This is a genomic window from Streptomyces sp. 4N124, from assembly GCF_052245395.1.
GTDB lineage: Bacteria > Actinomycetota > Actinomycetes > Streptomycetales > Streptomycetaceae > Streptomyces.
In genome coordinates this window covers 55190-105678 of sequence record NZ_JBQQBS010000035.1, presented here as the reverse complement: position 1 = coordinate 105678, position 50489 = coordinate 55190, and the positions used below count along the sequence as shown (strand labels likewise).

The window sequence follows — 50489 nt, the reverse complement described above, 5'->3', positions numbered from 1 at the left end:
ACCGTGAACGAACCGCTGGCCGCCGACGGCGAGGACGCCCCACAGGGGCCACCCGCACCCGACGACGAAAGCAGCACGGGTGGTGCGGGTGGGAACGACAGGGCCGAAGGCGAAGCCGAGGCCGAGTCGCAGCCGGAGCCGCAGCCGCACCCGGAGCCGAAGGCCACCGTGCCCACCACCCTCCAGACGGCCTACACCGCAGCCGCAACCACCCTCACCCACCACAACCTCACCACCACCCAGGCCAAGATCTACCTCGTCCTCGACCGCTCCGCCTCCATGCGCCCGTACTACAAGGACGGCTCCGCCCAGGCCCTCGGCGACCAGACCCTCGCCCTCGCCGCCCACCTGGACCCGGACGCCACCGTCCACGTCACCTTCTTCTCCACGGAAGTGGACGGCACCGGCGACCTCACCCTCCCCGACCACACCCCCACCAAGATCGACGACCTTCACGCCTCCCTCGGCCGCATGGGCCGTACGAGCTACCACGCCGCGGTAGAAGAAATCACCACCCACTACACCAAGTCCGGCACCACCCTCCCCGCCCTCGTCATCTTCCAGACCGACGGCGCCCCGGACGCGAAGACCCCGGCCACCCAGTCCCTCACCGAAGCCGCGAAGACCCACCCCACCCTGTTCTTCTCCTTCGTCGCCTTCGGCGAGCACGACAACAAGGCCTTCGACTACCTCCGCAAACTGAAGACCGAGAACACGGCCTTCTTCCACGCGGGCCCCACCCCGAAGGAACTCACGGACACGGAGTTCTACGAGGGCGTACTGGCGAACTGGCGCCCGTAACGACGGCACCGCACCCGAGGCACCCCACGGAGTGCCCGTCACCCCGTAAAACGGGAGGCGGGCGCCCCATACCAGTCAGCTACGATTTCAAGGTTCGTAGACGGTCCAAACACACCAATACCGTCACTCCATGTAGCGACTTGGGAGCAGCCCGCAATGGCTCGACACCTCATCACCAGCGCCCTTCCGTACATCAACGGGATCAAGCACCTGGGCAACATGGTGGGGTCCATGCTCCCGGCGGACGTCTACTCCCGCTACCTCCGCCAGCGCGGCCACGACGTCCTCTACATCTGCGCGACGGACGAACACGGCACCCCGGCCGAGCTGGCCGCGAAGGAGGAGGGCCTCCCGGTCGACGAGTTCTGCGCGCGGGCACACGACCAGCAGAAGGCGATCTACGACGGCTTCAACCTGGCCTTCGACTACTTCGGCCGCAGCTCCTCCCCCCAGAACCACGAGATCACCCAGGAGATCGCCCGCGAGCTGAAGGCGAACGGCTTCATCGAAGAGCGAGCCATCCGCCAGGTGTACTCGGTCACGGACGGCCGTTTCCTCCCGGACCGCTACATCATCGGCACCTGCCCGCACTGCGGCTACGACAAGGCCCGCGGCGACCAGTGCGAGAACTGCACCCGCGTCCTGGACCCCACCGACCTGATCGACCCGCGCTCCGCCATCAGCGGCAGCAGCGACCTGGAGATCCGCGAGACCAAGCACCTGTTCCTCCTCCAGTCGGCCCTGGCCGGCGAGGTCGAGGCATGGGTCGACGAGCGCGCCGACAACTGGCCGATCCTGGCGTCCTCCATCGCCCGCAAGTGGCTCACGGAGGGCCTGCACGACCGCGCGATCACCCGCGACCTCGACTGGGGCGTCCCGGTCCCGGCGGACACCTGGCCCGACCTGGCCGCCGACGGCAAGGTCTTCTACGTCTGGTTCGACGCCCCGATCGAGTACATCGGCTCGACGAAGGAGTGGGCGGACCAGGACCCGACCGGCAACCGCGACTGGCGCTCCTGGTGGTGGAAGTCGGACGCGGACGTCCAGTACACGCAGTTCATGGGCAAGGACAACGTCCCCTTCCACAGCGTGATGTTCCCGGCGACCCTGCTGGGCACCCGCGCGCCGTGGAAGAAGGTCGACGTGATCAAGGCCTTCAACTGGCTGAACTACTACGGCGGCAAGTTCTCCACCTCACAGCGGCGCGGCGTCTTCACGCACGACGCCCTGGAGATCCTGCCCGCCGACTACTGGCGCTACTTCATGATGGCCAACGCCCCGGAGTCCGACGACTCGTCCTTCACCTGGGAGCACTTCACGGCCACGGTGAACAAGGACCTGGCGGACACCCTCGGCAACTTCGTCAACCGCGTCCTGTCCTTCTCGAAGAAGCGCTTCGGCGACGAGGTCCCGGCGGGCGCGGAGCCCGGCGAGGCGGAGGCGAAGCTCGGCGAGGAGATCGCCCGCCTGCTCACCGAGTACGAGGAGCAGATGGAGGCCATCCAGTTCCGCAAGGCGGCGGCGGCCCTCCGCGCCCTGTGGTCGGCCGGCAACTCCTACCTGGAGGAGAAGGCCCCCTGGCTCCAGATCAAGACGGACAAGGACGAGGCGGCCCTGACCCTCCGCACGGCGATGAACCTGATCCACCTCTACGCGGTGGTCTCGGAGCCCTTCATCCCGACGACCTCGGCCGCCATGCGCCAGGCGTTCTCCCTGACGCAGGACACGACGACCTGGGTGAGCACCGACGAGGCGAAGGCACTGAACTCGGTCCCCGCCGGCACCCCCTTCACCGTCCCCCCGGTCCTCTTCGCCAAGCTCACGGACGACGACCTGGAGACGTACAAGGAGCGCTTCGGCGGCGAGTAGGGGTGAGAAAGGGGTGATCAACTCGCGGACGAAACGAGAAAGTTGCCCGAGCGGTCAATCCGGTATGTGCCCTGCGTACACGGCGCACACGTCACGACCGTATGGTCTGCGCCATGGCAGTACCTGAGGTCATCCCGATCGCCTACGAGCCACACGGCCGTACGGAGGCCATCGGTCGCTACGCGGACGGACAGTTCCTGGGGTCGGTCACCTGGGCCTTCCCCAAGGGCTTCCGCCTTGACGCGGGCTGGGAAGAGCACAAGCGGCTCTACGCCGCGCTGCACACGTTCGACGCCAAGGGCATCTACCGCGACTCGCAGATCCTGTGCGCGGGCACCTGGGCCGAGCAGCAACGCACCCCAGAAGTCCTGCCCCGGGCCCGGGCCCACCTGGCGACCCTGCTCAGGGCCCTGCCCCGCCGCACCTACACGGACATCGCGATCCGCTCCTTCCAACTCACCGTGGAAGGCGTCCTGTTCGGCCTCCTCACCGGAGACGACGAGGGCGAACCCTGGGCCGAGCTCTACCCGGACCACCTGGGCTTCGGCCCACCTTGGAACGGCCTGTACGACACCTGAGCGCGCTGGAGGAGGGCGGCGGGGTAACGGTGATCATTCGAGCGTGTGGTGCGAGCTGACGTCGGCGGCGTGAACGTTGCATCGCCGCTCGAAAGAGTGAACGCACCTCCGTCCCCCGACCAGCCCACCCCTTGATCAACCTATGTTGCACACATGGTCACATCAGCTCATGAGGGCATGCACCGCATCTTCCAGGAGCGGCCCGAAATCCTGGCACCGGTCTTCGAGGTGCTGGGCATCGCGTTACCCGAGAAGGCGACGGTCGACGCGATCGTCTCCGACGCGACGGAGACCAAGCCCATGGCCCGCCACATCGACACCGCCCTGCGGGTCTGCCCGTCCGACGGCGAGGACTTTCTGCTCGCGGTGGAGGCACAGGAGCGGCGCGACGCGAAGAAGGAGTCGAGCTGGCCGTACTACATCGCGTATCTCCAGTCGAAGTACCGCCTGCCGGTACTACTGCTCGTGGTCTGCCGCGACCGCGCCACGACCAAGTGGGCAGCCGGCCCCTTCGACTGCGGGACCCGCGGCTGGACCGCTCAGCGGACCTACCCACTGGTCGTCGGACCGGACAACCTACCGGTGATCACTGACGCGAGAACCGCGGCCGAGAAGCCCGCGATGGCCGTGTTCTCCGCCCTCGCACACGCCAACAGCCCCGACATCGACGCCATACTGAACGCAATGGGCCGTGCCCTCGCGGGGATGGGCTTGGAGGCGGGCGCCTACTTCTGGCAGTTCCTGGAGAAAGGTCTGGGGAAGACCCCAGCCGGAGACAAATGGAGGGACATCATGACGTTCGTCAACTACTTCCCCGGCGAAGGCACACTCCTGGAGAAGGCCTACGTCGAAGGCGAGGCCAGGGGCGAGGCCAAGGGTGTCCTGGCCGTCCTGGAGGCACGCGAAATCCCCGTCTCCGAAGACATCCGCGAACGCATCACCGCCTGCACCGACGTCGACCGCGTCGACTACTGGCTCCGCAAGGCCATCACGGTCACACACGCGGAAGACCTGTTCGCCGAGGACCCGGACATCTCCGAGGAGACGTCCAGCGAGGCTTGAGCCCCTGGCCTGCCTGGCGATCGGGCTGACCTGGGCCTCCATCGGCGCAACCCCCCACTCCTCCCTCTGCGTCCACCCACCGGGCGACACAGCCAATCGAGTGGGGGTTCCATCCATGGCACTGTTCGGCAACGCGCACACGATAGACCCGGGCAAGGCACAGCAGGACTACGCACGTCTGCTGGGCCAGGACGAGCAGGTGCACGCCGCGTACATGCTGATCCGCGACACCATCCTGCTCACCGACCGGCGTCTGATCCTGGTCGACAAACAGGGCATCACCGGCAAGAAGGTGGAGTACCACTCCGTCCCGTACCGCAGCATCACCCACTTCGCCGTGGAGACCGCCGGCACCTTCGATCTCGACGCCGAGCTGAAGATCTGGATCTCCGGCTCCGCGACGCCGATCGAGAAGACCTTCACCAAGGGCGTGGACATCTACGAAGTCCAGGCGATCCTCACCCACTTCGTGGCGAGGTAGGGGAACCAGCGCCGGCCCGGAACTCCGTAGGGCAGCCCGGGACTTCACCGTCCCGGCTCGGCTTTACAATTCCCGCGGGATGCGGGTGCACGGACGGTGCGCCGGGGGTGGAGGGGCTGGGATGGGTAGCAGTGTGTCCAGGGGGAGTTGGAGAGCCGCCGCCGTGATCGTGGCGGCTCTCGTCGGGAGCCTGGTGCTCCCCGTCGGTCCGGCCGCCGCCGTGCACGGCGGTGTTCCGGGTGACTTCAATGGGGACGGCTACCGCGACGCCGTCCTGCCCGCGCCCGGCGCGAACGTGGCGGGCAAGGAGGCAGCCGGTGCCGTGGTCGTGCTGTACGGGTCGTCGTCGGGGCTGGCGACCGCCCGCCGAAAGACCCTCACGCAGAACACGACCGGCATTCCCGGGACGGCCGAGGCGTACGACAGGTTCGGCGCCGCCACCGCCACGGAGGACCTGAATCGGGACGGTTATGCCGACCTGGTGATCTCGTCTCCCTACGAGGACACGAGTAAGGGCACCGACTCGGGTGCGGTGACCGTGGTATGGGGCAGGAAGAGCGGGCTGGCGGGCGGGACCGATCTGCCGACACCGTCGAGTGATCCGACATACTTCGGACTCGACCTTGCCGCGCTCAGCGGCGGATCGGGGGGCAGGACACAGGTGTTGGTCGGGGGATACAACGGTTCTGTCCTCTTCCAGGGTTCGTTCAGCCGCAACGGGAGCTTCGGGTCCGTCACCCCCAACAGGGACACCCCGTCCCTGGAATCCGTCGCGCTCGGCGACCTCAACGGCGACACCACCCCGGACCGGGTCCTCATCAGCAGCCGCATGAGCGGGCTGACCGGCGGCGAGATCTACCTGAACCCCAGCAGGTCCGGGCAGCCCCTCCAGCAGGGCAACGGCCTCATCTCCGCCACCGGCGACCTCAATGGCGACGGCTACGCGGACCTAGTGGTGGGCGATCCGGACGAGCCCGAAGTCGCTGGCGTGGACGGCGCGTTGGGCGGACGAGTCTCTGTCTGGTACGGGTCGGCCACCGGCATTTCGGCCGACGCCACGCCCGTTCACCTCACGCAGAACACCGTCGGCGTGCCGGACACGAGCGAGAAGTACGACGCGTTCGGCGGCACGGTGGCCGTGGCCGACCTCAACCGGGACGGGCTGGCCGACATCGTGGTCGGCACACCGTACGAGAGCACCGGCGGCAAGAAGCGAGCCGGCCGCGCCACGGTGATCCCCGGCCGCGCCTCGGGCACCCTCGGCACCGGCTCGTACAGCTTCACCCAGGACACCTCTGGCGTGCCCAGCGCCTCGGAGACCGACGACTTCTTCGGGACCACCGTCTCGGCGGGCGACGTGAACAAGGACGGCAAGCCGGAGCTGTTCGTCGGCGCCTCGGGCGAGAACAACTCCACGGGCGCGGTCTTCATGCTCCCCGGCGGCTCCACCCACCCAACGGGCACCGGCAGCCGCGTGATCACGGCACCCGCCATCGGCCTCCAGCAGCAGTCCGGCACGCTGCTGGGCGGCGACGGTCTGCTCTGGCTGATCTGAGAGCAGCGGCGACGGGGCGCCCGGGACTTCACGTCCCGGGCGCTCTCGTGTCCGCGCGTCCGGAGTTACATCGACGTGCCCGTGTTCGTCGCCTCCGGGTCCACGCCGACCGTGATGGAGGCCCGGACACCCTTGGCGATGTTGTCCTTGTCGTACTTCAGCTTGAGGAGACCGCCGGTCGTGCCGGACTGGTCGTAGATGGTGTCCTCGGTGAGCGTGGTGCGCTCGGTCGTGGACGTGGAGTACGGCTCGACCTCGGCGGAGGCGAGGACGGACTCCTCGTCGAAGAAGAACTGGCCGGTGTGGCAGGTGGTGCCGCCCTCGTAGCCGGCGTCGGTCCACTCTCCGTCCACGTGGACCTTGGTGTGGATGTGCACGCAGCGGCCCCGGTACCAGCCCGGGAAGATCGTCCGGAAGGTGACGAAGCCCTGCCGGTCGGTCTTCCAGGTGCCGCGCAGGTAGCGCTCGTCGTCGGTCGGCTCCTCATGCACACCACCACCGCCGGTGCCGCCCGAAGGAGCGCCGGACGGCGGCTCACCGGTCGGGGTGCCGGTCGGCGTGCCCGTGGGGGCATCGGTCGGGGCGCCGCCGCCACCGCCGGTCGACAGGCTCTCGTAGCCGGAGTAGATGCCCAACGCGTCGCAGTGCCAGATGTCGACGGCCACGTTCTTCAGCGGCTTGCAGGTCTCCGCGTCGATCACCTTGATGCGGAGGGTCAGCGGATTGCCCTCCTTGTCCTCGGTGATGTCCGTACGGAGCTTGTCCGCGTCGATGTAGTAGGGACCCTCGGTGGTTTCGGCGGTGAGCTTGTAGCAGGTCTCCGCCGAGGTGGAGCTGGCGGACGCGCTCGCCCCGGCGCCCTTTCCGCTCTGGCCGGCGTTCGCGGTCGCGGCCAGCGTGCCGCCGACGCCCACCGCGGCCACGGCCGCTCCACCTGCGACAACGACCTTGCGGCGCGTCACGTTCCGCTTGTGCGCCGGTCCTTGATTCTCGTTTCCCGTCATGGCCAGGACGCTAGGTAAGAGGGCTGTCAGGATCATGGGAAAGCACTATGGATTTCCATGAGAGGGCAAAAGGAGCCCGGGATGGTGGCTAAAGTCGCTGGTCCGAGGGGCCGTTGGGGGTCGGCCCGGAGCCGTCACGGGGGTGATGGGTGTGACGGAGCGGCTTCTGCTGGATATTGCGCAGGACGGCCGGGTGACTGTTTCCGCGTGGCGGGCCGGTGAGTCCCTTCCTGATCGTGTCGGTGACCCGTTCCCGCTGATCTGGCCGCTGGACGGGGCGGCGCTGGAGGAACTGCGCTGGTACCTCGAGGATTACCTGCGCGCACCGTTCGGGGTGTACGGAGAGCGCGGCCCACGAGTGGAGATGGAACTCCCGAAGTGGGGAGCCCAGATCTTCGAGGCAGTCTTCGGTTCGGGGCCGGCCCGGGATGCCTACACCCGAGCCCGGGCGCGGGGTTGCCCGGTGCAGATCGTGGTGCGTTCGGGGGCGGCGGAGTACCTGGGTCTGCCATGGGAGTTGATGTCGGATCCCGAGCGGCCGACCCCGGTCGCGCTCGACGACCAGGTTGTGGTGTCCCGCCGACTGCCCACCGCAGCCCTGGGAGACGTGTTCACGGTCGGCGGATCTCGCCTGCGGGTCCTGATGGTGATCTCCCGGCCGCACGGAACGGCGGACGTGGGCTACCAGATGATCGCCCGGCCGCTGCTACGTCGCCTGGAGGCGGTACGCGGACAGGTGGACCTGGTGGTGTTACGACCGCCGACCCTGGACCACTTGCGGGAGGTGCTGGGGGAGGCACGGAAGGCCGGTGAACCCTTCCAGATCGTGCACTTCGACGGGCACGGGGTGTTCGGGCATACGCCGGCCATGGGCGAGGGTGGGGGTGCGTGGGGACCGCCGGTGATGTTCCAAGGGCCCGGCCCGCAGGGGATGTTGGCGTTCGAGAAGCCCTCGGGTGGAGGCTCCGACCTGGTACCTGCCGGGCGCGTTGCGCAGGTGCTCAAGCATGCGCAAGTGCCGGTCGTTGTACTCAACGCCTGCCAGTCCGCGGTGATGGGCTCACAGGTCGAAGCGACCGTGGCCACACGGTTGTTGCAGGAGGGCGCGGGCGCGGTGGTGGCGATGGCGTACAGCGTGTACGCGGTCGCGGCGGCCGAGTTCATGGCCGCGTTCTACGAGCGGTTGTTCGCCGGGGATCTGTTGTCCGAGGCGGTGTCGGCGGGGCGGCGGCGCCTTGACCGACATCCACTCCGGCCGTCTCCGAAGGGGATGTTGCCGCTGGCCGACTGGGTGGTGCCGGTCGCGTACGAGCGCAGCGAGGTTCGTTTCCCCCGGCTGCGCACCGAGCGGGGCGAACAGGAGTCGCTGGACAACCTTCTGGACCGGATGCGTGAACAGCCCGATACCGAGGAGGGTGAACGGGCGGGACCGGAGACGCCGTTGGCGGCCGAGGGCGAGTTCACGGGGCGCGATGCTTTGCTCTACACGCTGGATACGGCTGCTCGGTTGAACCGTGTTGTTGTTCTGCACGGACCCGGGGGGACCGGGAAAACGGAACTTGCGAAGGCGTTCGGCCGGTGGTGGCGGGACACCGGGGCGTTGGACGACGAGGACGGGGTGATCTGGCATTCCTTTGAACCTGGGGTAGCCACGTTCGGGCTGGAGGGGGTGATCACCAACATCGGCCTGAGCCTCTGGGGCACTGAGTTCGCGCGCGTCGACCCTTCGCGCCGCCAGGCCCTGGTGGAGAAGGCACTCACCTCGCACCGGCTCCTGCTGCTCTGGGACAACTTCGAGTCCGTCCACACCTTGCCCGATCCCACCAACGCCACCAAGCCGCTGTCGGAACCCGAGCGAGACGAACTACGCCACTTCCTGCGGCGCATCGCCGCGGGCGGCAAGAGCGCGGTCATCGTGACGAGCCGTACGCCGGAGACCTGGCTCGGCACCGAGATACGGCGGATCCCGGTGGCCGGCCTGGAGACCGACGAGGCCAACGAATACGCCGAGCAACTCCTGTCCCCCTACCCGGACACCCGGAGGCACCGGGAGTCGAAGGCGTTCGGCGAGCTGATGCAGTGGCTGGACGGACACCCGCTCAGCATGCGGCTCATCCTGCCGCGACTCGACACGACGAGCCCCCGGGAGCTGCTGAGCGGCCTCCAGGGCACCACGCCCCTGCCCGACCCTGACGACGGCGACCGCACGACCTCGCTGTCCGCGAGCATCGCCTACTCCTTCACCCACCTGTCCCCTGCGGACCAGCGCGCCCTCACTGTGCTCAGCCTCTTCCACGGGGTCGCCGATGCCGATGTGCTGGGCCTGTTGTCGGCAGCTTCCGAGTCGCCCGAGTGGTTCCGAGGCCATACCGCCGCCGAGTGGACGCAGGTGCTGGAGCGCGCCACGGAAGTAGGGCTGTTGACGTCGCTGGGCGCCAATATGTACGGCCTTCATCCGGCTCTGCCTGCCTACCTGACGGCCCACTGGCGCACCCTCGCCCCTGACACCCACCGCGATCAACGAGGAGCTGCCGAACGGGCACTCCTCGAAGCCTGCGCCGTCTTCGGTGCGTGGCTGGACCAACAGATCCGAGGCGGAGACGCTCAGCTCGCCATGGCGTTGATCAGCCACCAGCGACGGACTCTGGGCAGCATGCTCGGCTACGCACTCGACCACGGCCTGTGGGACCAAGTCCAAGACATCGCCCAACCGCTGGACGAGTACTGGGACGCACGGGGGCTCGCAGCAGAGGCTCGCGCGTGGGTCGACCGGGCACGAGTGGTCCTCGAAGACCCTGACGGGAGTGTGCCCGACCTCGAGTCCTCCGCAGGAGCGCTGTGGCTCTTTCTGACCGGCTCGCAAGCAAACCGGCAGGTCATGGCGGGCCAATTGGATCAGGCCGAGCGCACCCACAGAGAGGTACTTCACGCCCTGCAGCTACAGCCAAGCACGTCGCGGCAACGCGGCTATCTTGCCGCCATCTACCACCAGCTCGGCAGGGTCGCCGAAGAGCGGGGGCAGTTGGAGGACGCCGAAAACTGGTACCACCAATCCCTCACCATCGAAGAAGCCCTCGGCAACCAACCCGGCCTAGCCAGCACCTACCACCAACTCGGCTGGGTCGCCCAAGAGCGGGGACAACTAGAGGACGCCGAAAACTGGTACCACCAATCCCTCACCATCAAAGAAGCCCTCGGCAACCAACCCGGCCTAGCCAGCACCTACCACCAACTCGGCTGGGTCGCCCAAGCGCGGGGACAACTAGAGGACGCCGAAAACTGGTACCACCAATCCCTCACCATCGAAGAAGCCCTCGGCAACCAACCCGGCCTAGCCAGCAGCTACGGGCAGCTCGGCCTCCTGTCGGAGGCACGGCAACAGCCCCGGGAAGCCCTGGAATGGATGGTTCGATGCGTCACCCTGTTTGAGCAGTTCCCACATCCCTTGACCGGCCCGGGCCCCCACCACCTCAAGCGCCTGACCCGCTCTCTCGGAATCGACGCCCTCGAACCGACCTGGCAGTCCGTCACCGGCGCCCCGCTGCCCCCGGCTGTACGCCACTTCGTACTCGAAGACGACCCACCCGCCACCGTCTGAGCGCCCCACGAGGAGACCGCCCATGCCCGACCCAGTGGAACTCGGCGCCCGAGCCGCCGCGAAGCGCCTGGCCGCTCCCCACACCCCCACCGTCACGACAGACGTGGAAGTCGCTCTCCACGCGCGCGGGACGACAACCACCCGCCCCGACCAGTACCTCGACCCAATTTCCCTCGGTGCCCTCGTCGTGAGCATCGCCAGCCTCACCTGGACCGTCTACAAGGACCTCCGCAAGACCACCCCCACGCCGCAGCCGGACGCCGTCACCCGCCGCGTCCGCGTACGGCTCAGCCAACTCGACACACCCGAAGCCTCCCTCAGCCCGGCAGACCGCGACCGCTGCATCGACATCACCATCGAGGAAACGCTCAACAGCGTCGAGGACGGCGACCCCGAGCAGGACTAGAGCGGGGCAGGCAAACAGCAAAGTCCGCCAGGTATGTTATGTAGACTCAATCTACGTAGAATGAATCTACATAAAGCCGGAGTCCCCATGCCCACCCCCTTCGTCGGCCGTCAGACCGAGCTGGCCCTCCTCCGTAAGCGCCTGGCCCGCGTCTCCGCGGACGCCACCGGCGTCGCCGTGGCCATAAGGGGCCGGCGACAGGTGGGGAAGTCTCGGCTCGTGCAGGAGTTCTGCGACGGCGCCGGGCTGCCGTACGTCTTCTTCACCGCGACCAAGGGCGCCTCCCCCCTGGAAGGGATCGCCGACTTCACCGCGGAGCTGAGGGAATCCTCCCTACCAGCCGCACCCGAACTGGTGCCGGCAACGGCCCCCACGAACTGGCCAGACGCTTTCCGGACGCTCGCCGCCGTCCTGCCCGCCTCGCCCAGCATCGTGGTCGTCGACGAACTGCCCTGGCTCGCCGAGCAGGACCCCGTGTTCGACGGAGCTCTGCAGGCTGCGTGGGACCGGCTGCTGGCCACACGCCCGGTGCTCTTGCTCCTGCTAGGCAGTGATCTGCACATGATGGAGCGCTTCACGGCGTACGACCGACCCTTCTACGGGCGTGCCGACAGCCTCGTCCTCGGCCCGCTCAACCCCGCTGAGACCGGCGACGCGCTGGGGCTGGACGGCGCCGACGCCATCGACGCCCATCTCGTGTCCGGCGGCCTGCCGGGCATCCTGCGCGCCTGGCCGCACGGCACACCGGCGCTCGACTTCATCAAGGCCGAGTGCGCCGACCCAGCCTCACCGCTCTTCGGCGTCCCTGAGGCGGCGCTCATGGCGGAGTTCCCGGCACCCGACCAGGCGCGCCGGGTCCTGGAGGCCGTGGGGAGCGGAGACCGTACGCACGCGAACATCGCCGCGACCGCGGGCAGTCAGAGCGGAGCGCTGCCCTCCGGGATACTGTCCCCGCTACTGAGACGCCTCACCGTGGAGAAACGGGTGCTCGCCGCGGACTCGCCGCTGTCCACCAGCCCCGGCAAGCCCGCGCTCTATCGCGTGGCCGACAGCAACCTGCGGCTCTACCTGGCGGCGACGCGATCCGCTCAGGAACTGTCCAGGCGCGGGCGCCCCGACGCCGCCTACCGGATCGTGGAGCGGCGTTGGGCTGCATGGCGGGGACGAGCCGTCGAGCCCCTGATCCGTGAGGCGCTGGAACTTGCCGCAGCGGCTTCCGACGGTTTCCCCTGGCCCGATACGGAGGTCGTCGGCGGCTGGTGGAACCGGCGGTTCTCACCGGAGATCGACCTGATCGGCGCGGACCGCGCCCCTGTGGCCGGGTCTCTGCACTTCGCCGGCTCCGTGAAGTGGCTCGCCTCCCCTTTCGACCAGCATGACCTGACCGCCCTCATGCAGGGTGCCGCCCAGGTCCCCGGTTTCACTCCGGGGGCCACGGGTCTCGCCGTCGTGTCCCTCTCAGGTACGACGGGAGCAGTGAACGAGAGTGGCGTCGGGCTGGTGTGGGGGGCGCGGGACGTGGTCTCGGCCTGGGGTCGCTGAGCGACTCTCCGACATCACCCCGCGGGGCGCTGTTCAGCAGGTCGCGCGGTACGGCAGATCCGGCAGATACGTCTTCCAGTCCGCCGCCGACAGACCGCCTCCGGCGCGGTCGCAGGCCTGGTCGGCGAGGTGGGCGGGCGTGACGTCGTACTTCTGGAGCGGGACGTGTGTGCCGGAGACGTACAGGGTGCCTCCGTCGGCCCCGAAGGCGAGGGACAGGACCGAGCCACCCGATGTCGACAGCGCGGAGCCGAGGGGGCGGCTGGACGGTACGTCCCAGAGCTGGACCCTGCCGAAGGGGTCGCCCACCGCGAGGGTACGGCTGTCGGCGGAGAAGGCGAGCTTGGTCACGCTGCCGGTGTAGCCACCGAAGGCGTAGGGGTCGGAGTACGCGAAGTCGTCCGTGCCGGGGAGCAGGCTGAGGCGCTTGCGTACGCCTCCGTCCCAGAGCTGGACCCTGCCGAAGGGGTCGGCCGCCGCGAGATAGGCCCCGTCGGGGCTGAAGGCCAGCTCTTCGGTCAGGTCATCGCCGAGATTGCGGTCGCTGACCAGCCCAGTGGAGAGGTCGGCGATCACTCCGTCGGGGGTCACCACGGTGTCTCCGTCCCGGCGCACCGCCAGCCTCTTCACATACGGGTAGAAACTGTCCACCTCCGCCGTCACGGCCAGACCCTCGGCGGCGGCCCTGTCCACCGTCCGGACGCGCTCGCGGCGGCGCACGTCCCACACGTCGACCGCTTTGTCGCCCCACGACCTGAACGACAGCAGAGAAGTGCCGTCGTGAGTGAGCGCCACGCTCTGCACCCCCCACAGACCACGGCCGCCCGGCGGCTCGATGACGGCGTGTTCTCGCCGGGCGCTGATGTCCCAGACGGTGATCCTGGGCCGCTTCGTCACATCGGTGACGGCGTCGGACCAGCTCCTGCCGAAGGCGAAGTACCTGCCGTCGCCGCTGAATGCCATGAGATCGACGCAGGTCGACTCCGGCTCGCTCCCGTCCCCGAACTCGTCCGACGCCTCGGCATCACACGGCTTGCCCTCCGGTCCGAGGAGCACAGCGCCGTCGCGCGTGTCCAGCAGCTGGACGCCTTTCCCGGCACCGCTCTGCCGCAGAACGGCCAGCGTCGCTCCGTCCTGGGCCAGTTGGGCATGGTAGGCCGGTTGTCGCTCCCAGCGCCGCACCGTCCCGTCCAGGCGAAGCGACCGTACGACCGTCACGGCTCCGTTGAGATAGCGCACGGCGTGCGCGTCGAGGTCGAGCGCGAAATCGCTGGCCTCGGTGGGTAACGAGTACCGGAGGACGGGGACGGGGTCGTGCGGCTCCGACGGGCGCCACACCGCAAGCCCCCGCTCCCCGCTCGCGGCGAGGAACCGGCCGTCCTCGCTGAACCGGAGCGAGCTCAGGCCCTCCTCCTCGATCCCGGTGAGCTCATGTCCGGAGCGGAAGTCCACCATGCGGATTCCGGTCTCGGTGAGAAGCGCCATGGTGCGGTTGTCCGGGGCGAAGTCGAGCCAGTGGACCTCACCGGCACAGGAGTACCGTTTCAGTCCTGCCGGCCAGGGCACGCGGGCCGTCCCCCCTCCAGCGGTGTCCCAGATCTCCAGCGGCCGCTTGTCGGAGCACAACGCCAGCCAGCGGCCGTCCGGACTGACCGCCATCTGCTGGACCGTCTCCCCCTCCCGCACCGTGACCCGCACCAACATCCGCCGGGTGCGCAGGTCCCAGGCCTGGACGGAAGTCGGGCCGCCCTTCTCCGGATCCGGAGGCTCTGTGGCCAGCAACAGGGTGTCCCCGCCGGGCCCGAACACCACGCTCATCGCCCAGTCCGTCGGTAGCTCGGCGGTGACCCGCCCAGCCCGGACGTCCCATATACGGATCCCGTCGCCCTCCCACAGCGCGAGCAGACGGCCGTCCGGTGCGACGGCCTCGACCGTGCCCAGTGCCTCGTCGCCGTACCCCGGGTACGAGCCAGTACGACGATGGGTGCGCAGGTCCCACGTCGTGATCCGCTCCGGAGCGATGGACATCAGGGTCCGACCGTTGTCGACGAGATGGCGCCCGTCGCCTGTGTCCGACTCCGCGTCTCCTACATCCGCCCCAGGTATCGCGAACGTGTCCTCCTCCCGCTGCGTAACCGCCCCCACCAACGCCCCCCGGGTCTCCGCGGTCTCCGCCAGCCTCCAAGCCGCCACCCCCAGCCGCATCGACGTCACCGGATCGGAGAACCGCAGACTCTCCGCCACCGCCGCGATCCGCCGCGCCTCCGCCTCCGCATGCCGCCGGTCGCTCGTGCGCCCCTGCTGCCAGGCGACGACCCCGGCGACGAGGGACAGGACGACCAGGAGGCTGAGGGCGCCGATCAGTCCGCGCCGGCGGCGCCGCGCACCCGTGCGGGCCTCCCGGCTCGCGGCCAGGAAAGAGCCTTCCAGCGAGGTGAGGCTCCCGGAGGCGGTGAACAACTCGTCGGCCGTGTCGAGGCGCGCCCCCCTGTACACGGCCCCGGGGTCGCGCCCCAGGTCGTCCCACGCCTGGGCCGCCTCCGTCAGCCGCCGGTGGGCCCGCAGCCGCTCCCGGTCCTCCTCGATCCAGCCGCGCAGCCGGGGCCAGGCGGTGATCAGCGCCTCGTGGGCGAGGTCGACGGTGTCCTCGTCGAGGGTGATCAGACGGGCGTGGGCCAGCCGGTCCAGGACGAGGGGGACGTCGTCGGGGTCGTCGGCGAAGTCGAGTTCCGTACGGGCGACCGGCCGCCGCGTGTCCTGCGAGCCCTCGCCGGGCGTGATCAGCCGGAGCAGGATCAGCCTGGCGAGCTCCGCCTGCGGTGCGGACAGCCCGGCGTGGACGTCCTCGGCGGTCTGCGCGATCGCCCCGTGCAGCCCGCCCGCCGCCTCGTACGCCTCCACTGTGAGTGCCCGCCCCCGCCGCCGGCGCCAGGTCTCGTGCAGCACGTGCGACATGAGCGGCAGCCCGCCCGGCTCGCCCTCCACCTCACCGACGACCCGGGCGGTCAGCTCCCGCTCGACGATCAGTCCGGCCGTCTGTGCGGGCCCGATCACCGCCTTGCGTAGTTCGGCCGTGCTCATCGGCCCGACCAGCAGCCCGGAGTCGGACAACGCGTCGGCCAAGGCGCGGTGTTCGGCGCAGCGGCCGTAGAAGTCGGCGCGTACGGCGATCACGACCCGCAGCCGGCTGTCCGGCTCACGGGCGGCGAGCAGCCGTTCGATGAACTGCGCGCGCTCCTCCGGGTCCTGGCAGAGGGTGAAGACCTCCTCGAACTGGTCGACGACGATGACGGTGTCGCCTGCCGTGCCGCCGCTCTCGGCGGCGCCAGACGTCCGGCGGGTCGTCGTGCCCCGCGCCGTCACCTCGCCTGTCGTCCCCCGCGTCCTAGTACCGGCCGTCGTCGTGCCGGGTGTCCGCACGCCGCCCGGCGCCGGGCCGCCAGGCGCGACACCGACCAGCCGCAGCGCCTCGGCGTGCGCTCGCAGCGGATGCTCGCCCGGCGTGAGGATCCGGATCGCGGAGACCGGGCCGGTGCAGCCCTCGCGCAGTGCCGGGATCAGCCCGGCCCTCAGCAGTGAGGACTTCCCGCTCCCCGACGGCCCGAAGACGGCCGTGAAACGCCGGTCACCGGTCAATCGTCGTAAGGCCGCCACCAGTTTGTCGCGGCCGAAGAACCGGTCGTGATCGTCCGGCTCGAACCGGGCCAGCCCCTGATAGGGCGACTGCCCGCCGTCGTCAGCCCGTTCCCGTACCGCCGACTCCTGGCTCGTCTCCTGCCAGCGCCGCTCCCACTCCTGCACATCGCCGCCGCAGGCCCGGACATACGCCAAGGTGACGGCCAGGGAGGGCAGTTGCTCACCGGCGGCGGCCTGGGACAGGGCGGTCACCGAGTAGTGAGTCCTGCGTGCCATCTCTCGGTAGGTGAGGCCGCCGGCCTCCCGCCGCACCTTGCGCAAGTCGTAGGCGAAGCGCTGTACCGGCCCCGCGTTCGGATCCACCGGCGTTTCCCGACGCCCCATCGCGCTCGTTCCCCCGTCCCCCGACGCCACGGGGATCCCCCGCGTCCCGGCCACGTTAGGAACACGCCGCGTAGCCCGGCAAGACCTCTTTCCGGCCCACAAGGTCCGCCCCAACTGGCCATACGGCTTTGTTCAGTTGTGGCGGCAGGGGGCTGCTGAACAACCCTGACCAGCGCTGAACTCGTTGGTGTCGGCCCGATCCAGGGCCGGCCGCAGAACGGCCGAGTGTCGTTCCAGTCAACGGAGGACAAGCATGCAGACACGCAACCTGGGCCGCGCGGCGGTGGCCGCCTGTGCCGCCGGAGTCATGTCGGTCATGGCCATGGCGCCTGCGTCGGCCACGGGGCAGGCCTCGGTGTACATCGGCAGCGTGGAACGGGCCCGGGTGAACTACTGGACCAGCACCGACGACTTCCGGGTCTCCGACACCAGTTGCGACGACCGCAAGGTGTACGCCCAGTACCAGCGGGCCGGGGCAGGGCGGGTGACGTTGCACAACACCAATGGCTGCGGAACGAACGTGGACTATTACCGCAACTTCACCGACGGGCAGAGCATCAAGTACCGGGCCTGCGTGAACATCGGGGCCGCCCCCGACAGGTGCGGTCCGTGGAAGTGGGACACCACAGGCTGACTCCCGCCCGGCCCGGCCCCGACGCTGCCACGCGGTCAGGGCCGGGCCGTCACCGGATGCCACTTCAGGAAGACATGGGGGATTCATGCAACGCGACACATCACACCGCAAGGCCATACGGCGCTTGCTGACCGGCACGGCGGTGGCCGTGGCCGGGACAGCGGCGATGGTCGCCGTGACGGTGCCGATGAACGCCTCGGGTGACGACGGCACCCCGAGCCCGGCGATCACAGCCCGGGCCACAGCCACGCCGACGCCGTACGACTCACCGGAAACACCAGGACAGCCCGCACCCGCCGCCGCCCCACTGGCCACCGGAACCGGCAACGACGCCCTGACCGACGCCGAGATCGAGCGCGCCGGGCAGCTGGCCCTCGGCGCGGACCGGCAACTACGCGCCACCAGCGAGGACGTACGGGGACGCGACGGGAAGCCGCAGCTCCTCACCACCACCCTGGTCGACCCGGACGGGACGGACGCCGAGCGGCGGGCCGACATCCTCTTCTACGACTACCGCGACGACCGCCTGGTCAAGAAGACCGTGAACCTCACCACCGGCCGCGTGGAGCGCGCCCAGTCCACCACCGGCAGCCAGCCGCCGCCCGCCGGGCCGGAGTCGCGCGAGGCGCTGAAGGTACTGCTCACCGATCCGCTCGGGCAGGGCGTGCGGCAGGACTACGAAAGCGCCACCGGCCGGCCGCTGACGAGCGACCGTCAGCTCCGGGTGCAGGGCATGACGTACGACACCCCACCGCCGGACGGCACCGAACTCGCCGACTGCGACGGCACGCACCGCTGCGTACGGCTCTTCACCAGCGTCAGGAACGGGCCCTGGATCGACACCCTGAAGTTCGTCATCGACCTCAGCGACCGCTCAGTGCACCGGCTCCCCTGAGACCGGCACGATCACACACGTATCAGACAAGGAGCCCCGCCCATGCGGTCCCTCACCCGGCGTCTGGCCCTCACCGGAGCCTGCGCCCTGCTCGCCCTGCCCGCCACCACACTGACGAGCGCCGACGCCACGCCCCGATCCGCCCCGACGGCGCAGGCGGCCTGCAGCCCCTCGTCCACCATCACCAAGAAGCTGCCGAACGGCACCACCTGGCGCATGTGCTGGCGCAACGACCCCACCTCGGGTCTGGTCCTGACGAACATCACCTACCAGCCCAAGCACGCCATCCGTCCGATCGAGGTCCTCGGCCGAGCCGCCCTCGCCCAGATCCATGTGCCGTACGACAACGGCGAGTTCGAGTACAACGACGTGACCGAGCAGTACTTCGGCTCCAACATCCTCACCGTCAAACCGAAGGACTGCCCGAACGGCACGATCAAGAGTGTCCGGGTCGACGACCCGGACGGGCCCGGACGTCTGACCGTCAAGGGGCTGTGCGTGACGACGCAGCCGCGCGGTTTCGCGTACCACGGGAACAGCGAAGCTGTCGGGGAGCCCCACGCCCACATCGACTCCGCGCAGGGCAGCGACCTGGTCGTGTACACCGTCAACGCGGTCGGCTGGTACCACTACATCACCCAGTGGAACTTCTCCGACGACGGCACCATCACCGCCAAGGAGGGCGCCACCGGCAACCTGGCCGACGGCGAGTTCGATGCCTCCGACGGCACCGGCTGGCCGGTCGGCAAGAACGGCAGCGCCAAGGCCCTGAGCCACCAGCACAACGTCCTGTGGAAGCTCGACTTCAAGCCGGACGGCTCGTGGAAGTCCAAGGTCGAGCGCTACGACACCAAGCCCAACGGCACCGAGGGCACCACGGGCTACGGGCGGCTGAAGACCACACGCACGCCGATCACCAAGGAGTTCAAGGGCGACAACAGCAACGCCCGCTGGTGGCGTGTCGTCAGCACGGCCAGGAACGGGGACAACCATCCGCGCTCGTGGGAGATCGTCCAGCAGCACACCGACAAGTACGCCTCGCGCCCGTACACCCGGCACGACCTGTACGTCACCCAGTTCAACCGCTGCGAGACCTACTCCAACGACAACAACAGCAACGGCGAGCCGGGCTGCAAGGACCACGTGGGCCAGTTCGTGAACGGCCAGACCCTCACCCGCCCCGTCGCCTGGGTCAACGTCGGCTTCCACCACATCGCCCGCGACGAGGACCAGACGCCGATGCCGGTGCACTGGCAGGGCTTCGAGATCGTCCCGCGCGACGTGACCGACATGAGCCCGCTGACACCCGACCGCCTGCACAAGCCGAAGTACAACGGCGCGAACTGATCGGGTGACGAGAAGGACAGACAGCGGAGCGGGCCCGGACCGGTGAACGGTCCGGGCCCCTCCGGTCAGACGCCTACTTCGGCTGCGGCTTCCGCACCGACAGGTGCAGTTCCCTCAGCCGCGCCTCCTCCAGCTCCGTCGGCGCCCCCATCATCAGATCCTGGGCGTTGCCGTTGAGCGGGAAGGCGATGGTCTCGCGGATGTTCGGCTCGTCCGCGAGGAGCATGACGATGCGGTCGACGCCGGGGGCGATGCCGCCGTGCGGCGGGGCGCCGAAGCGGAAGGCGCGGAGCATGCCGGCGAACTTCTCCTCGACGGTCTCGCGGTCGTAGCCCGCGATCTCGAAGGCCTTCAGCATGATCTCGGGCTCGTGGTTCCGGATCGCGCCGGAGGACAGCTCGACGCCGTTGCAGACGATGTCGTACTGCCAGCCCAGGATGTCGAGCGGGTCCTGGGTCTCCAGGGCCTCCAGACCCCCCTGCGGCATGGAGAACGGGTTGTGCGAGAAGTCGATCGCACCCGTCTCCTCGTCCTTCTCGTACATCGGGAAGTCGACGATCCAGCAGAAGCGGAAGACGCCCTCCTCGAAGTGGCCGGCGCGCTTGGCGGCCTCGACCCGCACCGCGCCCATGATCTTCGAGACCTCGTCGAACTCGCCCGCGCCGAAGAAGACCGCGTGACCGGCCGACAGCGACAGGCGCTTCGTCAGCTCCGCGACGTTCTCCTCCGTCAGGAACTTGGCGATCGGGCCGGACAGCGAACCGTCCTCGGCGACCCGCACCCACGCCAGGCCCTTCGCGCCCTGCGAGACCGCGAAGTCACCGAGCTGGTCGAAGAACTTCCGGGGCTGCGCGGAGACGTCCGGCACCGGCAGGGCCCGTACGTGCTTGCCGGCGAAGGCCTTGAACTCCGAGCCCTCGAAGATGTCGGTGATGTCGACGAGCTCCAGCTGCGCACGCAGGTCCGGCTTGTCGGAGCCGTACTTCAGCATCGCCTCGCGGAACGGGATCCGCGGGAAGGGGGACGTCACGTGGCGGCCGTTGCCGAACTCCTCGAACAGCTCCGTCATCAGCTTCTCGACGGGCTGGAAGACGTCCTCCTGCTCGACGAAGGACATCTCGACGTCGAGCTGGTAGAACTCGCCCGGCGAGCGGTCGGCGCGCGCGTCCTCGTCACGGAAGCAGGGCGCGATCTGGAAGTAGCGGTCGAAGCCGGAGATCATCAGCAGCTGCTTGAACTGCTGCGGTGCCTGGGGGAGGGCGTAGAACTTGCCCGGGTGCAGACGGGACGGCACGACGAAGTCGCGGGCGCCCTCGGGGGAGGTGGCCGACAGGATCGGCGTCGCCATCTCGTTGAAGCCCAGCGCCGTCATCTTGTGCCGGATCGCCGAGATGACCGCCGTACGCAGCAGGATGTTGCGGTGCATGCGCTCGCGGCGCAGGTCCAGGAAGCGGTACTCCAGGCGCCGCTCCTCGTTGACCCCGTCCTCGGTGTTGATCGTGAAGGGCAGCGGGGCGGCCGCGCCGAGCAGTTCGACCTCGGAGACCTCGACCTCGATCTCGCCGGTCGGCAGATCGGGGTTGATGTTCTCGGTGCCGCGGGAGACGACCTGGCCGTCGACGCGGACGGTGGACTCCTTGGAGAGCTTGTCCAGGGCCTCGTATGCGGGCGTGCCCGGCCGGGCGACCAGCTGGGTGATGCCGTAGTGATCACGCAGATCGATGAAGAGGATGCCACCCAGGTCGCGCCGATTGTGCAGCCAGCCGCTCAGCCGGACGTCGGTGCCGACGTCAGAGGCGCGGAGCTCGCCGCAGGTGTGGGACCTGTACCGATGCATCGTCGTTCATCCAGTCTTCGCGGATCGGGGGCTGTTTCACGTGAAACTCCACCAAGCGTACCGGGCACCCCAAGATCGCCTCCCACCCATTAATCGCCTCCCACCCATTCAACGATGAACAGCTTCAGTGGCAGTCACCGATCATCTCTCCCTACAGTGGGGCAATGCGCACTGGTGAGCCCCTGCCGGCCGTGGGGGAGGTTCTCGCCGCCCTCGCGACGGGACTGTGGCACTGGAACACCGCTACAGGGCTGGTCACGGTCGACGCGGAGGTGGCACGGCTGCTCGGGCTGCCCGCCGAGCAGTGCACCCTCAGCCAGGCCCAGGTGCGCGCCCGTCTGCACCCGGTCGACTGGAACGAGATCAGCGGAGTGATCCAGCTCGCCGTCGCCGAGGGCACGCTCGGCGAGGTGCGGGTGCGGATCATGGACGAGCGGGGCCAGATCATCCGGGTCGGCCGCAGCCGCTTCCACGCGTCCTTCGACCGCGAGAAGCGTTCGTACGAGGTGACCGGCTCCCTCCAGGAGGTCACCGACCCCTCGCCGGGCACCGCCGCGGGGCGCCGTGCGGTGACCGGGGACTGGCGGCGCTCCCGGGAGGCGTTCTTGCTGGACGCGGGCCGGGCGCTGGCCGAGGCGCGGTCGACGGAGGAGGTGCTGCGGGTCGCGGCCGGGCTGTCGATGCCGGGGTTCTCACCGGACGGTCTCGCCGTGTTCGGCGTGGAGGGCGACCGGCTGACGATCATCGGCCACCACGGTCACCAGCCGGGCGACGAGAGCCCCTTCTCGCAGATGGCGCTGGACACCGACTACCCGGCGGCGGAGGTGGTCCGCACCGGCCGGGCCGTCTATCTGTCCACCCCCGAGCAGTACAAGTCCCGCTACCCGGTCACCTGGCCGCTGGCCCAGCACTTCGGCCGTCAGTCGTGGGCGTTCCTGCCGCTGACCGTGGCCGGGCGGACGATGGGCGCCTGGATGGCGGCCTTCACCTACCCCGTCGCGTTCACACCGGACGAGCGGTCCGTGCTGACGACGGTGGCCCGCATGCTCGCGCAGGCCCTGTCCCGGGCCGGGCTCGCCGAGTCGGAACGGGAGCTGACGGACGGCCTCCAGCGCTCGATGCTGCCCACGCTCGGCCCCGAGATACCGGGCATGAGCGTCGCCGCACGCTATGTGCCGACCGGCGGCGGCCTGCAGGTGGGCGGCGACTGGTACGACATGATCCCGCTGCCCTCCGGCCGGTTCGCGTTCGTCATCGGCGACGTCCAGGGCCATGACGTGCGGGCCGCGGGCCTGATGGGGCAGCTCCGGATAGCGCTCAGGGCGTATGCCTCCGAGGGCCACCGCCCGGACGCGGTGCTCTCCCGCGCCTCCCGCTTTCTGCACGGCATCACCTCGGACGGCGACGACCTGCGCTTCGCGACCTGCCTGTACGCCGAGGCCGACCCCATGACCGGGACCCTGGACATCGCCCGCGCCGGGCACCCCGACCCGGCGATCCGGATGTCGGACGGCACGGTCATGGCGCGGCCCACGGCGGGCGGTCTGCCGCTCGGCATCGACCCGGACGCCGACTACCCGACGACCCGGTTCGCCCTGGAACCCGGCGAGACCATGATGATCTGCACGGACGGCCTGATCGAGACCGGCGGGCACGACCTGGAGACCGGCTGGCTGCGGATCCGCACCATCCTGGAAGAACACAAGGGCGACCTGGAGGAACTCGCCGACTCCCTGGTCCAGGCGGTGCACGGCCCCTCCTCCCACCACACCACCGGCCCGCTCGCCGACCGCCGCGAGGACGACATCGCGGTGCTGCTGCTGTGCCGGCAGGGGGAGGGCTGCGGCTGCGAGGACACGGCGGTCGTCAAACGTCCCGCGGTACGGCGCACGATGCTTTCGGTGGCCCAGGCGGAGCCCGAGCGGGTCGCCACCGCCCGCCAGCAACTCCGCGAGCTCCTCCACGACTGGGCCTCCCCCGACCAGGTCGACTCCGCCGTCCTGCTGCTGTCCGAGATGCTCACCAACGTCCTCGTCCACACCGACGCCGACGCCCTCCTCCTCGCCCAGGTCACCGGCGAGGCCGGCATCCGCCGTCTCCATGTCGAGGTCACCGACACCAGCGACGACCTCCCCCACAAACGCCGCCCCGGCGAACTGGCCTCCTCCGGACGCGGGTTGATGCTCATCGAACTGCTGGCGAACGCGTGGGGCGTGGACCCGCGCGGCGAGGGCAAGAGCATCTGGTTCGAGCTGTACGAGGAGCAGGGCGCGGCGGAGTAGCGCCGGCCCCTACGCATCCGACGGCTCGGCACTCCCGTACCGCGTCCGCAGTTCCTGGACGACCCCGAAGGCCGCCGCGGTCAGCGGCACCGCCAGCAGCATCCCGAGGATGCCGGCCACGGACGCGCCGGCGGTGATCGTCACCATCACCAGCGCCGGATGCATCTGCACGGTCCTGCTCTGGATCATCGGCTGGAGGACATGCCCTTCCAGCACCTGCACGGCGAGGACCACACCCAGCGCCCACAGCGCGATGACGAACCCGCGGTCGGCCAGCGCGACCAGCACGGCGACGGCGCCGGAGAGGAAAGCGCCGAGGTAGGGGATGTAGGCGCCGACGAAGACGAGCGCGCCAAGACCCACCGCGCCCGGCACATCCAGGACCAGCAGTCCGACCGTGATGCACAGGGCGTCGATCAGCGCGATGAAGGTCGTCCCCCGCATGAAACCCTCGACCGCCTCGAAGGCCCGCCGCGCCATGGCCTCGGCGGTGTCGGCGGCCCCGCGCGGCACGAGGGCGCGCAGTGTGCCGGCGGCCTGGTCGGAGTCCCGCAGAAAGAAGAAGACGAGAAACAGCGCCAGTACGGCGATGGCGATCGTCTCGCCCACCACACTGACCCCGCTGATCACACCGGACGCGGCGGTCCCGCCGAACTTGGTGAGCAGTTCCCTGGCGTTGGACGCGAGATCGTCCAGCGAGGTCCCGGCCGCCCCGAAGTGCTCGGCGAGCGACTCGGCCGCCTGCTTCAGCGAGGCGACGATCTGGTCCCCGGTGTCGATGAGCGCGGCGACCACGATGTACACGGCCCCGCCGACGACGGCCACGACCGCGACGCACGTCACGGCGGCGGCGATGGACCGGTTGACCCGCGCCTTCACCAGCCGCCGGTGCATCGGCCCGAGCAGCGCGGTCCCGAGCAGCGCGAGCAGCACCGGCACGACGGCCGTACGGAACTCCACGGCCAGCCGGATCCCGACATAGACCACCCCGGCGACGAGCAGCACCACGGCGCACCAGGCCGCGAGCCGGCGCACGGGGTCGGGGAGCAGCTGCACGCGTCCAGCGGATCACGCACAGGGCGGGCTGTCCTGCGCGGACAGCCCGCCCGGGTGACGGAGCGTCAGGCGTCGGGGCCCTGCTCGGTCAGGCGTGAGGGCTCTGCTCGATCAGGCGTCAGGGCCCTTCTCAGTCATGCCGTGCACGGCCGGGATGGTCCCGAGCCGGCCCTTCTGGAAGTCCTCGAAGGCCTGCTGGAGTTCTTCGCGGGTGTTCATCACGAAGGGGCCGTAGTGGGCCATGGGCTCACGGATCGGCTGACCGCCCAACAGGACGACCTCCAGGTCCGGCGTGTGCGAGTCCTGCTTCTCGTCCGCGCGGACGGTCAGCGCGGAGCCCGCGCCGAAGACGGCGGTCTGGCCCAGCTGGACCGGGCGGCGCTCGGGGCCCACCGCGCCCTTGCCCGCCAGCACGTACGCCAGCCCGTTGAAGTCCTCGCGCCAGGGCAGGGTGATCTCCGCACCCGGCGCCAGCGTCGCGTGGATCATCGTGATCGGCGTGTGCGTGATGCCGGGACCGGCGTGCCCGTCCAGCTCACCGGCGATGACGCGGAGCAGCGCGCCGCCGTCGGGGGAGGTGAGCAGCTGGACGTTGCCGCCGCGGATGTCCTGGTAGCGCGGGGCCATCATCTTGTCCTTGGCCGGGAGGTTCACCCACAGCTGGAGGCCGTGGAAGAGACCGCCGGACATCACCAGGTGCTCCGGCGGGGCCTCGATGTGCAGCAGGCCGGCGCCCGCGGTCATCCACTGGGTGTCGCCGTTGGTGATGGTGCCGCCACCGCCGTTGGAGTCCTGGTGGTCGAAGATCCCGTCGATGATGTAGGTGACGGTCTCGAAGCCGCGGTGCGGGTGCCAGGGGGTGCCCTTGGGCTCGCCCGGCGCGTAGTCCACCTCGCCCATCTGGTCCATCATGATGAACGGGTCGAGGTGGCGGTAGTTGATCCCGGCGAACGCTCGGCGCACCGGGAAGCCCTCGCCCTCGAAACCGCTCGGCGCGGTCGTGACGGCGAGCACGGGACGTGCCACGGCGTCGGCCGGCGCGGCCACTCGGGGCAGGGTCAGCGGGTTCTCGACGGTCACTGCAGGCATGTCGGTACCTCCTTGTGCGGCCAGTTTAGTTGAGCATTGAACTTCCTGCCACCCGGAACGACAAAAGCCCGGAGGACATTCCCTCCGGGCTTCGCCGTGCGGGCCGCAGCCCGCGTCAGTTGCTGAAGTACAGGTGCTTCCAGGCCCCGTACGTCGTCGAGTTCACGGTGTCGCCGGACGAGCCGTTGACGTACACCGACCGCATCCGCGCCCGGATGCCCGACTCACCGGGTGCCTCGAGAGTGATGGCCGACTTCCCGTTCGTACCGATCGGGAAGTACTCAGAGTCCGCCGAGTACCACGAGCCCTGGTAGTAGACCTGGAGGTCGAAGCGCTGCTGACGGCCCGGGTAGTAGCTCATCGTCGTGGTGAGCAGCGGGTCGGTGTTCTTGTGGAACCAGTAGTACGACGTCGAGCCGATCTTCGCCGTCTTGTAGTGCTTGGAGACGGCGGTGGAGACCTTGGCCCGCGCCCACGCCGTGACCTTCACCGTCTTCGGCTTGTAGCGGGCGTCGCCCTTGAACACCGCCCTGACGGTGGTGTCCCGGGTCATGTCCACCCAGGCGGAGATGTTGCCCCGGGAGTCGACCTGCCCGACCTTGATCCGCTTGTCGGGCCGGTCGGCGCCGAACGGGTTGGCCCAGATCTCGACCGAGCGGTTCTTGTACGTCGTACCGAGATGCGCGGTGAACTTGACGTCGGTGCCGTAGTTGTACAGCTTGCCGTTGTTGTTCAGGCTCAGCGCGGTCGAGGCGCGGGAGACGTCGACCTTGTCGGAGGCGCTGACCGCGGTGTGCGTGGCGTCGCCCGCGTACGAGACCTTGTACGTGACCTTCCCGCCGGCCGGGGGCGAGTTGGTGAAGGAGTAGGTGCCGTCCGCCTTCACCGTGACGGTCGGCAGCGCCTTGCCGTTCGGGCTCTCCAGGTCGGTGCGGGTGACCGCGAGTTTCGTGCCCACCGTGAACGGCACGTTCGCCGTGAGCTTGCCGGTGACCGTGAGCTGCTTGGCGCGGGTCGCGGACGCGGGCGCGTTGACCGTGAGGGTCGGCACGCTGAGCGACGGGCCCGTGAACGCCTTCAGGGTGTAGGTGTTGTCCGAGTTGCCGGCCAGGGCGAACACCCGGGAGGAGTCGGGCGCCCAGGCCACCTCGCCCATGCTGGAGGTCCCGGCGTCGAAGCGGCGCACCGGCGTGGCGGAGCCCGCCTTGTAGATGTTCACGTGGCGGTCGTAGGCCTGGGCGATCAGCCCGCCCGGCGAGACGTCGCCGTGCCAGCCGGTCTCGGTGAGGCCCGCGACCTCCGTGAAGGTGCCGTCGGCGTAGTTCAGCTTCCGGGAGCCGTTCCACAGCACCTGAGAGGTGCCGGGCACGAGGTCGATGTCCAGGGTCCAGCGGTCGCTGTCCGTCTTGGCGATCACCTGCGGGGTGGTGCCGGAGACGTCGAGGAGGTTGATCGCGCCCGAGCGGTCGCCGCTGTCGTGGAAGGAGAGCAGGCCGGGCGAGGACGGGTCCGCGTCGAGGACGGCCGCGTTGTAGTACGGGGCGACACCCTCCGGGAGCTGTCCGAGGGCCACCGCGGCGGCCGGGTCGGCGGCGGGGTCGATGACGCCCAGATTGCCGTGGAAGCCGCTCTCGTCCGTCGTCCGGTACGAGAACCACAGCCGCCCGCCCGCGAAGGCGGTCTCACGCGGGTCGACGCCGGCACCGAGGTCGTAGCGGGTCCTGACCTCCAGGGTGGCCGCGTCGACGGCCACGATCTCGTGCGTTGTCGGCAGGGCCGCGTACAGGGTGAGACCGTCGTCCGAGAGCGCTAGATCGCTGGGGCGGCCGAAGCCGACGTTCACGTCGACCAGGGTGCCGCTGTAGTCGGTGGCCAGGATCCGTCCGTTGTCCTGGTCCGCGACGAAGACGCGCTGCAGCGCGCCGTCCGCGACCAGACCGACGGGCTGGGTGAGGACGGCCGACGCGGCCGAGGCGGAACCCGCCGCGACGACGCTCAGCGCCACCGAGCTGAAGAGGACCGCGAATGCCGTCGCGGCCGACGTGCTGCGCATGCGCACAGTGATGAAACCCCCACAAGGAATCCCGGGGTCGCCGGGAGCTGAGAGCGCCGCGCGGCACCCGGACGCGAACCGCCGGAAGCGGTGACGTGCGGGGCGCGGCTGCCAGGGTTCACTCTATGGCATGCCTGTGACAATCGAGTGGAGATTTTGCTGAGGGGGTTTCCGCCGCCGGGCGGCGTCTAGCCGTACATCCGCCGCATCGCGAACTCCACCATCTGCTCGACCGCCTTCGCGTCGAACACCATCCGGTGCTCGCCCTCCATGTCCAGGACGAAGCCGTACCCGGTCGGCAGCAGGTCGATCACCTCGGCGCCGGTGATCACGAAGTACTTGGACTCCTTGCCCGCGTACCGGCGCAGCTCTTTGAGCGAGGTGAACATCGGGATCACCGGCTGCTGGGTGTTGTGCAGGGCGAGGAAGCCGGGGTTGTCACCGCGCGGGCAGTAGACCTTCGACGTCGCGAAGACCTGCTGGAAGTCCTCCGCGGACATCTGCCCGGTGGTGAAGGCGCGCACCGCGTCCGCGAGCGAGGGCGGAGACGGCTCGGGGTACAGCGGCGGCTGCTGGCCGTACCCGCCGGGCATGGGCTGCTGCGGCGGGACGTAGCCCTGCTGGGCACCGGCGTTCTGGTCGTAGCCGTACATGAGCGCAAGCGTACCGAGAGCGGCGGGGCGGGCGGGCCGGTACGGGTGCCCTGGCAAACCGACAGCGACTTGACAGCCACCGTCCTGGTTTCCCACAGCAAGCGCTCATAGCGTCGGTCATGCCGTGGGGAGCACGGGAAACGGCACGACATCAGCGAGGGGACAGCCATGCACCGACACCACGACGACGAGGTCCACGAGCACGACAGAGGGCTCTCCTACGACCTTCCCGTCCTCGCCCGCCGCCGCATGATCCGGCTGATGGCGGGGGCGAGCCTGATACCGCTGGTGGGGTGCTCCGCCGAGGACGACACCTCCGCGACCGGCTCGTCCTCCTCGTCGTCCTCCTCTTCCGCTGCTTCCGGCTCCACCGGCGAAGCGTCCGAGTGCGCGACCATCCCGGACGAGACCGCCGGGCCCTACCCCGGCGACGGCTCCAACGGCGTGAACGTCCTCAAGGAGAGCGGTGTCGTCCGCAGTGACATCACGAAGAGCTTCGGCGACTCGGCGGGCGGCACCGCCGAGGGCGTGCCCCTGACGATCACGCTCACCGTCGTGGACGCCGCCTCCGGCTGCGGCACCCCGAAACAGGGCGCCGCCGTCTACCTCTGGCACTGCGACCGGGAGGGCAGGTACTCCCTGTACTCGGAGGGCGTCACCGAGGAGAACTACCTGCGCGGCGTCCAGGAGACCGACGACAAGGGCCAGGTCACCTTCAAGAGCATCTTTCCGGCCTGCTACACGGGCCGCTGGCCGCACATCCACTTCGAGGTCTACGGCAGCCTGGAGGACGCCACGGCCGCCACCTCCATCACGAACACCTCGCAGCTCGCGTTCCCGAAGGACGTGTGCGACACGGTGTACGCGACGGACGGTTACAGCCAGAGTGTGCAGAACCTCAGCCAGCTCTCCCTGGAGTCGGACAACATCTTCAGCGACGGCTACGACCAGCAGCTCGCGGCGGTCGAGGGCAGCGTGGCGAAGGGATACACGGCGACTCTGACGGTTCCGGTGTGACCTGTCACATATGACCGGATCGGGGTTGCGTCTTATTACCGACGGGTAGCATCATCGTAGCTACTTGTTGGTATGTGAACGGGCGCGAGGATCCAGTGCCTCGCCGATCTCTATACGGAGCCAGTCGCCATGGGGCACTACAAGTCGAATCTGCGCGACATCGAGTTCAACCTCTTCGAAGTACTCGGGCGCGACAAGCTGTACGGCACGGGCCCGTTCGCTGAGATGGACGTCGAGACCGCGAAAGCCATCCTCGACGAGATGACCCGCCTCGCGGAGAACGACCTGGCGGAGTCCTTCGCCGACGCCGACCGCAACCCGCCGGTCTTCGACCCGGAGACCCACACCGCGCCGGTCCCCGCGTCCTTCAAGAAGAGCTACAAGGCGTTCATGGACTCCGAGTACTGGCGGCTCGGCCTGCCCGAGGAGATCGGTGGCACCACTGCTCCCCCGTCGCTGATCTGGTCGTACGCGGAGCTGGTCCTGGGCGCCAACCCGGCCGTGTGGATGTACTCCTCCGGTCCGGCCTTCGCCGGGATCCTCTTCGACGAGGGCAACGAGGTCCAGAAGCAGATCGCTCAGATCGCGGTGGAGCGGACCTGGGGCTCCACCATGGTGCTGACCGAGCCCGACGCGGGTTCGGACGTCGGCGCCGGGCGCACCAAGGCGATCCAGCAGGAGGACGGCTCCTGGCACATCGAGGGCGTGAAGCGCTTCATCACCTCGGGTGAGCACGACATGGAGGAGAACATCCTTCACTACGTGCTGGCACGTCCCGAGGGTGCCGGCCCCGGCACCAAGGGCCTGTCCCTCTTCCTCGTCCCGAAGTACCTCTTCGACTTCGAGACCGGCGAGCTGGGCGAGCGCAACGGCGTCTACGCCACCAATGTCGAGCACAAGATGGGCCTGAAGGCCTCCAACACCTGCGAGATGACCTTCGGCGACCAGCACCCCGCCAAGGGCTGGCTGATCGGCGACAAGCACGACGGCATCCGCCAGATGTTCCGCATCATCGAGTTCGCGCGGATGATGGTCGGCACGAAGGCGATCTCCACGCTGTCGACGGGCTACCTCAACGCGCTGGAGTACGCCAAGGAGCGCGTCCAGGGCCCGGACCTGGCGAACTTCATGGACAAGGCCGCGCCCAAGGTCACCGTCACGCACCACCCGGACGTCCGCCGCTCGCTGATGACGCAGAAGGCGTACGCCGAGGGCATGCGCGCGCTGGTCCTCTACACGGCCTCCGTGCAGGACTCGATCGCCGTGAAGGAAGCGGCCGGCGAGGACACCAAGACCGAGCACGCGCTGAACGACCTGCTCCTGCCGATCGTCAAGGGCTACGGCTCCGAGAAGGGCTACGAGCAGCTCGCCCAGTCGCTGCAGACCTTCGGCGGCTCCGGCTTCCTCCAGGAGTACCCGATCGAGCAGTACATCCGCGACTCCAAGATCGACACCCTGTACGAGGGCACGACGGCGATCCAGGGCCAGGACTTCTTCTTCCGGAAGATCGTCCGCAACCAGGGCGCCGCGCTGAACTCCCTCGCCGAGGACATCAAGAAGTTCCTGGCCGTCGGCACCGGCGGCGAGGAGCTGGCGGGCGCCCGCGAGCACCTGGCCAAGGCCGCCGTCGAGCTGGAGGCGATCGTCGGCCTGATGCTGACCGACCTCGCGGCCACCGAGCAGGACGTCAAGAACATCTACAAGGTGGGCCTGAACACCACCCGCCTGCTGATGGCCTCCGGTGACGTCGTCGTCGGCTACCTGCTCCTCAAGGGCGCCGCGGTCGCCGCCGAGAAGCTGCCGAACGCGTCCGCAAAGGACAAGGCGTTCTACACCGGCAAAATTGCGGCGGCGAAGTTCTTCGCGGCCAACGTCCTGCCCGGCGTCACCGGCGCGCGCAAGCTCGCCGAGGGCGTCGACCTGGACCTGATGGAGCTGGACGAGGCCGCGTTCTAGCCCGCCGCTCCCTTGACGAGGGCCCGTTCCCGGTCATGGGGAACGGGCCCTCGTACGTCGTTAAGGTGAACCCCATGAGCGAACCCCACCGCTTCGATCGCGGCCACACCGACGACCTCATGACCTTCCTGGCGGCGAGCCCGACGCCGTACCACGCCGTGGCGAACACCGCCGAGCGGCTGGAGAAGGCCGGCTTCAAGCAGGTCGCGGAGACGGACGCCTGGGACGGGTCGAGCGGCGGCAAGTACGTGCTGCGCGGCGGAGCGATCATCGCCTGGTACGTCCCCGAGAGCGCCGTGGCGCACACGCCGTACCGGATCGTCGGCGCGCACACCGACTCGCCGAACCTGCGGGTCAAGCCGCTGCCGGACGCCGGGGCGCACGGCTGGCGGCAGGTGGCGGTCGAGATCTACGGCGGCCCGCTGATGAACTCCTGGCTGGACCGCGACCTGGGGCTGGCGGGCCGGCTGACGCTCAGGGACGGGTCGACGCGTCTGGTGAACGTCGACCGCCCGCTCCTGCGCGTCCCCCAACTCGCGATCCACCTCGACCGGTCGGTCTCCTCCGAGGGCCTCAAGCTCGACAAGCAGCGCCATCTCCAGCCGGTCTGGGGCCTGGGCGACACCGTGCGGGACGGCGACCTGATCGCCTTCCTGGAGTCGGAGAACAATCTGGCCGCGGGCGAGGTCACCGGCTGGGACCTGATGGTCCACTCCGTGGAACCGCCCGCCCACCTGGGCCGCGACAAGGAGCTGGTCGCGGGCCCCCGCATGGACAACCTGCTCTCCGTGCACGCGGCCACGGCGGCGCTGGCCGCGGTGGCGACCAGCGGCGCGGGACTGCCGTACGTCCCGGTGCTGGCCGCCTTCGACCACGAGGAGAACGGCTCGCAGAGCGACACGGGCGCGGACGGGCCGCTGCTCGGCAGCGTGCTGGAGCGTTCGGTGTTCGCGCGCGGTGGATCGTACGAGGACAAGGCGCGCGCCTTCGCCGGCACCGTCTGTCTCTCCTCCGACACCGGCCACGCCGTCCACCCCAACTACGCGGAGCGGCACGACCCGACGCACCACCCGCGCATCAACGGCGGGCCGATCCTGAAGGTGAACGTCAACAACCGCTATGCGACGGACGGTTCGGGCCGCGCGGTGTGGGCCGCGGCCTGCGAGAAGGCGAACGTGCCCTTCCAGTCCTTCGTCTCCAACAACTCCATGCCCTGCGGCACGACCATCGGCCCGATCACCGCGGCCCGGCACGGCATCAAGACCGTCGACATCGGTGTGGCGATCCTGTCGATGCACAGTGCGCGGGAGTTGTGCGGGGTGGACGATCCGCATCTGCTGGCGAACGCGATGGTGGCGTTCCTGGAGGGGTAGTTGGTGACGTTCCTGGAGGGGTAACGGACGCGCCGCCGGGTACCCGCCCCCGACCGGAAGACCGGAACGACCGGACCGGACAGGGAGGCGACAGCTCATGGGCCTCGGCGGATGCATCATCCTCATCGCCGCAGGAGCCATCCTCACCTTCGCGACGGACTGGCACATGGAGGGGGTCAACCTCGACCTGGTCGGCGTCATCCTGATGATCGTCGGGCTGATCGGAGTGACGACGTTCAGCAGCATCGCGCGCCGCCGGCGGGTCGAGGTGCGGTCCTCGACGCCGGTCATCGAAGAGGAACGGCACCACTACCACGACGGATACGGCCGCTGACGTCAGGTCAGGGCATGCCCCGTCGTGGCGTCCACATGGTCCGGCACCTCGTCGTGGCGGTCGCCCACGGTGAGGGTGCCGGTGGGCTCGAAGACCAGGATGGCGGCGGGGGCGGGGGCGTACGGCTTGTGTTCCGTGCCGCGGGGAACCGTGAAGACGGAGCCCTGGGACAGGACGACCGTGCGTTCGCCCTGTGCCTCCCGCAGCGAGATGTGCAGCTCGCCGTCCAGGACGAGAAAGAACTCGTCGGTGTGGTCGTGGACGTGCCAGACGTGGTCGCCGTCGACCTTGGCCACGCGGACGTCGTAGTCGTTGACGGCCGTCACGATGCGGGGGCTCCACGTTTCCGTGAAGGAGGAGAGGGCCTTTTCCAGCGAGATGGGTTCCATGCGCCCATCGTGCGGGTGGCCGGGAGCGCGTGCGAGTGCTAGGAATCGCACATGGCGCAAGGATCCTCTCAACCCCCGGGACGGCAACCGCATCGTGTCGCCGTGATCGTCGACGAGGGCACGAACCCGTTCGAAGTCGGCGTCGCCACCGAGCTGTTCGGGCTGCCGCGGCCCGAGCTGGGGCTCTCTGGCGCTCTGTACCATGTCACATTGTGCACGCCCACCCCTGAAGTCCGGATGAACCACGGCTTCTTCACCCTGACCGGCGTGCCCGGCCTCGAAGCCGTCGACACGGCCGACACCCTCGTCGTCCCCGGCCGCCCCGACAACGTCGTACCGCGCGGCGCCGCCGTGCTCGACGCCATCCGCCGCACCCACGCGCGCGGGGCCAGGATCATGAGCCTGTGCACCGGAAGCTTCGCGCTCGCCGAGGCCGGACTGCTCGACGGACGCCGGGCCACCACCCACTGGCGCTGGGCGGACACCTTCCGGGAGCTGCATCCGAAGGTGCTGCTGGAGCCGGACGTGCTCTTCGTCGACGAGGGCGACATCCTCACCGCCGCGGGCAGCGCCGCCGCGCTCGACCTGTGCCTGCATGTCGTACGGCGTGACCATGGCGCCGACATCGCCAATGCCGTGTCCCGGCGGCTGGTGTTCGCCGCACACCGGGACGGCGGGCAGAAGCAGTTCGTGGAACGGCCGCTGCCCGACGTGCCCGACGAGTCGCTGGGGCCCCTGCTCGCGTGGGCGCAGGCGCGGCTGGGCGAGCCGCTGACGGTGGCGGACCTCGCGGCACGGGCGGCAGTCAGCCCGGCCACCCTGCACCGCCGCTTCCGGGCCCAGTTGGGGACGACTCCGCTGGCCTGGCTGACGGGGGAGCGGGTCGCGCTGGCGTGCCGGATGATCGAGCGCGGGGAGGAACGGCTCGACGTGGTCGCCGCGCGCAGCGGCCTGGGCACCGCCGCCAATCTGCGGGCGCGGCTGCGGCGGGAGACCGGGCTCAGCCCGTCGGCCTACCGGCGGCGTTTCGGGGCCGGTGGCGTGGAAGTCCTGATGTCATGAGATTCCTCGTACGCGACAGGCTCCTCGGCTTCGGTGACGACTACTGGATCGAGGACGACAGCGGCAACAAGGTGTACCTCGTCGACGGCAAGGCGATGCGGCTGCGGGACACCTTCGAGCTGAAGGACACCCAGGGGCGTGTCCTCATCGACATCCACCAGAAGATGCTCGCCCTGCGGGACACGATGGTGATCGAGCGGAACGGCGACCCCCTGGCCCGCATCAAGCGCAAGCGGCTCTCTCTCCTGCGCAACCACTACCGGGTGTCCCTCGTCGACGGCACCGAGCTCGACGTCAGCGGCAAGATCCTCGACCGTGAATTCGCCGTCGAGTACGACGGTGAGCTCCTCGCCGTGATCTCCCGGCGGTGGCTGCACCTCCGGGACACCTACGGCGTCGACGTCGTACGCGGCGACGCCGATCCGGCGCTGCTGATCGCGGTGACGGTGTGCGTGATCCATCTGGCGGAGAAGGAACGAGAGGGGGCTTGAGGAGCGCCCCAAAGGGGCGCGGGGAACTGCGCGACCAGCCACAACGAGCCCGCAGCCGCCCGACGACCAACCTCGGCACCCCAGAACGCGTATCGGTATCCGCAAAGCCGCACGTGTGAGACAAAAGAGTCATGGCCGGACTCCTCGGTCGCGTGCGCCGGGCGCTGCGCGTCCGTACCGTCGCCCGGCAGGTCTTCGTGCTGCAGGCGGCGATCGTCGTGCTGCTCGTGGTCGCCGCGGTGATCGCCGTGGTGCTGCAGGTGCGCGGCGACAGCGAGCGCGAGGCCCGCAACCGTTCCCTCGCCGTGGCCGAGACGTTCGCGAACGCGCCGGGGACCGTGGCGGCCCTGGAGGCGCCGGACCCGTCCGCGGTGCTCCAGCCGCGCGCGGAGGCGGCGCGCAAGGCGTCCGACGTGGACTTCATCGTCGTGATGACCCCGGAGGGAATCCGCTACACCCACCCCAACCCCGCCCAGATCGGCAAGCACTACATCGGCCATATCGCCCCGGCCGCGGCGGGCGGAGTCGTACGGTAGACCTTCACCTGCACGCTGGGCCCCTCCGTGCGTGCCGTCGTCCCCGTGCAGGACGCCGACGGCAAGGTCATCGGCCTGGTCGCAGCCGGTGTGACGCTCGCCAGCGTGGGCGGGGTGGTCGACCACCAGCTGCCCGTGCTGTTCGCCTCGGCCGCGGTCGCCCTCGCCGTCGCCACCGCCGGGACCGCGCTGGTCAGCAGGCGGCTGCGGCATCAGACGCACGGGCTGGGGCCCACCGAGATGACCCGGATGTACGAGCATCACGACGCGGTCCTGCACTCCGTACGGGAAGGCGTGCTGATCATGGACGGCGACGGGCGGCTGGCGCTGGCCAACGACGAGGCGCGTCGGCTGCTCGGGCTGGGTCCGGACGCGGAGGGCCGGCTCACCCAGGACCTGGACATCGACCGCGACCTGACCCGGCTGCTGGCGTCCGGCCGGGACGCCACCGACGAGGTGCATCTGTCGGGGGGCCGACTGCTGGCGGTCAGCCGGCGGTCCACCGAGCGGGACGGCGGGCCGCCCGGCAGCGTCGCCACCCTGCGTGACACCACCGAGCTGCAGGCACTCACCGGCCGGGCGGAGGTGGCGCAGCAGCGGCTGCGGCTGCTGTACGACGCCGGACTGGAGATCGGCACCAGCCTCGACGTGACCCGCACCTCGGAGGAACTGGCGGACTTCGCGGTCCCCCGGTTCGCCGACTACGTCAGCGTCGACGTGGCCGATCCCGTGCTGCGGGGCGGGGAGCCGAAGGCGGGCAACACCGAAATGCGGCGCATCGCGTTCCGGGGCGTGAAGGAGGGCAGCCCGCTCTACGGGCTCGGGCAGCTGATCCGCTTCGCGGCGACCACCCCGCAGGCCGCCGGGTTCCTCGCCGGTGAGCCGGTGCTCGAGGAGGATCTGACCACGTTCTCCGGCTGGCAGGTGCAGGATCCCGAACGGGCTCGGGGCATCGTCGAGTTCGGCATCCACTCGATGCTCGCGGTGCCGTTGCGCGCCCGCGGCGTCATCATGGGCGTGGCCACCTTCTGGCGCGCCGACCAGCAGGAACCCTTCGAGCAGGACGACGTCTCCCTCGCCGAGGAACTGGTGGCCCGCGCCGCCGTCAGCATCGACAACGCCCGCCGCTACACCCGCGAGCACGACATGGCCGTCACCCTGCAGCGCAGCCTGCTGCCGCGGGCCATGCCCGACCAGAGCGCCCTGGACGTGGCCTACCGCTATCTGCCCGCGCAGGCCGCACAGGGCGGCGTCGGCGGCGACTGGTTCGACGTCATCCCGCTGCCGGGCGCGCGGGTGGCGCTGGTCGTGGGCGACGTGGTCGGGCACGGCCTGCACGCGGCGGCCACGATGGGCCGGCTGCGGACCGCCGTCCACAACTTCTCCACCCTGGACCTCCCGCCCGACGAACTCCTGTGGCACATGGACGAATTGGTGGCCCGCATCGACCAGGACGAGGAAGGGGACGGCAACGGCGGCGAGGAGGAGAGCGCGCCGGTGACCGGGGCGACCTGCCTGTACGCCGTCTACGACCCCGCGTCCGGCGTCTGCACCCTCTCCCGCGCGGGCCATCTCGAACCGGCGCTCGTACGTCCGGACGGCGAGGCGGAGTTCCTCACCGTCCCCGGCGGCCCTCCGCTGGGCCTGGGCGGCGGGCTCCCCTTCGAGGCGACGACGCTGCACCTGCCCGAGGGCAGCGGCCTCGTGCTCTACACCGACGGCCTGGTGGAGGACCAGCGCCGCGACATCGACGAGGGCCTGGAACTGCTCCGCCGCGCCCTGACCGGCCCCGGCCGCACCCCGGAGGAGACCTGCGACGCCACCCTCGACGCCCTGCTGCCCGACCGGCAGCGCGACGACATCGCCCTGGTCGTCGCCCGCACCCACAAACTCGCCGCCGACCGCACGGCGTCCTGGGACGTACCGCCCGACCCCTCAGCAGTGGGCCGCGTCCGGGCGGCGGCCACCCGGGCCCTTCAGTCCTGGGGCCTGTCGGACGAGGCCTTCACCACCGAGCTGATCCTCAGCGAACTCGTCACCAACGCCCTGCGCCACGCCACCGCCCCCATCCATGTCCGCCTCATCCGCGACCGCACCCTGATCTGCGAGGTCTCCGACGCCAGCAGCACCGCCCCGCATCTGCGGCGCGCGGCCACCACGGACGAGGGCGGACGGGGGCTGTTCCTGGTGGCGCAGTTCGCGGAGCGGTGGGGGACGCGGTATTCGGGGGGCGGGAAGGTGATCTGGACGGAGCAGCCGCTGGAGAAGTGACGGCAGGTCTACGGCTTCAACAGCAGGTCCACGGGTTCACCTGCGCGGCGGAGCCAGCCCCAGTACGCGATCCTTGAGCGCCGGGAACTGGTCCCGCGTCACCGAGACCTTCCCGGGATCGAACTCCACGGTGAGGATCTGCTCCCCGGCACCCGCCTCCGCGAGGACCTCCCCCCACGGATCGACCACGATCGAGTGACCGGCCTGCGGAACCCCGGCGTGCGTCCCGGCCGTTCCACAGGCGAGCACGAACGCCTGGTTCTCCACCGCCCGCGCCTGAGCCAGCAGCGTCCAGTGCGCCCGGCGCCGCTCCGGCCAGCCCGCCGGGACGACGAAGGTCTCGGCACCGGCGTCGACGAGACCGCGGAAGAGTTCGGGGAAACGGAGGTCGTAGCAGGTGCCCACGCCGATGGTCGTCTCCGGCAGGCGAACCGTCACCAGTTCCTGGCCCGCGCCCATCAGCACGGCCTCGCCCTTGTCGAACCCGAAGCGATGGATCTTGCGGTAGGCGGCGGCCAGGTCACCCGAGGGGGAGAAGACAAGAGACGTGTTGTAGAGCGGCCCGTCGCCCGCGGCGGAGCCGCTGTCGGATGGAGTCCGCTCCGGAATCGAGCCCGCGTGCAGCCACACGCCGGCGTCGCTCGCGGCCTTCGCCATCACCTCGTAAGTCGGCCCTTCGAGCGGCTCGGCCTCGGTGCCGAACTCCTCGTACGCGAAGGCCCCCGTCGTCCACAGCTCCGGCAGTACGACGAGGTCCGCGGCGCCCGCCTGCTCCCGTACCAGTGAAGCGACGCGCCGTCGGCGCGATTCGATCGATTCGCCCTCGTTTACTGCGATCTGGAGCAATGAGGCGCGCACGCTACCACCGTCCTGGCATTCGAGCCGTCCACACGGCCTACGATCGTCACACGAAAGCACTGCCGGGGTGCCTCACAGCAGCGTAACTTAGCGTCCCAAGACACCCGCCGACAGCAGCCACCTCCCACTGGCAACGCCGCCACAACCAAGCCTGTACCGACCGCCGAGGGGTCCCGTTCCGTGAGTCTGCATCCCACTCTCCAGCCCTACGCCGACGCCTGGACCCACTCCATCGAAGCGATATCCGAGCTGGTGCAGCCCCTTGTGGAGGGCGAGTGGAACCGGCGGACACCGTGCCCCGGCTGGTCGGTCCGTGACGTCGTCTCCCATGTCATCGGCCTGGACTGCGAGATGCTCGGCGACCCGCGTCCCATCCACACGCTCCCGCGCGACCTGTTCCACGTCACGAACGACCACCAGCGCTACATGGAGATGCAGGTCGACGTACGCCGCCACCACACGGGGCCCGAGATGACCTCCGAGCTGGAGCTGGTCACGATCCGCCGCAACCGCCAGCTGCGGAACGAGTCCCGCGACCCGGGCACGAAGGTGCGCGGCGCGCTCGGTACCGAGATCACGCTCGAAGAGTCCATGCGCCATCACGCGTTCGACGTCTGGGCCCACGAGCAGGACCTCCGTGTCGCGCTCGGCCGCCCCGGCAACCTCGACTCGCCCGGCGCGCACGTGGCCCGTGACGTCCTTCTCGGCGCCCTGCCCGACATCGTCGCGAACAAGGCGAACGCGCCGCGCAGCTCGGCGATCGTCTTCGACGTCCACGGCCCCATCGAGTTCCTGCGCACCATCCGCGTCGACATCCAGGGCCGCGGCACCCTCGAAACGGCCCCTGCTCTCGGCCCCGCCGCCACCCTCACCCTCGACTGGGAGACGTACATCCGTCTGGCCTTCGGCCGCGTGACGCTGGAGTCGGTCGGCGACCGGATCAAGGCCGAGGGCGATGTGGATCTGACGGCGGCGATTCTGCGGAACTTCACGGTGACGCCGTAGCCGGGCCGGCCGGCGCCGACCGGCCACGCGTCGGGGGCCATCGGCTCAGCGGTCCTCCGTGACCGTCGTGGCGACGCCGTCCTTTATCTCGACCTTGGCGGAGAGGCCCTTCTTGGCGGCGCTCTCCAGCTGGGTCAGGGTGCACTGCGGCGTCTCCTCGGACTGCGGGTTGCCGCAGATCGTGCCGGCGCCGAACACCCGCGTGCCGTCGGAGACGAAGAACGCCTGCTCGACGCCCTTCATGTCGGAGACGGTGAGCTTGCCCGGCGCGAGGTAGCTGACGTTGCCGAACCAGGTGCCGTTGACGCCCGTCGCGCCGGTGCCGTTCTCGACGTCGTGGCGCTCGCGTACGACGGTGGCGATGCCGTCCTTGAGTGTCACGTCCGCGGTGACGGCTGCCTTCTTGGTGGCCGTCTCCAGCTGGTCGAGCGTGCAGCTCGGGCGGGCCTCGGACCGCGGGCTCCCGCAGATCGCGCCGGCGCCGTGGACCGCGGTGTCGTCGGCGACGAAGAACGCCTGGTCGGTCTTTCCGGCCACCTGGACGGTGTACTTGCCCGGGGCGAGATAGCTGACGGTGCCGCCGGTGAACGTGCCGCTCACGCCCCGCTGGGAGGAGCCCGTCGCGTTCTGCGCGGACCCGCCGGCCGACGTCGAGCCCTTGGACGTCTTGGAGGCGTTGGAGTTGTCGGACGTCCCGGACTTCTTGGACGACGACTTGTGCTGGGAGCTGCCGGTGCTCGAGGAACCGTTGCTGCCGGAGCCGCTCTGACATGCGGTCATCGCGAGCCCGGCGGCGAGCGCGGCGGTGACGACGACGGCCTGGCGCAGGTGGCGGTTCATCACGGAATTCCCTTCGGAGGCGCGGAGTTCGTTCGATGACTATGAGGGCCTGACAGCCCCTCAGGTCACGCCCGTCCCCGCCTCACGACACCGTTGTCACACCCCTATGACACAGCAACACCTCGGCTGCGAAGCCAAGTTGTGCAGAACCACCCGCGCAGGTGCGCTGAACCACCCGCGTCACGCGGGCACATGCACCGTCTCCACCCGGCTCGCCACCAGCCGCTCCCGCTCCCGCCGGGCCGCCCGCTTCCGCAACCGCAGAATCTGACTCACACCCAGCGCCTGGAGCACGAACACCGACGAGAACGCCACCGTGTAGTCGTCGCCGGTCGCATCCAGCAGCACGCCCACCGCGAACAACGTGGTCATCGAGGCGACGAAGCCGCCCATGTTGGTGATCCCGGACGCCGTGCCCTGCCGCTCCGGCGGATTCGCCGGCCGGGCGAAGTCGAACCCGAGCATCGAGGCGGGCCCGCACGCTCCGAGCACCGCGCACAGCATCACCAGCAGCCACATCGGTGCGTGCTCCCCGGGGTACACCAGCACGGCTGCCCACATCAGCGCGGTCGCCCCGACGGTGCCCAGCGCGAGCGGCAGCCGGGCCGCGTGATGCCGGGCGACGACCTGGCCGTACACCAGACCCACGAGCATGTTCGACAGCACGACGAGCGTCAGCAGTTCGCCGGCGGTCGCCCGCGACAGCCCCTGCGCCTGGACCAGGAACGGCAGCCCCCACAGCAGCAGGAACACCATCGCCGGGAACTGGGTGGTGAAGTGCACCCACAGCCCCAGCCGTGTCCCCGGCTCCCGCCACGAGGCGGCGATCTGCCGGCGGACGTAGGACGCGCCCTGATGCGGGAAGGGCGCGGGCTCGTGTCCCTCGGGGTGGTCCTTGAGGAAGAGGAGGAGCAGCACCAGCACCACAACGCCCGCGAGCGCGCTCCCCGCGAAGGCCGTGGTCCAGCCCACGCCGTGCAGCAGCCGCGCGAGCACCAGCGTCGAGACGAGGTTGCCCGCCATGCCGGCCAGCCCGGCGAGCTGCGCCACCAGCGGGCCGCGCCGCGCCGGGAACCAGCGGCTGCCGAGCCGCAGCACGCTGATGAACGTCATCGCGTCACCGCAGCCGAGCAGCGCGCGGGAGGCGAGGGCCATGCCGTACGACGGTGACAACGCGAAGCCGAGTTGCCCGACCGTGAAGAGGACCACGCCGATGGTCAGCACCTTCTTCGTGCCGAGCCGGTCGACCAGCAGGCCCACGGGTATCTGCATGCCCGCGTACACCAGGAGCTGGAGGATCGAGAAGGTGGACAGCGCGGAGGCGCCCACGTCGAACCGCTCGACCGCGTCGAGTCCGGCGACCCCCAGCGACGTACGGAAGATGACGGCGACGAAGTAGACGGAGACGCCGATGCCCCAGACGGCGATGGCCTTGCGGCCGCCGGGCGGGTCCCCGGGCAGAGCGACGGCGCTCATCGGACCTCACCCCGCGCGAGGTGCGAGAACCAGCCGACGTGCCGGTGGACGACATCGACGGCCGCCTGCGCGTCCCCGGAGCGCAGCGCCTGAAGGATCTCCTCGTGCTCGGCGAGGGTCTTGGCGATCCGGTCGGGGTGGGAGTGCATCACGGCGACGCCCATGCGCAGTTGCCGGTCGCGGAGTTGGTCGTAGAGCCGGGAGAGTATCTCGTTCCCGCCGCTGCGGACGATCTCGGCGTGGAAGCAGCGGTCGGTGACGGCGGCCGCGGCGAGGTCGCCGGCGGCGGCGTGCGCCTTCTGCTCGGCGAGCAGTTCCTCCAGCCGGGTGATCAACCGCGGATTCGCCGGTACGGCCTTCCGCGCGGCGTGCTCCTCGACCAGCAGCCGGGTCTCCACCACGTCCGCGATCTCCTGTGCGGAGACGGGCAGGACCAGCGCGCCCTTCTTCGGGTAGAGCTTGATCAGCCCCTCGACCTCCAGGCGGAGCAGCGCCTCGCGCACCGGAGTGCGGGAAACCCCTACAGCCTCGGCGAGTTCGCCCTCGGTGAGGAGGATGCCGCCTTCGTAACGCCGTTCCAGGACGCCTTGCTTGACGTGGGCGTAGACGCGGTCGGCGGCGGGTGGTTGCTTCACGGGTGCGGGCGGGGCTGAGGGCATGCCCACAGCTTAGATACAACACGTACGCATGCGGCCGCTCATTCCAGCATGCGGACGCGCCGAAATCCGCCCCACGCACCGCGCAACCTTCTGCGCTGGTTACATGTCACACGTACGCGGCCTGCCTGTTTCGCCATCCAACTCGGCCGCGCTTCAGGGGCATTCGACGTATTCGGGGTATTTCAGTTGATAACTGCCACCAAGGGCATCCGTGTCCGCAGAGCCGCAGCCGTCGCCGTCACGGCGGGTGCGATGCTCGCCACCGGAGCCCTCACCGCGGCACCGGCGCAGGCCGCGACGACGCCCACCATCACCGCCAAGGGCGGATTCCTGATGAACGGCGCCACCGGCGCGACGCTCTTCTCCAAAGCCGCCGACACCAAGCGGCTCACCGCCTCGACCACGAAGATCATGACCGCGAAGGTCGTGCTCTCGCAGTCGAATCTGAACCTGGACACCAAGGTCACGATCAAGAAGGCGTACAGCGACTACATCGTCGCCAACGGCGCCTCGTCGGCCCGGCTGATCGTCGGTGACAAGGTCACGGTCCGTCAGCTGCTGTTCGGGATGATGCTGCCGTCCGGCTGCGACGCCGCGATGGCTCTCGCCGACAAGTTCGGTTCCGGCACCACGGTCTCGGCGCGCACCAAGAACTTCATCGGCAAGATGAACTCCATGGCCAGGACCCTGGGCATGGCGAACACGCACTTCGACTCGTTCGACGGCATAAGCCGCGGCTCGAACTACTCGACGCCGAAGGACCTGACGAAGCTCGCCCGCAGCGCGATGAAGACGTCCACGTTCCGGGGGGTCGTGAAGGCCAAGTCGTACACGGCGAAAACCATCACCAAGACCGGCTCCACCCGCACGATGGCCGCCTGGAAGAACACCAACACCCTGCTCGGCTGGAACGGCACGCTCGGCATCAAGACCGGCTCCGGCACCGAGGCCAAGTACTGCCTCGTCTTCACCGCGACGAAGGACGGCGAGACGGTCGTCGGCGCCGTCCTCACCGCCTCCTCGGAGGCCAACCGCACGACGGACGTGAAGAAGCTCATCAACTACGGCTACGCACGCATCAGCTGACGCCCGCATCGTCGGAGAAGGGGCCCGCCATGACGTCCCGAGCGGACGGGCGGGCCCCTTCGGCGTTCAGCGCTGGCCGCTCGCTCAGCCGGTCAGGTGCTGAGGAACCTTCAGATCGCCGCCACATCCACCAGTGGCGAAGAGCACCTGTTCAGTCGAGGACCGCCGTGGCTTCGATCTCGACCAGATGGTCGGGGACGTCCAGTGCCGCTACGCCGATCAGCGTGCTCGGCGGGGCCGGGGTGACCCCCAGCTTCGCGGCAGCCCGGGAGATCCCTTCCAGGAGTGGGGCGATCTTGTCGGGAGTCCAGTCGACGACGTAGAAGGTCAGCTTCGCCACGTCGTCGAACGAGCCACCGACCTCGGCCAGGGCGGTGCCGACGTTGAGATAGCTCTGCTCGACCTGGGCGGCGAGGTCGCCTTCGCCGATCGTGACTCCCTCGGCGTCCCAGGCGACCTGCCCGGCGATAAAGACCAGCCTGGACCCGGATGCGATCGACACCTGCCGGTAGACGTCGATCTTGGGCAATCCGCTGGGGTTGGCAAAGGTGATGGCCATGATGCTTGTCTCCTCGTCCTGAGCGCCTGTGGGCTCGCGTCCGCGACGACCAAGGCACTGTCGGTCTCTTGTGGTTACTCAGAAACCATAGGAGAGTGGTTGCTGACATGGAAGAACGCACTTTTCAGTGACTGGAGCACCCTATGGTGACCAAGCAGTTCACAGGCACGCCCGAGGACGCAGACCTGGCGCGTTCGGGCTCCTTGGCACGGGAGATCTTCTCCGACGTCGCCAACAAGTGGGCGTTCCTCATCGTCGAGGGCCTCGGTGATCGCACCCTGCGCTTCAGCGAGCTACGGAACGAGATCGAGGGCATCAGCCACAAGATGCTCACCCAGAACCTGCGCATGCTGGAGCGCAACGGCCTGGTCGAGCGCACCGTGTACCCCACCGTCCCACCGCGGGTCGAATACACCCTCACCGAGCCGGGTCAAGCCCTGCGCGCAACGGTCGACGGAATGTGCGGCTGGACCCACCAGTACTTCGGTCACATCGAGGCCGCCCGCCGCCGCTTCGACACCTGACGGCCGGCGCACGCGCGGCCGTGGGCCAGCCGGCTGGACGCCGGCGGACAGATCGCGACAACAAGTGACGTGAGGGAGTCTTACTGAGCGGCCTGCCTCGATCGAGGCAGGCCGCTCTGTCATGGCCACCGAGGGCACGCCCAGTCGACTCACGCCCAGGTGATCAACCTCTTCGGCTGCTCCAGAATCGCCGCCACATCCGCGAGCACCTTCGAGCCCAACTCCCCGTCCACCAGCCGGTGATCGAAGGACAGCGCCAGCGTCGTCACCTGGCGTGGCTTGACCTTGCCCTTGTGGACCCAGGGCTGGAGTTTGATCGCGCCGACGGCGAGGATCGCGGACTCGCCGGGGTTGAGGATCGGCGTGCCGGTGTCGACGCCGAAGACGCCGACGTTGGTGATGGTCACCGTGCCGCCCTGCATCGCGGCGGGGGAGGTCTTGCCTTCCCTCGCTGTAGACACCAACTCGCCCAGCGCCTCCGCCAGTTGGGGAAGCGTCTTGTCCTGCGCGTCCTTGATGTTCGGGACGATCAGGCCGCGGGGGGTGGCCGCGGCGATGCCCAGGTTGACGTAGTGCTTCTGGACGATCTCCTGGGCCGCCTCGTCCCAGGACGCGTTCACCTCCGGGTGGCGCTTGATCGCGACCAGCAGGGCCTTGGCGATCAGGAGGAGCGGGTTGACCCGCAGGCCCTCCATCTCCTTGTCCTGCTTGAGCTCCTCGACCAGCTTGATCGTGCGGGTCACGTCGACCGTGACGAACTCCGTGACATGCGGGGCAGTGAACGCCGAGGTGACCATGGCCGCCGCCGTCGCCTTACGGACGCCCTTGATGGGGATGCGGGTCTCGCGGGACGTGTCGTACGTCGGCATCGGGGTCGGGGCTGCTGCCGGCGCCGACACCGGCGTCACCGGTTCGGGCGCCTTCGGCTGGGCCACCGCGGCGTGGACGTCCTCGCGCGTGATGACGCCGTCCGGGCCGGAGGGGGTGACCGTGGCCAGGTCCACGCCCAGGTCCTTCGCCAGCTTGCGCACCGGCGGCTTCGCCAGCGGGCGGTCCTGAGGAGCCACAGGGGAAGGGGCCACAGAGGAAGGAGCCGCAGCGGCGGGAGCCGCGGGCGGCGGGGCGGCCGGCCCATGTCCGTTCAGCTCTGTCTGGATCGCCGCCGACGCCGCCTGGACCGGGACCTCCGGGCCCTTGCGGGGGCGGCGCTTGGTCGAGGATGTGGCGACTCCGTAGCCCACCAGCACCGGCGTGCGGCCCGAGCCCTCCGGCTTGGGTTCCTCCGCGGGTGCCGGCGCGACCGGCGCCGCCTGCGACGGTGCTGCCCCGCCCGCCAGGTCCACCGCGATGATCGACGTGCCCACGTCCACCGTCGTGCCCTCGGGGAAGTGGAGTGCGCGGACCACGCCGTCGTACGGAATGGGGAGCTCGACCGCGGCCTTGGCCGTCTCGACCTCGCAGACCACCTGGCCGTCCGTCACCGTGTCGCCGGGCCGCACGTACCACTTGAGGATCTCGGCCTCGGTGAGCCCCTCGCCCACGTCGGGCATTTTGAACTCGCGTACGGACGCTTCAGTCATCGTCGTCACGACCCTCTCCTCAGTACGCCAGGGCGCGGTCGACAGCGTCGAGCACCCGGTCCAGGCCCGGCAGGTACTCGTCCTCCAGGCGGGCCGGCGGATACGGGGCGTGGTAGCCGCCGACCCTGAGCACCGGGGCTTCCAGGTGGTAGAAGCAGCGCTCCGTGATCCGGGCGGCGATCTCGGCGCCCGAGCCGAAGAACACCGGCGCCTCGTGGACGACGACCAGGCGGCGGGTCTTCTCGACCGACGCCTGGATGGAGTCGAAGTCGAGCGGAGACACCGAGCGCAGGTCGAGGACCTCGAGGTTCTTGCCCTCCTCGGCCGCCGCGTCGGCGACCTCCTGGCAGAGCTTCACCATCGGGCCGTACGCGACAAGCGTCAGGTCCGTGCCCTCGCGCACCACGCGCGCCTTGTGCAGCGGGCCGGGGATCGCTTCCGGGTTGACCTCGCCCTTGTCCCAGTAGCGCCGCTTCGGCTCGAAGAAGATCACCGGGTCGTCGCTCTGGATGGCCTGCTGCATCATCCAGAACGCGTCCGAGGCGTTCGACGGGCTGACGATCTTCAGGCCCGCCACATGCGCGAACAGGGCTTCCGGGGACTCCGAGTGGTGTTCCACCGCACCGATCCCGCCGCCGTACGGGATGCGGATGACGACCGGGAGCTTGACCTTGCCCAACGCGCGCGCGTGCATCTTGGCGAGCTGGGTGACGATCTGGTCGTACGCCGGGAAGACGAAGCCGTCGAACTGGATCTCCACGACCGGACGGTAGCCGCGCAGGGCCAGGCCGATCGCCGTGCCGACGATGCCGGACTCGGCGAGCGGGGTGTCGATGACCCGGCTCTCGCCGAAGTCCTTCTGCAGGCCGTCCGTCACCCGGAAGACGCCGCCGAGCTTGCCGACGTCCTCGCCCATGATCAGGACCTTGGGGTCGGAGTCCAGAGCGCGCCGCAGCGACTCGTTGATCGCCTTGGCCAAAGCCATCTTTTCCGCTGCCATGATCAGGCCCCCTCTCCGTCAGCGAACGACGCCTGGTAGGCGGCGAACTGGGCTCGCTCCTCGTCGACGAGCGCATGCCCGTCCGCGTACACGTTCTCGAAGATGGCGAAGTGGTCCGGGTCCGGCATGGCACGGACCGCCTCACGCACTCGCCTGCCCAACGCTTCGCTCTCCGCTTCAAGTTCCGCGAAGAATCCCTCGTCCGCGTGGTTTGAGGCCTCGAGATACGCGCGGAGGCGGGCGATCGGGTCCTTCGCCTCCCAGGCCAGCCGCTCGTCGTCGCCCCGGTAGCGGGTCGGGTCGTCGGAGGTGGTGTGCGCGCCCATGCGGTACGTGTACGCCTCGACGAGCGTCGGGCCCTCACCGCTGCGGGCCCGCTCCAGCGCCCACTTCGTCACGGCCAGGCAGGCCAGTACGTCGTTGCCGTCGACGCGGACGCCCGGGAAGCCGTAGCCCTGTGCGCGCTGGTAGAGCGGCACGCGGGTCTGCTTCTCGGTCGGCTCGGAGATCGCCCACTGGTTGTTCTGGCAGAAGAAGACCACCGGGGCGTTGTAGACCGCGGAGAAGGTGAAGGACTCGGCCACGTCGCCCTGGCTGCTGGCGCCGTCGCCGAAGTAGGCGATGACCGCGCTGTCCGCGCCGTCCTTGGCCACGCCCATCGCGTAGCCGGTCGCGTGCAGCGTCTGCGAGCCGATGACGATCGTGTAGAGCTGGAAGTTGTTGCTGTTGGGGTCCCAGCCGCCGTTGTTCACGCCGCGGAACATGCCGAGCAGGTTGGCCGGGTCGACGCCGCGGCACCAGGCGACGCCGTGTTCGCGGTAGGTCGGGAAGACGTAGTCGTCCTCGCGGGTGGCCCGGCCGGAGCCGATCTGGGCGGCCTCCTGGCCGAGCAGCGAGGCCCACAGGCCCAGCTCGCCCTGGCGCTGCAGGGAAGTGGCCTCGGCGTCGAAGCGGCGGGTGAGCACCATGTCGCGGTACAGGCCGCGCAGCTCTTCGGGAGTGACGTCGGCGACGTACGGGTCGTACTCGGCGTTCTTGACGCGCTTGCCCTCGGGGGTCAGCAGCTGAACCAGCTCGGGCTTGGTGCTCGGGGACTTCTTCGTCCCGGCGCTGCGTCGCGGCTTGCGCGCGGCAGTGCTCTCCACGGTCACGTGTGCTCCTCCGTCGGTCCGGTCCCCCGGGGTTGCCGGTGAAACCAGTGCGGCTCACCTGGTCCGACACCCGTGCACGGGGTGGGTGCCACTCGGCCGGAACAGGCGTGACAGGTGCCCCGGCGAGCGCCCTGCAACCATCACGTTACCCAGTGCTCCACATTTCTGTGAAACCCCCTTTGACCTGCGATTTTGCTTGGATTTCCAAGTAAATCGGGAAGAGCCCGAAGGGGTACTGGTCACAGCCTTGCAGGAGGCCGGAGCAACGGCACGTTATCCCGCCGACCCAGGTCACCGGAAGGGTTTGTGTATTTGACTTACCCCGTGAGCGAAGAGGGAAAAATCCGTGTTTTTCTCCTCGCCGACCATGAAGTCGTCCGGCGGGGAGTCCGCGAACTCCTCAAGGACCTCTTGTGACCGAAAGCGACCGCGGACGACGGACTGTGACAACGCCCAGCTCATGGGCTCGGCCGGTGCCCTAGCATCTGGCGCGTGTCGCGCCCCTGTGTACCACCCCTCGTGCCCCACGCGCCCCCGCTGGGCACCCTGCTCCGCCAGTACGCCGCCGGTTCCGCCGTCGCCTGCGAACCCGTCGATGAAGGGCTCCTCAACCGCGGCTACCGGCTGCGCACGACTCGCGGCCGGTACTTCCTCAAGCACCATTTCGACCCCGAGACCGCCGACCCGACCGCGATCGAACGCCGGCACCGCGCCACCCAGCGCCTCGCCGACCTCGGCGTCCCGGTGGCACCGCCCGTGGCCGCGCGCGACGGGCGCACGGTGGCGGTGGTCGGCGGCCACGCGTACGCCCTGCACCCGTGGGTCGAGGGACGGCACCGGCACGGCGGCCAGCTCAGCGCGGAGCAGTGCGGACGGCTGGGGGCGCTGTTAGGGGTGGTGCACGCCAGCCTGGAGCGCGTGATGCCGGCGCAGAGGCGGGGACGTACGGAGCCTCCCCCCAGCGCCGACCCCACCGCCACCTTCGCCCTCATCGACGACCTGCTCGCCCGCGTACGCCGCCACCGCCCCGCCGACTCCTTCGACGAACTGGCCCGGCACCGACTGCGGGAGCGGCGCGTGCTCCTGGAGCGGCACGCGGACCGGCGCCCGCCGCGCGGAGGTTCCGTCGGCTGGGTGCACGGCGACTTCCACCCGTTCAACCTGCTCTACCAGGGGGACGCGCCCGCCGCGATCGTCGACTGGGACCGGCTCGGCATACAGCCCCGCGCGGAGGAGGCCGTACGAGCCGCCGCGATCTTCTTCGTCCGTCCCGTCGGCACCCTCGACCTGCCCAAGGTGCGCGCGTACGCGCGCGCGTACCGGCGCACGGCCGGCGCCACGCCCTCCCAGCTCGCTGCGGCCGTGCACCGCGTGTGGTGGGAGCGTCTCAACGACTTCTGGATGCTGCGCTGGCACTACGAGCGGGGCGACACGCGCGCGGACCCCCAGTTCCCGGCCGCCTCGGCCCTCGCCGTGTGGTGGACACGGGAGTACGACGCGGTGTGCGAGGCGTTCAGCGGCTGACGTGCGCGCCCCCGCGTCAGCCCTCGGACCCGCCGC

At 69.5% G+C, this 50489-nt stretch carries 40 protein-coding genes and 2 pseudogenes (1 of these 42 cut by a window edge); 25 read left to right on the top strand and 17 right to left on the bottom strand.

Features of this window, described 5'->3' with window-relative positions; translation table 11 throughout:
- From ACTWQO_RS30380 to ACTWQO_RS30355, 6 genes are all read left to right on the top strand, one after another.
- The coding region (locus ACTWQO_RS30380; protein WP_443240561.1) for a VWA domain-containing protein at positions 1–801 on the top strand (801 nt) is incomplete at its 5' end.
- Between the two features lie 156 nt (positions 802–957).
- Positions 958–2670, top strand: coding sequence for a methionine--tRNA ligase (gene metG / locus ACTWQO_RS30375; protein WP_443240560.1), 1713 nt, complete (start codon positions 958–960; stop codon positions 2668–2670).
- A 113-nt stretch (positions 2671–2783) separates the two neighbouring features.
- On the top strand, positions 2784–3248 hold the full coding sequence (locus ACTWQO_RS30370) for a hypothetical protein (protein WP_443240559.1): 465 nt from the start codon (positions 2784–2786) through the stop codon (positions 3246–3248).
- 153 nt (positions 3249–3401) lie between these two features.
- Entirely contained in the window at positions 3402–4310 is a 909-nt protein-coding gene (locus ACTWQO_RS30365) for a hypothetical protein (protein ID WP_443240558.1), read from the top strand.
- A 115-nt stretch (positions 4311–4425) separates the two neighbouring features.
- Positions 4426–4791: a PH domain-containing protein gene (locus ACTWQO_RS30360; protein WP_443240557.1), complete on the top strand. Its 366-nt coding sequence runs from the start codon at positions 4426–4428 to the stop codon at positions 4789–4791.
- Between the two features lie 121 nt (positions 4792–4912).
- Positions 4913–6346, top strand: a complete 1434-nt coding sequence (locus ACTWQO_RS30355) for an FG-GAP-like repeat-containing protein (protein WP_443240556.1) — start codon at positions 4913–4915, stop codon at positions 6344–6346.
- A 65-nt stretch (positions 6347–6411) separates the two neighbouring features.
- On the opposite strand, the gene ACTWQO_RS30350 is transcribed toward ACTWQO_RS30355, so the two are convergent.
- Complete coding sequence (locus ACTWQO_RS30350; RefSeq protein WP_443240555.1) at positions 6412–7350, bottom strand: intradiol ring-cleavage dioxygenase; 939 nt, start codon at positions 7348–7350, stop codon at positions 6412–6414.
- Between the two features lie 151 nt (positions 7351–7501).
- Between ACTWQO_RS30350 and ACTWQO_RS30345 the strand changes: the two genes are divergently transcribed.
- The 3 genes from ACTWQO_RS30345 (at position 7502) to ACTWQO_RS30335 (ending at position 12896) form a co-directional block, all read left to right on the top strand.
- Positions 7502–10948, top strand: a complete 3447-nt coding sequence (locus tag ACTWQO_RS30345; protein WP_443240554.1) for a tetratricopeptide repeat protein — start codon at positions 7502–7504, stop codon at positions 10946–10948.
- Between the two features lie 22 nt (positions 10949–10970).
- Entirely contained in the window at positions 10971–11354 is a 384-nt protein-coding gene (locus ACTWQO_RS30340; protein ID WP_443240553.1) for a hypothetical protein, read from the top strand.
- 87 nt (positions 11355–11441) lie between these two features.
- Positions 11442–12896, top strand: coding sequence for an AAA family ATPase (locus ACTWQO_RS30335; protein ID WP_443240552.1), 1455 nt, complete (start codon positions 11442–11444; stop codon positions 12894–12896).
- Positions 12897–12929: 33 nt separating this feature from the next.
- On the opposite strand, the gene ACTWQO_RS30330 is transcribed toward ACTWQO_RS30335, so the two are convergent.
- Positions 12930–16916 carry an nSTAND1 domain-containing NTPase gene (locus tag ACTWQO_RS30330; RefSeq protein WP_443240551.1) on the bottom strand — a complete coding sequence of 1329 codons (3987 nt, stop codon included), beginning with the start codon at positions 16914–16916 and terminating at the stop codon, positions 12930–12932.
- 253 nt (positions 16917–17169) lie between these two features.
- Here ACTWQO_RS30330 and ACTWQO_RS30325 point away from each other — a divergent pair, with 253 nt between their 5' ends.
- The 3 genes from ACTWQO_RS30325 to ACTWQO_RS30315 all read left to right on the top strand — a co-directional run bounded on the left by ACTWQO_RS30325 (position 17170) and on the right by ACTWQO_RS30315 (position 19792).
- Complete coding sequence (locus ACTWQO_RS30325) at positions 17170–17550, top strand: hypothetical protein (RefSeq protein WP_443240550.1); 381 nt, start codon at positions 17170–17172, stop codon at positions 17548–17550.
- A gap of 85 nt (positions 17551–17635) precedes the next feature.
- Positions 17636–18445, top strand: coding sequence for a hypothetical protein (locus ACTWQO_RS30320; protein ID WP_443240549.1), 810 nt, complete (start codon positions 17636–17638; stop codon positions 18443–18445).
- 42 nt (positions 18446–18487) lie between these two features.
- The gene (locus ACTWQO_RS30315) at positions 18488–19792 is read left to right on the top strand and encodes a copper amine oxidase (RefSeq protein WP_443240548.1); all 1305 of its coding nucleotides are present in this window, start codon (positions 18488–18490) and stop codon (positions 19790–19792) included.
- A 73-nt stretch (positions 19793–19865) separates the two neighbouring features.
- On the opposite strand, the gene aspS is transcribed toward ACTWQO_RS30315, so the two are convergent.
- The gene (aspS, locus tag ACTWQO_RS30310; protein WP_443240547.1) at positions 19866–21629 is read right to left on the bottom strand and encodes an aspartate--tRNA ligase; all 1764 of its coding nucleotides are present in this window, start codon (positions 21627–21629) and stop codon (positions 19866–19868) included.
- Between the two features lie 164 nt (positions 21630–21793).
- Here aspS and ACTWQO_RS30305 point away from each other — a divergent pair, with 164 nt between their 5' ends.
- Positions 21794–23911: a SpoIIE family protein phosphatase gene (locus ACTWQO_RS30305; protein ID WP_443240546.1), complete on the top strand. Its 2118-nt coding sequence runs from the start codon at positions 21794–21796 to the stop codon at positions 23909–23911.
- A 9-nt stretch (positions 23912–23920) separates the two neighbouring features.
- Here ACTWQO_RS30305 and ACTWQO_RS30300 read toward each other — a convergent pair whose 3' ends face one another.
- From ACTWQO_RS30300 to ACTWQO_RS30285, 4 genes are all read right to left on the bottom strand, one after another.
- Complete coding sequence (locus ACTWQO_RS30300; protein WP_443240545.1) at positions 23921–24967, bottom strand: AI-2E family transporter; 1047 nt, start codon at positions 24965–24967, stop codon at positions 23921–23923.
- A gap of 111 nt (positions 24968–25078) precedes the next feature.
- Positions 25079–26056 carry a pirin family protein gene (locus ACTWQO_RS30295; RefSeq protein ID WP_443240544.1) on the bottom strand — a complete coding sequence of 326 codons (978 nt, stop codon included), beginning with the start codon at positions 26054–26056 and terminating at the stop codon, positions 25079–25081.
- A 115-nt stretch (positions 26057–26171) separates the two neighbouring features.
- Entirely contained in the window at positions 26172–28109 is a 1938-nt protein-coding gene (locus ACTWQO_RS30290; RefSeq protein WP_443240543.1) for a YncE family protein, read from the bottom strand.
- Between the two features lie 188 nt (positions 28110–28297).
- On the bottom strand, positions 28298–28762 hold the full coding sequence (locus tag ACTWQO_RS30285; RefSeq protein ID WP_362945626.1) for an SseB family protein: 465 nt from the start codon (positions 28760–28762) through the stop codon (positions 28298–28300).
- Positions 28763–28930: 168 nt separating this feature from the next.
- Here ACTWQO_RS30285 and ACTWQO_RS30280 point away from each other — a divergent pair, with 168 nt between their 5' ends.
- From ACTWQO_RS30280 to ACTWQO_RS30265, 4 genes are all read left to right on the top strand, one after another.
- Positions 28931–29779 carry an intradiol ring-cleavage dioxygenase gene (locus ACTWQO_RS30280; protein WP_443240542.1) on the top strand — a complete coding sequence of 283 codons (849 nt, stop codon included), beginning with the start codon at positions 28931–28933 and terminating at the stop codon, positions 29777–29779.
- Positions 29780–29908: 129 nt separating this feature from the next.
- A complete protein-coding gene (locus ACTWQO_RS30275; protein WP_443240541.1) occupies positions 29909–31735 on the top strand; it encodes an acyl-CoA dehydrogenase in 1827 nt (608 codons plus the stop codon).
- 74 nt (positions 31736–31809) lie between these two features.
- Positions 31810–33108: a M18 family aminopeptidase gene (locus tag ACTWQO_RS30270; protein ID WP_443240540.1), complete on the top strand. Its 1299-nt coding sequence runs from the start codon at positions 31810–31812 to the stop codon at positions 33106–33108.
- Between the two features lie 97 nt (positions 33109–33205).
- Entirely contained in the window at positions 33206–33442 is a 237-nt protein-coding gene (locus ACTWQO_RS30265; protein WP_362945635.1) for a DUF6458 family protein, read from the top strand.
- A gap of 2 nt (positions 33443–33444) precedes the next feature.
- On the opposite strand, the gene ACTWQO_RS30260 is transcribed toward ACTWQO_RS30265, so the two are convergent.
- On the bottom strand, positions 33445–33831 hold the full coding sequence (locus ACTWQO_RS30260; RefSeq protein WP_443240539.1) for a cupin domain-containing protein: 387 nt from the start codon (positions 33829–33831) through the stop codon (positions 33445–33447).
- Positions 33832–33882: 51 nt separating this feature from the next.
- Between ACTWQO_RS30260 and ACTWQO_RS30255 the strand changes: the two genes are divergently transcribed.
- From ACTWQO_RS30255 to ACTWQO_RS30245, 3 genes and pseudogenes are all read left to right on the top strand, one after another.
- Positions 33883–34893 (top strand): helix-turn-helix domain-containing protein, encoded by a 1011-nt coding sequence (locus tag ACTWQO_RS30255; protein WP_443240538.1) that lies wholly within the window; start codon positions 33883–33885, stop codon positions 34891–34893.
- The gene (locus ACTWQO_RS30250) at positions 34890–35384 is read left to right on the top strand and encodes an LURP-one-related/scramblase family protein (RefSeq protein WP_443240537.1); all 495 of its coding nucleotides are present in this window, start codon (positions 34890–34892) and stop codon (positions 35382–35384) included. The genes ACTWQO_RS30255 and ACTWQO_RS30250 overlap by 4 nt, the downstream gene beginning before the upstream one ends.
- Positions 35385–35515: 131 nt before the next feature.
- A pseudogene (locus ACTWQO_RS30245) lies at positions 35516–38191 on the top strand (SpoIIE family protein phosphatase).
- A gap of 36 nt (positions 38192–38227) precedes the next feature.
- Here ACTWQO_RS30245 and ACTWQO_RS30240 read toward each other — a convergent pair.
- A complete protein-coding gene (locus ACTWQO_RS30240) occupies positions 38228–39049 on the bottom strand; it encodes a carbon-nitrogen family hydrolase (protein WP_443240536.1) in 822 nt (273 codons plus the stop codon).
- 180 nt (positions 39050–39229) lie between these two features.
- Here ACTWQO_RS30240 and ACTWQO_RS30235 point away from each other — a divergent pair, with 180 nt between their 5' ends.
- Positions 39230–40054, top strand: a complete 825-nt coding sequence (locus tag ACTWQO_RS30235) for a maleylpyruvate isomerase family mycothiol-dependent enzyme (RefSeq protein WP_443240535.1) — start codon at positions 39230–39232, stop codon at positions 40052–40054.
- A gap of 45 nt (positions 40055–40099) precedes the next feature.
- On the opposite strand, the gene ACTWQO_RS30230 is transcribed toward ACTWQO_RS30235, so the two are convergent.
- The 3 genes from ACTWQO_RS30230 to ACTWQO_RS30220 form a co-directional block, all read right to left on the bottom strand.
- Positions 40100–40894, bottom strand: a complete 795-nt coding sequence (locus ACTWQO_RS30230) for a hypothetical protein (protein ID WP_443240534.1) — start codon at positions 40892–40894, stop codon at positions 40100–40102.
- Between the two features lie 180 nt (positions 40895–41074).
- The gene (locus ACTWQO_RS30225; RefSeq protein ID WP_443240533.1) at positions 41075–42370 is read right to left on the bottom strand and encodes an MFS transporter; all 1296 of its coding nucleotides are present in this window, start codon (positions 42368–42370) and stop codon (positions 41075–41077) included.
- The gene (locus tag ACTWQO_RS30220) at positions 42367–43029 is read right to left on the bottom strand and encodes a GntR family transcriptional regulator (protein ID WP_443240532.1); all 663 of its coding nucleotides are present in this window, start codon (positions 43027–43029) and stop codon (positions 42367–42369) included. Before ACTWQO_RS30220 ends, ACTWQO_RS30225 begins: the two co-directional genes overlap by 4 nt.
- Before the next feature lie 186 nt (positions 43030–43215).
- Between ACTWQO_RS30220 and ACTWQO_RS30215 the strand changes: the two genes are divergently transcribed.
- A complete protein-coding gene (locus ACTWQO_RS30215; protein ID WP_443240531.1) occupies positions 43216–44115 on the top strand; it encodes a D-alanyl-D-alanine carboxypeptidase family protein in 900 nt (299 codons plus the stop codon).
- Between the two features lie 151 nt (positions 44116–44266).
- On the opposite strand, the gene ACTWQO_RS30210 is transcribed toward ACTWQO_RS30215, so the two are convergent.
- Positions 44267–44674, bottom strand: a complete 408-nt coding sequence (locus tag ACTWQO_RS30210) for a RidA family protein (RefSeq protein WP_443240530.1) — start codon at positions 44672–44674, stop codon at positions 44267–44269.
- A 143-nt stretch (positions 44675–44817) separates the two neighbouring features.
- On the opposite strand from ACTWQO_RS30210, the gene ACTWQO_RS30205 reads away from it, so the two are divergent.
- The gene (locus ACTWQO_RS30205) at positions 44818–45198 is read left to right on the top strand and encodes a winged helix-turn-helix transcriptional regulator (RefSeq protein ID WP_443240529.1); all 381 of its coding nucleotides are present in this window, start codon (positions 44818–44820) and stop codon (positions 45196–45198) included.
- A gap of 149 nt (positions 45199–45347) precedes the next feature.
- On the opposite strand, the gene ACTWQO_RS30200 is transcribed toward ACTWQO_RS30205, so the two are convergent.
- From ACTWQO_RS30200 to pdhA, 3 genes are read right to left on the bottom strand one after another with little or no spacing between them, the layout of a single operon-like run.
- Positions 45348–46787 carry a dihydrolipoamide acetyltransferase family protein gene (locus ACTWQO_RS30200; RefSeq protein ID WP_443240528.1) on the bottom strand — a complete coding sequence of 480 codons (1440 nt, stop codon included), beginning with the start codon at positions 46785–46787 and terminating at the stop codon, positions 45348–45350.
- A gap of 10 nt (positions 46788–46797) precedes the next feature.
- Entirely contained in the window at positions 46798–47778 is a 981-nt protein-coding gene (locus tag ACTWQO_RS30195) for an alpha-ketoacid dehydrogenase subunit beta (protein WP_443240527.1), read from the bottom strand.
- Positions 47779–47780: 2 nt separating this feature from the next.
- Entirely contained in the window at positions 47781–48929 is a 1149-nt protein-coding gene (pdhA, locus tag ACTWQO_RS30190) for a pyruvate dehydrogenase (acetyl-transferring) E1 component subunit alpha (protein WP_443240526.1), read from the bottom strand.
- Positions 48930–49253: 324 nt separating this feature from the next.
- On the opposite strand from pdhA, the pseudogene ACTWQO_RS30185 reads away from it, so the two are divergent.
- A pseudogene (locus ACTWQO_RS30185) lies at positions 49254–49331 on the top strand (DNA-binding response regulator); the annotation flags it as partial.
- A gap of 117 nt (positions 49332–49448) precedes the next feature.
- Positions 49449–50453: a phosphotransferase gene (locus ACTWQO_RS30180; protein WP_443240564.1), complete on the top strand. Its 1005-nt coding sequence runs from the start codon at positions 49449–49451 to the stop codon at positions 50451–50453.
- A 16-nt stretch (positions 50454–50469) separates the two neighbouring features.
- On the opposite strand, the gene ACTWQO_RS30175 is transcribed toward ACTWQO_RS30180, so the two are convergent.
- Positions 50470–50489, bottom strand: partial view of a protein kinase domain-containing protein gene (locus ACTWQO_RS30175; protein WP_443240525.1) — the 3' portion only. Its footprint extends 1549 nt past the window's final position; only the last 20 of its 1569 coding nucleotides appear in the window; its start codon lies beyond the right edge, outside the window; its stop codon occupies positions 50470–50472.

Coding starts and splice junctions, on each gene's coding strand:
- ACTWQO_RS30330 (WP_443240551.1), bottom strand. CDS start 16,916: ATGGGGCGTCGGGAAACGCCGGTGGATCCGAACGCGGGGCCGGTACAG.
- ACTWQO_RS30285 (WP_362945626.1), bottom strand. CDS start 28,762: ATGTACGGCTACGACCAGAACGCCGGTGCCCAGCAGGGCTACGTCCCG.
- ACTWQO_RS30365 (WP_443240558.1), top strand. CDS start 3,402: ATGGTCACATCAGCTCATGAGGGCATGCACCGCATCTTCCAGGAGCGG.
- ACTWQO_RS30315 (WP_443240548.1), top strand. CDS start 18,488: ATGCGGTCCCTCACCCGGCGTCTGGCCCTCACCGGAGCCTGCGCCCTG.
- ACTWQO_RS30275 (WP_443240541.1), top strand. CDS start 29,909: ATGGGGCACTACAAGTCGAATCTGCGCGACATCGAGTTCAACCTCTTC.
- ACTWQO_RS30350 (WP_443240555.1), bottom strand. CDS start 7,350: ATGACGGGAAACGAGAATCAAGGACCGGCGCACAAGCGGAACGTGACG.
- ACTWQO_RS30305 (WP_443240546.1), top strand. CDS start 21,794: ATGCGCACTGGTGAGCCCCTGCCGGCCGTGGGGGAGGTTCTCGCCGCC.
- ACTWQO_RS30210 (WP_443240530.1), bottom strand. CDS start 44,674: ATGGCCATCACCTTTGCCAACCCCAGCGGATTGCCCAAGATCGACGTC.
- ACTWQO_RS30290 (WP_443240543.1), bottom strand. CDS start 28,109: ATGCGCAGCACGTCGGCCGCGACGGCATTCGCGGTCCTCTTCAGCTCG.
- ACTWQO_RS30280 (WP_443240542.1), top strand. CDS start 28,931: ATGCACCGACACCACGACGACGAGGTCCACGAGCACGACAGAGGGCTC.
- ACTWQO_RS30265 (WP_362945635.1), top strand. CDS start 33,206: ATGGGCCTCGGCGGATGCATCATCCTCATCGCCGCAGGAGCCATCCTC.
- ACTWQO_RS30295 (WP_443240544.1), bottom strand. CDS start 26,056: ATGCCTGCAGTGACCGTCGAGAACCCGCTGACCCTGCCCCGAGTGGCC.
- ACTWQO_RS30255 (WP_443240538.1), top strand. CDS start 33,883: ATGGCGCAAGGATCCTCTCAACCCCCGGGACGGCAACCGCATCGTGTC.
- ACTWQO_RS30195 (WP_443240527.1), bottom strand. CDS start 47,778: ATGGCAGCGGAAAAGATGGCTTTGGCCAAGGCGATCAACGAGTCGCTG.
- ACTWQO_RS30340 (WP_443240553.1), top strand. CDS start 10,971: ATGCCCGACCCAGTGGAACTCGGCGCCCGAGCCGCCGCGAAGCGCCTG.
- ACTWQO_RS30370 (WP_443240559.1), top strand. CDS start 2,784: ATGGCAGTACCTGAGGTCATCCCGATCGCCTACGAGCCACACGGCCGT.
- ACTWQO_RS30355 (WP_443240556.1), top strand. CDS start 4,913: ATGGGTAGCAGTGTGTCCAGGGGGAGTTGGAGAGCCGCCGCCGTGATC.
- aspS (WP_443240547.1), bottom strand. CDS start 21,629: ATGCATCGGTACAGGTCCCACACCTGCGGCGAGCTCCGCGCCTCTGAC.
- ACTWQO_RS30220 (WP_443240532.1), bottom strand. CDS start 43,029: ATGCCCTCAGCCCCGCCCGCACCCGTGAAGCAACCACCCGCCGCCGAC.
- ACTWQO_RS30250 (WP_443240537.1), top strand. CDS start 34,890: ATGAGATTCCTCGTACGCGACAGGCTCCTCGGCTTCGGTGACGACTAC.
- ACTWQO_RS30260 (WP_443240539.1), bottom strand. CDS start 33,831: ATGGAACCCATCTCGCTGGAAAAGGCCCTCTCCTCCTTCACGGAAACG.
- ACTWQO_RS30320 (WP_443240549.1), top strand. CDS start 17,636: ATGCAACGCGACACATCACACCGCAAGGCCATACGGCGCTTGCTGACC.
- ACTWQO_RS30335 (WP_443240552.1), top strand. CDS start 11,442: ATGCCCACCCCCTTCGTCGGCCGTCAGACCGAGCTGGCCCTCCTCCGT.
- ACTWQO_RS30225 (WP_443240533.1), bottom strand. CDS start 42,370: ATGAGCGCCGTCGCTCTGCCCGGGGACCCGCCCGGCGGCCGCAAGGCC.
- ACTWQO_RS30270 (WP_443240540.1), top strand. CDS start 31,810: ATGAGCGAACCCCACCGCTTCGATCGCGGCCACACCGACGACCTCATG.
- metG (WP_443240560.1), top strand. CDS start 958: ATGGCTCGACACCTCATCACCAGCGCCCTTCCGTACATCAACGGGATC.
- ACTWQO_RS30360 (WP_443240557.1), top strand. CDS start 4,426: ATGGCACTGTTCGGCAACGCGCACACGATAGACCCGGGCAAGGCACAG.
- ACTWQO_RS30230 (WP_443240534.1), bottom strand. CDS start 40,894: ATGAACCGCCACCTGCGCCAGGCCGTCGTCGTCACCGCCGCGCTCGCC.
- ACTWQO_RS30325 (WP_443240550.1), top strand. CDS start 17,170: ATGCAGACACGCAACCTGGGCCGCGCGGCGGTGGCCGCCTGTGCCGCC.
- ACTWQO_RS30205 (WP_443240529.1), top strand. CDS start 44,818: ATGGTGACCAAGCAGTTCACAGGCACGCCCGAGGACGCAGACCTGGCG.